The sequence below is a fragment of the Shewanella sp. Isolate7 genome (assembly GCF_022398425.1).
In the GTDB taxonomy this organism is placed as follows: Bacteria; Pseudomonadota; Gammaproteobacteria; order Enterobacterales; family Shewanellaceae; genus Shewanella.
In genome coordinates, this window is record NZ_JAKEVJ010000004.1 from 1 (window position 1) to 57,671 (window position 57,671).

Annotated in this window: 54 protein-coding genes and 1 other annotated feature; of the genes, 40 read left to right on the forward strand and 14 right to left on the reverse strand. The window is 52.7% G+C overall.

Annotated features, from left to right (window positions below; translation table 11 throughout):
* Window positions 1–150 precede the first annotated feature (150 nt).
* From rppH to L1D47_RS01580, 9 genes are all read left to right on the forward strand, one after another.
* Entirely contained in the window at window positions 151–675 is a 525-nt protein-coding gene (gene rppH, locus L1D47_RS01540; RefSeq protein WP_041510328.1) for an RNA pyrophosphohydrolase, read from the forward strand.
* A gap of 34 nt (window positions 676–709) precedes the next feature.
* On the forward strand, window positions 710–2,941 hold the full coding sequence (gene ptsP / locus L1D47_RS01545) for a phosphoenolpyruvate--protein phosphotransferase (RefSeq protein WP_239849833.1): 2,232 nt from the start codon (window positions 710–712) through the stop codon (window positions 2,939–2,941).
* Window positions 2,942–3,032: 91 nt separating this feature from the next.
* A complete protein-coding gene (locus L1D47_RS01550) occupies window positions 3,033–3,827 on the forward strand; it encodes a sulfite exporter TauE/SafE family protein (RefSeq protein ID WP_239882288.1) in 795 nt (264 codons plus the stop codon).
* Between the two features lie 83 nt (window positions 3,828–3,910).
* Window positions 3,911–4,762: a thymidylate synthase gene (locus L1D47_RS01555; protein ID WP_239882289.1), complete on the forward strand. Its 852-nt coding sequence runs from the start codon at window positions 3,911–3,913 to the stop codon at window positions 4,760–4,762.
* Between the two features lie 306 nt (window positions 4,763–5,068).
* A complete protein-coding gene (nhaA, locus tag L1D47_RS01560) occupies window positions 5,069–6,244 on the forward strand; it encodes a Na+/H+ antiporter NhaA (protein ID WP_041510332.1) in 1,176 nt (391 codons plus the stop codon).
* A complete protein-coding gene (locus L1D47_RS01565; protein ID WP_041510333.1) occupies window positions 6,241–6,624 on the forward strand; it encodes a hypothetical protein in 384 nt (127 codons plus the stop codon). Before nhaA ends, L1D47_RS01565 begins: the two co-directional genes overlap by 4 nt.
* A 21-nt stretch (window positions 6,625–6,645) precedes the next feature.
* Complete coding sequence (gene nhaR / locus L1D47_RS01570; protein ID WP_041510334.1) at window positions 6,646–7,554, forward strand: transcriptional activator NhaR; 909 nt, start codon at window positions 6,646–6,648, stop codon at window positions 7,552–7,554.
* Between the two features lie 76 nt (window positions 7,555–7,630).
* A complete protein-coding gene (locus L1D47_RS01575; protein ID WP_041510335.1) occupies window positions 7,631–7,870 on the forward strand; it encodes a succinate dehydrogenase assembly factor 2 in 240 nt (79 codons plus the stop codon).
* Window positions 7,851–8,306 carry a protein YgfX gene (locus L1D47_RS01580; RefSeq protein WP_239882290.1) on the forward strand — a complete coding sequence of 152 codons (456 nt, stop codon included), beginning with the start codon at window positions 7,851–7,853 and terminating at the stop codon, window positions 8,304–8,306. The genes L1D47_RS01575 and L1D47_RS01580 overlap by 20 nt, the downstream gene beginning before the upstream one ends.
* Window positions 8,307–8,318: 12 nt before the next feature.
* On the opposite strand, the gene nadB is transcribed toward L1D47_RS01580, so the two are convergent.
* Window positions 8,319–9,932 carry an L-aspartate oxidase gene (gene nadB, locus L1D47_RS01585; protein WP_041510337.1) on the reverse strand — a complete coding sequence of 538 codons (1,614 nt, stop codon included), beginning with the start codon at window positions 9,930–9,932 and terminating at the stop codon, window positions 8,319–8,321.
* A gap of 198 nt (window positions 9,933–10,130) precedes the next feature.
* Here nadB and rpoE point away from each other — a divergent pair, with 198 nt between their 5' ends.
* The 12 genes from rpoE (at window position 10,131) to L1D47_RS01645 (ending at window position 20,398) form a co-directional block, all read left to right on the forward strand.
* Window positions 10,131–10,709: an RNA polymerase sigma factor RpoE gene (rpoE, locus tag L1D47_RS01590; protein ID WP_239882291.1), complete on the forward strand. Its 579-nt coding sequence runs from the start codon at window positions 10,131–10,133 to the stop codon at window positions 10,707–10,709.
* 39 nt (window positions 10,710–10,748) lie between these two features.
* Window positions 10,749–11,363 (forward strand): RseA family anti-sigma factor, encoded by a 615-nt coding sequence (locus tag L1D47_RS01595; RefSeq protein WP_239882292.1) that lies wholly within the window; start codon window positions 10,749–10,751, stop codon window positions 11,361–11,363.
* Between the two features lie 65 nt (window positions 11,364–11,428).
* On the forward strand, window positions 11,429–12,361 hold the full coding sequence (locus L1D47_RS01600; RefSeq protein WP_041510339.1) for a MucB/RseB C-terminal domain-containing protein: 933 nt from the start codon (window positions 11,429–11,431) through the stop codon (window positions 12,359–12,361).
* Window positions 12,362–12,368: 7 nt separating this feature from the next.
* Window positions 12,369–12,845: a SoxR reducing system RseC family protein gene (locus tag L1D47_RS01605; RefSeq protein WP_239882293.1), complete on the forward strand. Its 477-nt coding sequence runs from the start codon at window positions 12,369–12,371 to the stop codon at window positions 12,843–12,845.
* A 108-nt stretch (window positions 12,846–12,953) separates the two neighbouring features.
* Window positions 12,954–14,744 carry a translation elongation factor 4 gene (lepA, locus tag L1D47_RS01610; RefSeq protein WP_041510341.1) on the forward strand — a complete coding sequence of 597 codons (1,791 nt, stop codon included), beginning with the start codon at window positions 12,954–12,956 and terminating at the stop codon, window positions 14,742–14,744.
* A gap of 153 nt (window positions 14,745–14,897) precedes the next feature.
* The gene (lepB, locus tag L1D47_RS01615) at window positions 14,898–15,815 is read left to right on the forward strand and encodes a signal peptidase I (protein WP_239882294.1); all 918 of its coding nucleotides are present in this window, start codon (window positions 14,898–14,900) and stop codon (window positions 15,813–15,815) included.
* Window positions 15,816–16,493 carry a ribonuclease III gene (gene rnc / locus L1D47_RS01620; RefSeq protein ID WP_239849844.1) on the forward strand — a complete coding sequence of 226 codons (678 nt, stop codon included), beginning with the start codon at window positions 15,816–15,818 and terminating at the stop codon, window positions 16,491–16,493.
* On the forward strand, window positions 16,490–17,485 hold the full coding sequence (gene era / locus L1D47_RS01625; protein WP_239882295.1) for a GTPase Era: 996 nt from the start codon (window positions 16,490–16,492) through the stop codon (window positions 17,483–17,485). The genes rnc and era overlap by 4 nt, the downstream gene beginning before the upstream one ends.
* 104 nt (window positions 17,486–17,589) lie before the next feature.
* The gene (gene recO / locus L1D47_RS01630) at window positions 17,590–18,285 is read left to right on the forward strand and encodes a DNA repair protein RecO (protein WP_041510345.1); all 696 of its coding nucleotides are present in this window, start codon (window positions 17,590–17,592) and stop codon (window positions 18,283–18,285) included.
* A gap of 113 nt (window positions 18,286–18,398) precedes the next feature.
* The gene (gene pdxJ, locus L1D47_RS01635) at window positions 18,399–19,136 is read left to right on the forward strand and encodes a pyridoxine 5'-phosphate synthase (protein WP_041510367.1); all 738 of its coding nucleotides are present in this window, start codon (window positions 18,399–18,401) and stop codon (window positions 19,134–19,136) included.
* Between the two features lie 53 nt (window positions 19,137–19,189).
* A complete protein-coding gene (gene acpS / locus L1D47_RS01640; protein ID WP_041510368.1) occupies window positions 19,190–19,591 on the forward strand; it encodes a holo-ACP synthase in 402 nt (133 codons plus the stop codon).
* Window positions 19,592–19,855: 264 nt separating this feature from the next.
* Window positions 19,856–20,398 carry an Mpo1-like protein gene (locus L1D47_RS01645; RefSeq protein ID WP_041510369.1) on the forward strand — a complete coding sequence of 181 codons (543 nt, stop codon included), beginning with the start codon at window positions 19,856–19,858 and terminating at the stop codon, window positions 20,396–20,398.
* A gap of 54 nt (window positions 20,399–20,452) precedes the next feature.
* Here L1D47_RS01645 and L1D47_RS01650 read toward each other — a convergent pair whose 3' ends face one another.
* A complete protein-coding gene (locus L1D47_RS01650; RefSeq protein ID WP_239882296.1) occupies window positions 20,453–21,736 on the reverse strand; it encodes a CNNM domain-containing protein in 1,284 nt (427 codons plus the stop codon).
* 146 nt (window positions 21,737–21,882) lie between these two features.
* Window positions 21,883–22,671 (reverse strand): cytochrome c biogenesis protein CcsA, encoded by a 789-nt coding sequence (gene ccsA, locus L1D47_RS01655; protein WP_239849850.1) that lies wholly within the window; start codon window positions 22,669–22,671, stop codon window positions 21,883–21,885.
* Window positions 22,672–22,963: 292 nt separating this feature from the next.
* Between ccsA and ffh the strand changes: the two genes are divergently transcribed.
* The 10 genes from ffh (at window position 22,964) to L1D47_RS01705 (ending at window position 32,794) form a co-directional block, all read left to right on the forward strand.
* Entirely contained in the window at window positions 22,964–24,337 is a 1,374-nt protein-coding gene (gene ffh / locus L1D47_RS01660) for a signal recognition particle protein (protein ID WP_041510372.1), read from the forward strand.
* Between the two features lie 206 nt (window positions 24,338–24,543).
* Window positions 24,544–24,795, forward strand: coding sequence for a 30S ribosomal protein S16 (rpsP, locus tag L1D47_RS01665; RefSeq protein ID WP_011864867.1), 252 nt, complete (start codon window positions 24,544–24,546; stop codon window positions 24,793–24,795).
* Between the two features lie 20 nt (window positions 24,796–24,815).
* On the forward strand, window positions 24,816–25,346 hold the full coding sequence (gene rimM / locus L1D47_RS01670) for a ribosome maturation factor RimM (protein ID WP_041510373.1): 531 nt from the start codon (window positions 24,816–24,818) through the stop codon (window positions 25,344–25,346).
* A 15-nt stretch (window positions 25,347–25,361) separates the two neighbouring features.
* Window positions 25,362–26,108 carry a tRNA (guanosine(37)-N1)-methyltransferase TrmD gene (gene trmD / locus L1D47_RS01675; RefSeq protein ID WP_239882297.1) on the forward strand — a complete coding sequence of 249 codons (747 nt, stop codon included), beginning with the start codon at window positions 25,362–25,364 and terminating at the stop codon, window positions 26,106–26,108.
* Between the two features lie 34 nt (window positions 26,109–26,142).
* Window positions 26,143–26,493, forward strand: a complete 351-nt coding sequence (gene rplS / locus L1D47_RS01680; RefSeq protein WP_011864870.1) for a 50S ribosomal protein L19 — start codon at window positions 26,143–26,145, stop codon at window positions 26,491–26,493.
* A gap of 491 nt (window positions 26,494–26,984) precedes the next feature.
* Window positions 26,985–28,076 carry a 3-deoxy-7-phosphoheptulonate synthase gene (locus L1D47_RS01685; RefSeq protein ID WP_239882298.1) on the forward strand — a complete coding sequence of 364 codons (1,092 nt, stop codon included), beginning with the start codon at window positions 26,985–26,987 and terminating at the stop codon, window positions 28,074–28,076.
* Between the two features lie 14 nt (window positions 28,077–28,090).
* The gene (gene tyrA, locus L1D47_RS01690; RefSeq protein WP_239882299.1) at window positions 28,091–29,230 is read left to right on the forward strand and encodes a bifunctional chorismate mutase/prephenate dehydrogenase; all 1,140 of its coding nucleotides are present in this window, start codon (window positions 28,091–28,093) and stop codon (window positions 29,228–29,230) included.
* A gap of 269 nt (window positions 29,231–29,499) precedes the next feature.
* Window positions 29,500–31,164 carry a hydroxylamine reductase gene (gene hcp, locus L1D47_RS01695; protein WP_239882300.1) on the forward strand — a complete coding sequence of 555 codons (1,665 nt, stop codon included), beginning with the start codon at window positions 29,500–29,502 and terminating at the stop codon, window positions 31,162–31,164.
* 58 nt (window positions 31,165–31,222) lie between these two features.
* Window positions 31,223–32,281 carry a hybrid-cluster NAD(P)-dependent oxidoreductase gene (locus tag L1D47_RS01700; protein WP_239882301.1) on the forward strand — a complete coding sequence of 353 codons (1,059 nt, stop codon included), beginning with the start codon at window positions 31,223–31,225 and terminating at the stop codon, window positions 32,279–32,281.
* Window positions 32,282–32,458: 177 nt separating this feature from the next.
* The gene (locus L1D47_RS01705; RefSeq protein WP_041510378.1) at window positions 32,459–32,794 is read left to right on the forward strand and encodes a hypothetical protein; all 336 of its coding nucleotides are present in this window, start codon (window positions 32,459–32,461) and stop codon (window positions 32,792–32,794) included.
* 82 nt (window positions 32,795–32,876) lie between these two features.
* Here the strand turns inward: L1D47_RS01705 and L1D47_RS01710 are convergent, their stop codons facing one another.
* Together L1D47_RS01710 and raiA are read right to left on the reverse strand one after the other, a co-directional pair.
* Window positions 32,877–34,841, reverse strand: coding sequence for a chorismate mutase (locus L1D47_RS01710; protein ID WP_239882302.1), 1,965 nt, complete (start codon window positions 34,839–34,841; stop codon window positions 32,877–32,879).
* Window positions 34,842–34,881: 40 nt separating this feature from the next.
* Window positions 34,882–35,002: a sequence feature (Phe leader region), on the reverse strand.
* 834 nt (window positions 35,003–35,836) lie between these two features.
* Window positions 35,837–36,211 (reverse strand): ribosome-associated translation inhibitor RaiA, encoded by a 375-nt coding sequence (raiA, locus tag L1D47_RS01715; RefSeq protein ID WP_041510380.1) that lies wholly within the window; start codon window positions 36,209–36,211, stop codon window positions 35,837–35,839.
* Window positions 36,212–36,485: 274 nt separating this feature from the next.
* Between raiA and L1D47_RS01720 the strand changes: the two genes are divergently transcribed.
* Window positions 36,486–37,169, forward strand: a complete 684-nt coding sequence (locus L1D47_RS01720) for a cytochrome b/b6 domain-containing protein (protein WP_239882303.1) — start codon at window positions 36,486–36,488, stop codon at window positions 37,167–37,169.
* Between the two features lie 114 nt (window positions 37,170–37,283).
* Here the strand turns inward: L1D47_RS01720 and L1D47_RS01725 are convergent, their stop codons facing one another.
* Window positions 37,284–37,745 (reverse strand): cytochrome c, encoded by a 462-nt coding sequence (locus L1D47_RS01725; RefSeq protein WP_041510549.1) that lies wholly within the window; start codon window positions 37,743–37,745, stop codon window positions 37,284–37,286.
* Between the two features lie 230 nt (window positions 37,746–37,975).
* Here L1D47_RS01725 and trpR point away from each other — a divergent pair, with 230 nt between their 5' ends.
* Entirely contained in the window at window positions 37,976–38,251 is a 276-nt protein-coding gene (gene trpR, locus L1D47_RS01730) for a trp operon repressor (RefSeq protein ID WP_239882304.1), read from the forward strand.
* On the opposite strand, the gene L1D47_RS01735 is transcribed toward trpR, so the two are convergent.
* Window positions 38,252–38,632: a hypothetical protein gene (locus tag L1D47_RS01735; RefSeq protein WP_239882305.1), complete on the reverse strand. Its 381-nt coding sequence runs from the start codon at window positions 38,630–38,632 to the stop codon at window positions 38,252–38,254.
* A gap of 339 nt (window positions 38,633–38,971) precedes the next feature.
* Window positions 38,972–39,586 (reverse strand): peptidylprolyl isomerase, encoded by a 615-nt coding sequence (gene slyD / locus L1D47_RS01740; RefSeq protein ID WP_239882306.1) that lies wholly within the window; start codon window positions 39,584–39,586, stop codon window positions 38,972–38,974.
* 719 nt (window positions 39,587–40,305) lie between these two features.
* Between slyD and thrA the strand changes: the two genes are divergently transcribed.
* The 4 genes from thrA (at window position 40,306) to L1D47_RS01760 (ending at window position 45,682) form a co-directional block, all read left to right on the forward strand.
* Window positions 40,306–42,774: a bifunctional aspartate kinase/homoserine dehydrogenase I gene (gene thrA / locus L1D47_RS01745; protein ID WP_239882307.1), complete on the forward strand. Its 2,469-nt coding sequence runs from the start codon at window positions 40,306–40,308 to the stop codon at window positions 42,772–42,774.
* Window positions 42,771–43,721: a homoserine kinase gene (gene thrB, locus L1D47_RS01750; protein ID WP_239882308.1), complete on the forward strand. Its 951-nt coding sequence runs from the start codon at window positions 42,771–42,773 to the stop codon at window positions 43,719–43,721. Before thrA ends, thrB begins: the two co-directional genes overlap by 4 nt.
* A 14-nt stretch (window positions 43,722–43,735) precedes the next feature.
* The gene (gene thrC / locus L1D47_RS01755) at window positions 43,736–45,019 is read left to right on the forward strand and encodes a threonine synthase (protein ID WP_239882309.1); all 1,284 of its coding nucleotides are present in this window, start codon (window positions 43,736–43,738) and stop codon (window positions 45,017–45,019) included.
* Window positions 45,020–45,421: 402 nt separating this feature from the next.
* On the forward strand, window positions 45,422–45,682 hold the full coding sequence (locus L1D47_RS01760) for a hypothetical protein (RefSeq protein ID WP_239882310.1): 261 nt from the start codon (window positions 45,422–45,424) through the stop codon (window positions 45,680–45,682).
* Here the strand turns inward: L1D47_RS01760 and nfo are convergent.
* The gene (nfo, locus tag L1D47_RS01765; RefSeq protein ID WP_239882311.1) at window positions 45,679–46,530 is read right to left on the reverse strand and encodes a deoxyribonuclease IV; all 852 of its coding nucleotides are present in this window, start codon (window positions 46,528–46,530) and stop codon (window positions 45,679–45,681) included. The genes L1D47_RS01760 and nfo overlap by 4 nt on opposite strands.
* Before the next feature lie 132 nt (window positions 46,531–46,662).
* Between nfo and L1D47_RS01770 the strand changes: the two genes are divergently transcribed.
* The 3 genes from L1D47_RS01770 to L1D47_RS01780 all read left to right on the forward strand — a co-directional run bounded on the left by L1D47_RS01770 (window position 46,663) and on the right by L1D47_RS01780 (window position 50,447).
* Window positions 46,663–48,687 (forward strand): ATP-binding protein, encoded by a 2,025-nt coding sequence (locus L1D47_RS01770; protein ID WP_239882312.1) that lies wholly within the window; start codon window positions 46,663–46,665, stop codon window positions 48,685–48,687.
* Window positions 48,684–49,778, forward strand: coding sequence for a response regulator (locus L1D47_RS01775; RefSeq protein WP_239882313.1), 1,095 nt, complete (start codon window positions 48,684–48,686; stop codon window positions 49,776–49,778). The genes L1D47_RS01770 and L1D47_RS01775 overlap by 4 nt, the downstream gene beginning before the upstream one ends.
* Window positions 49,779–49,904: 126 nt before the next feature.
* A complete protein-coding gene (locus L1D47_RS01780) occupies window positions 49,905–50,447 on the forward strand; it encodes a hemerythrin domain-containing protein (protein ID WP_239882314.1) in 543 nt (180 codons plus the stop codon).
* 43 nt (window positions 50,448–50,490) lie between these two features.
* On the opposite strand, the gene L1D47_RS01785 is transcribed toward L1D47_RS01780, so the two are convergent.
* From L1D47_RS01785 to L1D47_RS01805, 5 genes are all read right to left on the reverse strand, one after another.
* Complete coding sequence (locus tag L1D47_RS01785) at window positions 50,491–50,682, reverse strand: DUF3545 family protein (RefSeq protein ID WP_011864891.1); 192 nt, start codon at window positions 50,680–50,682, stop codon at window positions 50,491–50,493.
* 230 nt (window positions 50,683–50,912) lie between these two features.
* Entirely contained in the window at window positions 50,913–52,550 is a 1,638-nt protein-coding gene (pgi, locus tag L1D47_RS01790; RefSeq protein ID WP_239882315.1) for a glucose-6-phosphate isomerase, read from the reverse strand.
* Window positions 52,551–52,563: 13 nt separating this feature from the next.
* Window positions 52,564–53,520 carry a transaldolase gene (gene tal / locus L1D47_RS01795; RefSeq protein WP_041510393.1) on the reverse strand — a complete coding sequence of 319 codons (957 nt, stop codon included), beginning with the start codon at window positions 53,518–53,520 and terminating at the stop codon, window positions 52,564–52,566.
* A 273-nt stretch (window positions 53,521–53,793) separates the two neighbouring features.
* Entirely contained in the window at window positions 53,794–54,903 is a 1,110-nt protein-coding gene (locus L1D47_RS01800; protein WP_239882316.1) for an OmpA family protein, read from the reverse strand.
* A gap of 248 nt (window positions 54,904–55,151) precedes the next feature.
* Entirely contained in the window at window positions 55,152–57,518 is a 2,367-nt protein-coding gene (locus tag L1D47_RS01805) for a phosphoketolase family protein (protein ID WP_239882317.1), read from the reverse strand.
* Window positions 57,519–57,671 lie beyond the last annotated feature (153 nt).

Below are 57,671 nucleotides of genomic sequence, written 5' to 3' on the forward strand. Positions count from 1 at the left end.
GTGGATATCCTCAGTTTGAAGTGTCGGTCTCTGTTGATAAAAATAAAAATTTTAGTTTTTTATCCAAGCAATATCTGTTAATGGGGAATTGCCGCCGACGCCGCTTTGTGAAACAATCGATTCATTAGAATATTTCATTTTGGAGTCCATGTGATTGATAGTGACGGCTTTCGTGCAAATGTAGGCATCATTATCTGTAATCGCTTTGGGCAGGTGATGTGGGCCAGACGATTTGGTCAACATTCCTGGCAATTTCCGCAAGGTGGTGTGGATGAAGGCGAAAGCGCCGAGCAAGCCATGTATCGGGAGTTGTATGAAGAAGTTGGGTTAAGGCCTGAGCATGTGCAAATTTTAACCTCAACTCGTTCCTGGTTGCGTTATAGATTACCAAAACGGTTAATTAGGCAAGACAGTAAACCCTTATGTATCGGACAGAAACAGAAGTGGTTTTTATTACAATTGAAGAGTCAGGAGTCTGCCATCAATCTGGCGGCGAGCGGCCACCCGGAGTTTGATGACTGGCGGTGGGTCAGTTACTGGTATCCGGTCAGACAGGTGGTATCCTTTAAAAGAGACGTGTACCGCAAGGTGATGAAAGAGTTTGCGCCGACGGCATTGCCGTTTCAGGCCCAGGAAAGCGGCCACAGTGGCAGAAGAAGAGGTCGCCGCCGATAGGATAAGGCGATAAGTATCAGAGGAGAGATAGGCTGTGTTAAAGACGCTCAGAGACATTACTCAGGCCGTAGCCGCAGCCGACGATCTTCAATCTGCCCTATCTTTGCTTGTCAGCCAGACCAAGTCGGCAATGGAAACCCAGTGTTGCTCAATCTATATCTTAGAAGAGCAGGAACTGGTGCTGTCGGCCACCGACGGTCTCGATCCCAGAGCCGTAGGCAAGGTCAAGATGCCCATGAGCCAGGGCCTGGTTGGCCTGGTGGCCGAACGCGAAGAGCCGGTCAACTTGGCCGATGCCCAACAACACCCCAGATTTAAGCTATTTACCGAAGTCGACGAGGAAGATTTCCGTGCCTTTCTCGCCGTGCCCATCATCTATCAGAAATTAATCCTAGGTGTGCTGGTGGTGCAGCAGGCCGACGCGCGCCAGTTTAGTGAGGCGGAAGAGGCCTTCCTGATGACCCTAGCCGCCCAGCTGGCGGTTGCGGTGCGTGAGCAGCGTAAGAAGGCCGAGGTCAAATCGACGCCCAATAAGTGTGTCTACACGGGGACCTCGGCGGCCAGCGGCGTGGTGATCGCCCATGCCATGGTGCTGGGTGGCGAGATCCCCCTGGAGCAACAGGGACGTCGAACTCAAGAGGTAGATGACGAGCTGCTCGCCCTGAGTCAGGCTTTGGAGGCCTGTCGCAATACCCTGAGTGCCCTGTCTCAGCGCTTCGATGGCGAGAATGAGAAAGAGGTGCAATCTATCTTCTCCGCCTTGCAGCTGCTGCTGGACGACACCAGCCTGGGCGGTGAATATGTGCGGGAGATCCAGGCGGGATGGACGGCTATCTCGGCGGTGAGCCGGGTGTCTCTGCGTTACATAGATCATTTCCAGCAGATGCAAGACCCCTATATGCAGGAGCGGGCCACGGATATTCGCGATCTGGGGCAGAGGGTGCTGCGCGAACTGATCGAGCCGCAGAAGATGCAGCTGGAGCTGGATGTGCCGGTGATCCTGGTGACCAAGGAAGCCACGGCGACCATGTTGGCGGAGTTTCCCCAGCACAAATTAGTCGGCATAGTCACAGAGCTGGGCGGGGTGAACTCCCACGCGGCCATTCTGGCCCGGGCCTTCGGTGTGCCGGCGGTAATCGGCGTCGAGGGGATCCTCAACGCGGGGATAGACGGTAAGCAGCTTATTTTGAATGCCAATCGTGGGCAGGTGCTTATCTCGCCCACACCGACCCTGATAGGCGAGTATCGCAGCCTGATCTCGGCGGAGAAGGCGCTGCAGAAACGCTATGCCGAAGAGCTTTCTAAGCCTGCGACCACCCTGGATGATAGGCGTATTCATCTCTACCTGAATGCTGGGCTGTTAAGCAGCCTGGCCTCTGAGATCGCCGAAGGCGCCGATGGCGTAGGCCTGTATCGCACCGAGATCCCCTTCATGTTGCAGACTCGCTTCCCCAGTGAAGCCGAGCAGGTGGAGGTCTATCGTCAGGTGCTGGACGCGGCGCTCGGTCGCCCCGTGGTGATGCGCACCCTGGATGTGGGGGGCGACAAACCATTGTCTTATCTGCCTATCATAGAGGAGAATCCCTTCCTTGGTTGGCGCGGGATCCGCCTGACGCTGGATCATCCCGAGCTGTTTCTGGTGCAGCTCAGAGCCATGCTCAATGCCTCGGGCGGCGGTGAGCAGCTGCATATCCTGCTGCCAATGGTCTGTTGTCTCGATGAGATCGATCAGGCGATCGCCTACCTGGAGCAGGCCTATCTCGAGGTGAAGCAAGACGTGCATCCCGATCTGCAGCGGCCGAAGATAGGCATCATGCTGGAGGTGCCGGCGCTGCTGTTCCAGCTCGAAGAGGTGGCCAAGCGGGTCGACTTTATCTCTGTGGGCTCGAACGATCTGACCCAATATCTGTTGGCGGTGGACCGCAACAATCCCAGGGTCAGTACCCTGTACGACTCCTATCATCCGGGCATTTTACGGGCGCTGACCCAGGCGAGGCTGGCCTGCAGGGAATACCGGCTGCCCATCAGCGTCTGCGGCGAGCTGGCCGGTGAACCCTTGGGAGTCTTGCTGCTGGTGGCCATGGGCTATACCCAGCTGAGCATGAACCAGGGTAGCCTGGCCAGAATCAATTACCTGATCCGCCGGGTGTCTTATCAGGACCTGAGCGAGCTGCTTGCTCAGGCGCTGTCCCTCAGCAACGGCTTCGAGGTGAGGGAGCTGCTCTCCCTTTATCTTAAAGAGAAGGGCCTCGATGAATTCATCTAAGTGAGTTTCTCTCTGTGAGCGTTAGGCAATTTCAATCTGTCGGTAATTCCTTTAAGCTAATGCCTCCTTTCGCCACTGCCTTAGAGGTTTCATGTTCACCATAGTTGTCAGTTGTATTGCCCTCGGGGCCTTCATCGGCTTTATGGCGGGTCTGTTGGGAATAGGTGGTGGCGTGATAGCCGTTCCTGTCTTGCTGTTTCTTCTGCCCATGGCGGGCGTGGTGCCTGAACATCTTACCCATGTGGCCATTGCCACCTCGCTGGCGGCGATCATCTTAACCTCGCTTTCGTCGGCCCGGGCGCATCACGCCCGCGGTAATGTGCCCTGGCACCTGCTGACCATCATGCTGCCCGGTTTGATCGTCGGCGCGCTGTCGGCTGGATTTATCTCGTCGCTGTTTTCTGCCCAGCTGCTCAAGCAGGTGTTTGCCGGTTTCGTGGTGCTGATGGCGCTGCAGATGGTGTTTCCTTTTAAGGCAGCCGAGGGGGAGCGTAGCCTGCCTGCGGCGCCCTATCTGTTTATCGCCGCCGGACTTATCGCCATCATCGCCGCATTAATGGGTATAGGTGGCGGCATCTTGCTGATTCCGTTTTTAAGTTGGTGTGGCGTGCAGATGCGTCACGCCATAGGTTTCTCCTCTGTGACCGGGTTGATGATAGCCCTGTTTGGGAGTCTGAGTTATGTCTTTGCGGGCTGGGGAACACAAGGGCTGCCCGAATATACCCTGGGCTATATCTATCTTCCTGCCCTGTTTGGCATCGTCTGTACCTCTATGTTGACGGCGCCACTGGGGGCGAAGGCGGCCAGTGTCTGGCCCACGGCAAGATTAAAGAAAATCTTCGCCGTCATGTTATTCTTTATCGGGATCAAGTTAGCCCTCACCTAGGATAGGCGGTTAATGCGCGGCTAGGACTCGAATAAGGCAGGCGCCACGGGGCGTATCTAAGCAAAAATGATAAGTAGGATAAGATGAAACAGTATTTGGCATTATGTGAACGAATCATCAATGAGGGCGTCTGGGTTGAAAACGAGCGCACGGGAAAGCGCTGTTTAACCGTGATCAATGCCGATCTGGAATACGATGTGGCCGCAAACCAGTTTCCGCTGATCACCACGCGTAAGAGTTTCTGGAAGGGGGCGATAGCCGAGCTGCTGGGGTATCTCAGAGGCTATGACAATGCCGCCGATTTTCGAAAATTGGGTGCCAAGACCTGGGATGCCAATGCCAACGAGAACAGCGCCTGGCTGAATAACCCACACCGTAAGGGCCATGACGATATGGGCCGGGTGTACGGGGTGCAGGGCAGGGCCTGGGCCAAGCCGGATGGCGGCACTGTGGATCAACTGAGAAAGATCATCGATAACCTCTCTAGGGGGGTCGATGACCGCGGCGAGATCTTAAGCTTCTATAACCCCGGTGAGTTCCACATGGGCTGCCTACGTCCCTGCATGCATACCCATAACTTCTCTCTGCTGGGGGATACCCTGTACCTCAACAGTTTCCAGCGCTCCTGTGATGTCCCGCTAGGGCTGAATTTTAATCAGGTGCAGGTGTTTGCCCTGTTGGCGATTGTTGCACAGATCACCGGCCACAAACCCGGTAAGGCCTATCATAAGATAGTCAATGCCCACATCTATGAAGACCAGCTCCCGCTGATGCAGGAGGTACAGCTTAAGCGTGAGCCGTTCCCGTCGCCTCAACTGTATGTCAATCCCGATATCAAATCGCTGGAAGATCTCGAAACCTGGGTGACCATGGACGACTTCGAGGTCACTGGCTATCAGCATCATGAGGCGATTCAGTATCCCTTCTCTGTCTAAGGGTCAATCTTAAGACTGAGGAATTTCTGAGGTAAAGCGCGGCGAACTTCTGTGGAGTCGCCGCGTTTTATTAATCTATTCTGCATAAAAAATCTCCCTTTCAAACTGAATCTGCCTGTGATCCCTATCACGGATGGATTTAGTCGCCTCTGCCACTAGTTAGCACTGCATGCTATTGATTACTTCCGATTGACTGACTACACTTAATACCTCGGAATTACCGATGTATAATACCGATGCAAACGATTATTCAGCTAGGTTGCATTCCGCTAGACTCGATACATTAAGTGTTTTTGGAGTTTATTTATGGAAAAGGCGATTAGAAATTTTCTGAGCCAGGAATCGGCCGGTGGCATCTTATTGATGGCCGCCGTCATCTTGGCGATGATTATGGCGAACTCCCCGTTATCAGGCCTGTATCAAGGCTTCCTGCACACTGAGATGCAGGTGCGAGTGGGCAGTCTGGACATTGATAAGACGCTGATCCACTGGATTAACGACGGTCTGATGGCCCTGTTCTTCATGTTAATCGGTCTGGAAGTGAAGCGTGAATTGCTCGAAGGGGCGCTGTCGAGCCGCGAACAGGCATCACTGCCGACCTTTGCCGCCATCGGTGGCATGATCTTCCCCGCGGCGATTTACTTGATCTTTAACTATTCTGACCCCTTGACTCAGGTGGGCTGGGCGATCCCTGCCGCGACAGATATTGCCTTCGCACTCGGTATCATGGCCTTGCTTGGTAGCCGGGTCCCCGTGGCGCTTAAGGTCTTCCTGCTGGCGCTGGCCATCATAGATGACTTGGGTGTGGTGGTGATTATCGCCATGTTCTATAGCACAGATCTCTCGGCCGTTAGCCTGGTGGTTGCGGCGCTGGCGATTGTGGCCTTAGTGGGCCTTAATCGTAAAGGCGTTACCGCACTCGCACCTTATGGTGTCGTGGGTCTTATCCTGTGGATCGCCGTGCTTAAGTCTGGGGTGCACGCTACCCTAGCGGGGGTGATCATCGCCTTCTGTATTCCGCTTAGGGCCAAAGATGGTAGCTCACCCTCTGAGCATTTAGAGCATAGCCTGCACCCATGGAGCACCTTCGTCATCCTGCCAATCTTTGCCTTTGCCAATGCCGGGGTCGACCTGTCGGGCATGAGCCTGGGGGATCTGTTATCGCCCGTGCCTGTGGGCATTGCCCTAGGCCTGCTGCTGGGTAAGCCGCTCGGTGTGCTGTTATTTAGCTTCGTGGCGGTCAAGCTGAAGCTGGCTGCATTACCTGAGGGCATGGGCTGGCGTCATATCGCGCCCGTGGCCGTGATGTGTGGTATTGGCTTTACCATGTCGATGTTTATCTCATCCCTGGCCTTTATCGGCGATGGCGAGGTCTACGGCGATCTGGCGAGGCTTGGTATTCTGACCGGGTCGATCATGTCGGCTGTGATAGGTTATTTTTGGTTATCTAAGGTGCTTCCAGAGAAAGGAGAAAAATCATGAAAAAACTCGTCGTGACACTCATGCTCTCATTCGGTTTAACCGGGGGCGCCTATGCCAGCCAGCTCGAGGCCTGCGATAAAGATATCAATAGCGTCACCTGTCAGCATTATCTCGAAGGGGTGGTTGACGGTGCCCTGATGTTTAAACCTAAGGCGATGGGCAAGCGCTTAGAGAGTAATGGTTATGAGTCCCGCGCGCTCAAGTATCGCAGCGGTAAGCGCTTTGAGGAGGCTAACCGCACCTACTGCGAGGGGCGCCTGCCGGATCGCGACAGCTTGGTGCAGGGACTCTCCGAGGCCTTCGAGGCCGGTAAAGTGGACTCGATAGAGGCGCTGGGTGACATCATGTACAGCATGATGGATTGCCAACGCCTCAAATAATCAGGAGAGCTGCGAGTCTTGATGTCGCATCTGAATTACAACCATCTCTATTATTTCTGGATGGTGCACAAGAAGGGCTCGGTGGCCAAGGCCGCCGAAACCTTATGTTTGACGCCGCAGACGGTGACTGGGCAGATCCGCGTGTTGGAGCAGCGTCTTAACGGTACCCTGTTTAAACGGGTGGGGCGTAACCTGGAGCCCACAGAGTTGGGCGAACTGGTGTTTCGCTACGCCGATAAGATGTTTAGCCTGAGCTACGAGATGTTAGATATCCTGAATTATCAAAAGGATAATAATATCTTGTTCGAGGTGGGGATCGCCGATGCGCTCTCCAAGGCCTTGGCCAGCCGGGTGCTGCTCTCTGTGGTCCCCAGTGACGGCTCTATGCATCTTGCCTGCTATGAGGCGACTCACGAGAGCCTGATGGAGCGCCTCAGGGAGCACAAGCTGGATATGATCTTGTCTGACTGTGCCGGTGAATCCCTCAAGTATCCGGAGATCTTATCGAAGAAGCTCGGTGAGTGCGGCGTGGCGTTTTTCTCATCCACTACCTATGACAAGCCTTTCCCCGCCTGTCTGGAGGAGGGCAAACTCTTGATCCCGGGCAAACGCACCTCGCTGGGTCAGCAGCTGCATCACTGGTTCGATGAGAATGGCCTGGATGTCACCATACTCGGTGAGTTTGACGATGCCGCCATGATGAAGGCATTTGGCTTCTTCAAGCAGGGGATCTTCGTGGCGCCCTCCATCTATAAGCAGGATATTCTCGCCCATGACATGCAGCTGCTCGGCGAGACGGATGATATCAAAGAGGTTTATCATGTGATGTTTGCCGAGCGAATGATTCAGCATCCTGCGGTAAAGTCCCTTTTGGATACCGATTTTAGCGATCTCTTCGCCGGTAAGGATCTCGAGGTGGAGCGGCTATAAAACGGTGTGAAGCCGTCGGCCTAACTGGTACACTATCGCCAATCGAAAATAAGGGAGTAGTTGTGTGTCAGAGCCAATGAACATAGCCAGAGTAAGATGGGCGTGCCGACGGGGCATGTTAGAGCTTGATGTATTGTTTCAACCCTTTGTTGAGACCCAATATGAACAGCTGTCTTCAGACGACAAGACGGTTTTTGTTCGTCTGTTAGAGTGTGAAGATCCTGAGTTGTTTGCCTGGTTTATGGGCCATGAGGCCTGCCCAGATCCGCAGCTCGCCGAGATGGTGATCAAGGTTCGTGGCCGGGCGGCGCCATAACTTTCACCTGACAGCCTCCTTTGACCAGCGACTCTCGCTGGTCTGTTTCGCGGCCCTGTGCCTGAGTGCTTTTCTGGCCTGGCCGCCAATCTCCTACCCCTGGTTACTGCTTTTCAAGTACGGTCTGTTAACGGCCACGATTGCTTTCTTTCTCTATCAGTTTATTGCGCTAAGTCGCTGGTCGTTTGCCTTCTGGCTGGATGAATCGGGCAGGATAGGCCTTATCCGTGACAGGTTGGATAGTCAGCTCCAAGAGTCAAAAGTTGAAGAATCTGGTGAGGCAAGGCTGAGCTATCGCCGTGTCTGGGTCAGTCCCTTAGTCGTGCTGTTTTGGCTATATGAGGGGGAGCAGAGGCGCATGGCTATCTTGTGGCGGGATATGTTTGACGACACAGGTTATCGACACCTGTGTCGTCTACTGCTGAGGTTTGGCTGACCCGCGGCGCCGCTATTGCTCGGGATGCAATATGGTTGGCAGTGGGTTATTGGTCTTGTTGGGATGGTCGATATTGTAATGCAGCCCGCGACTCTCCTTGCGCTCCATGGCGCAGCGGATGATCAGCTCGGCCACCTGTACCAGGTTACGCAGCTCGAGTAAGTTGTTACTTACCCGGAAGTTACTATAGTACTCCTGGATCTCCTGCTGCAGCATGGCGCAGCGACGCAGGGCGCGTTCGAGGCGCTTGTCTGAGCGAACTATGCCTACATAGTCCCACATGAACAGACGTAGCTCATGCCAGTTGTGAGCGATCACAACCTCTTCATCCGAGTTAGACACCTTACTCTCATCCCAGGCGGGCAGCATACCCGGCATAGGGATCTTGGCGAGCTGGCTCTCAATATCCTCGGCTGCCGCGCGGGCAAACACCAGGCACTCCAGCAGCGAATTGCTGGCCAGGCGGTTGGCGCCATGCAGGCCAGTATAAGCCACTTCACCTATGGCATAGAGGCCGTTGAGGTCTGTCTGACCATGAAGGTCTGTCATCACCCCGCCGCAGGTGTAGTGAGCCGCGGGCACCACAGGAATCGCATCCTTGGTGATGTCTATCCCCAGCTCCAGACAACGTTTATAGATAGTCGGGAAATGCTTAATCACAAAGTCTGCGGGTTTATGTGTGATATCCAGATAGACACAGTCGACCCCGAGGCGCTTCATCTCATAGTCGATGGCGCGAGCCACGATATCACGCGGTGCCAGTTCGCCACGCTCGTCGAAGTCAGGCATGAAGCGGCTGCCATCCGGGCGCTTGAGATAGGCGCCTTCGCCACGCAGGGCCTCGGTCAACAGGAAGTTGCGAGCATCGGCGTGATAGAGACAGGTGGGGTGGAACTGGTTGAACTCCATGTTGGCCACCCGGCAACCCGAGCGCCAGGCCATGGCAATACCATCGCCCGAGGCGATATCCGGATTGGAGGTATATTGGTACACCTTAGAGCTGCCGCCTGTGGCTAGGGCAACGAAGCGAGCCTTAACGGTTTCGACATGCTCTTCGTCACGGTTCCACACATAGGCGCCGAGGACGCGGTTGCCGGGGCGCTTGAGTTTGCGTGTGGTAATAAGGTCGATGGCGTTATAGCGCTCAAGCACCTTAATATTGGGGTGGTTCTGGGCGCGCTCCTGAAGGGTCACCTGCACCTCTTTGCCCGTGGCATCGGCCGCGTGCAAGATGCGTCTGTGGCTGTGGCCACCTTCGCGGGTCAGGTGGTAGGGGGCATTGCTCTCGTCACCATCGGCGGTTTCTTCTTTGTCGAAGGCCACGCCGCAGTGAATCAACCACTCCATGGCGCTCTTGGCGTTTTCGGCGGTAAAGGTCACAACTTCTTCATCGCATAACCCGGCGCCGGCGATCAAGGTATCGGCAACATGAGATTCGATGGTATCCTCTTCATCGAATACTGACGCGATACCGCCCTGGGCGTAGTAGGTTGAGCCTTCGCTGAGTGGGCCCTTGGAGAGTAAGATTACGTTTGATTTTTCAGCCAGATGTAGCGCTAAAGTCAGACCAGCAGCCCCGCTGCCGATAACCAAAACGTCAGATTGATGTTCAACTACTTGTTTCATCAGGTATCATGGTAAGTTATGCGAGTATTGTCTATGGTAAACCAAGACGCCATTTATGGATACTGATCTCGCCGTAGAAAATAAATGTGGATATCGCAATTTTTTTAGAACTTTTTCGATGTGGGCTAGTCTACATATGTGAATATGATTCGAGCGACTGAGAAATCAGCATTTTAGATTTAGGAGTAGTCGGCTCGGATGAGTGGACAGATAAGTGATCAACAACTCGTTGAGCGAGTGCAACAAGGAGATAAAAACGCTTTTAACCTGCTGGTACATAAATACCAGAGCAAAGTGATTAACCTGATTGCACGTTATGTGCGTAATCAGGCCGACGTGGCAGATGTGGCACAGGAAGCCTTTATTAAAGCTTATCGTGCGCTGCCTAACTTTAGGGGTGAGAGTGCGTTTTATACTTGGTTGTATCGCATCGCGGTCAATACCGCGAAAAATCATTTAGTGGCACAGGGTAGGCGTGCGCCTGCCAACGATGTCGATGCGGAAGAGGCCGAATATTACGACGGCAGTGATGCGCTAAAGGAGTTTGCCTCCCCAGAGCGTCTCATGTTGTCAGATGAGATTCAGAAAGTGGTCTTCGATACGCTCGATACCTTGCCGGAAGAATTGAAGATGTCTATCTCTCTGCGTGAGCTCGATGGCATGAGTTATGAAGAGATTGCCAATGTGATGGAGTGTCCAGTGGGCACAGTGCGTTCACGTATCTTTAGGGCACGTGAAGCCATCGATAAGAAGTTGCAGCCTTTGCTGGAACGATGAAGCATTTTATTCGATACACTAAATTTATATGGGTGATAAATGGATAAGTTAGGTCAGGAATGGGTTTCCGCTGCCGTTGATGGTGAAATCGACGAGCAGGAGTTGGCGCAACTCGCCGCCGATACGGATTCACATGAAAAGTGGCGTGATTATCACATGATAGGTGATGCTATGCGTGGTGAGTTGCCGGCTGCGATCAATCTCGATCTCAGTGCCAACATTGCTGCAGCGATTGAGCTTGAGCCTAGTATCCTTGTGCCTAAGCGTGTCGAAACGCCTGAGGTGACGCCTCAACACGCCACTCAACATAGATTTGCGAGTGTTGTGCCACTGTTTAAGCAGTTTGGCCAATATGCCATCGCGGCCAGCGTCGCCTTAGTCGCCGTGATCGGTGTACAGAATTATAATCAGGGTGGCGTCGAAGATGCGCCTATGCCAGTGCTCAATACCCGTCCGCTGATTGGCAGTGCGTCGCCCGTGAGCCTACAGACTGGCCCGGTACAACAGAATCAAAGTTATACCAATGAGCGTGTGATGGAGCAGCGTCATCGCATCAACACCTATATTCAAGATCATATGCTGCAGCAAAGATTGAATAACAGTGCCAATATAGACGACAATGGTGAGCTCACGCCTATCCCGGTGAATCACTAAAAGCTATTTATACTGGTCACACTGACTATACTCTTTGTGTCGATTGGTATTATTAAGGAGTTAGCTTGCGTCTTATTTGGTTGGCCCTGTTAGTCCTCGTCTTCCCTGCCAGTGCGCAGGAAGAGTTGTCCGCTAAGGCTTGGCTCGAAAATATGAGCCTCGCCTTGAAAGGGCAAGAATTCAAGATGTCCCTGATCCATCTGCAAGCGGATCACATACGCCCCCTGGTTTATCTTCACGGCAAGGTCGACGACCATGAAGTCGCTTTCCTCGAGCATCTCAATGGCCCGCCGAAAAATGCCGTGCGCGTGGGTAATACCGTCACCTTTATCGAGCACGATCAGCCTGCCTACAGTGTCAGGGCCGAACGTATTCAAGGGGTATTGCCGCCTGCATTTGCCGGTTCTATCTCAGATCTCGAGTCGGGTTACCAGTTTGTCCTGGGCGGGCGCTCTCGCCTTGCGGGGCGGCCCGGTCAGCTAGTGCGCATCATACCTAACGATGATAACCGCTATAGTTATCAGGTGTGGCTGGATATGGATACCTATCTGCCGCTGCGCTACGACATGCTCAATCTTGAGAAGCAGCTGCTGGAGCAGGTGCTGGTGGTGGAGTTGATCGTCCTGGACGATGCGCCGGCGATTCTGCGTGAAGCCTACAAGCAGGAGTGGCCTGAGATCATGCCTCAGCCCCAGCGAGAGCAGGCCGATAACTGGCAATTCAAATGGTTACCTCAAGGTTTTAAGATCTTAGTCAAGGATAATCACAGACTTATCGGCAGCCACGAGGCGGTCGAGTATATCGCCCTGAGCGATGGTCTAGTGAATATCTCAGTATATGTGGCCAGAGCCGGCGAGACGGCGCTGCCCGACGAGCTGATGACCCGTAACGGACTCTCTTTGGCGACCGAGCGGGTGGGCAATGCCGAGGTGGTAGCCGTGGGCAAGGTGCCGGCGGAGACCCTGAGCCGTATCGCCAAGAGCATCACCATAGAGTAATCAGGCTATGATGGAAGAAACCGCCACAGTGATCAGGTGCCCTGGAGATGGCTGGGTCACGGTCGAAGTCAAAGTGAAAAATGCCTGTAATCATTGCGACAACAATGACACCTGTGGCACCTCGGCCGTCTCCAAGGCCTTCTCACCTAAGGTGCAGCGATTCTCGCTGCCCAGCGATGAACAGTATGAGCCGGGTGAACTGTTAAAGCTTGGCCTGCCCGAGAGCGTGATCTTAAAGGCGGCCGCCATCGTCTACCTCATGCCGCTGGCGGGGCTGTTTATCGGCGCCGCATTGGGACATTTCCTTGCTGACTTGTCGGGGCTTTCGAGCAGCGATCTGCTGGCTATTGTCCTAGGCGCAGGTGGGGCGGTGAGCGCCTGGTGGCTGGGACGGCGATGGGCTAAAGCCCTGGAGACTAACAGTCAGCCAGTCATTCTGTCACGCCTTGGCCGGACCATAGCGGGTATTTCCTCCGCCAGCTAGCCTATTATTTTCCTTGTCCGATGGATTCCAATTGGTATTCATTTTGCGATCGGGTACAATTCGGCACTTTTAGATCAATTTCAATTTCGAGTTTAGTCATTTCGCACAATGAAGCATATTAGAAACTTTTCGATTATTGCCCATATCGACCATGGCAAATCAACCCTTTCTGACCGTCTTATTCAAGAGTGCGGCGGCCTGTCTGATCGTGAGATGGCGGCGCAGGTATTGGACTCAATGGATCTCGAGCGCGAGCGCGGCATTACCATTAAAGCCCAGAGTGTGACTCTCGATTACAAAGCCAAAGATGGTGAAACCTACCAGCTGAACTTCATCGATACCCCTGGTCACGTGGACTTCTCCTATGAGGTGTCACGTTCACTGGCGGCATGTGAAGGCGCGCTCTTGGTGGTCGATGCCGGTCAAGGCGTTGAGGCGCAGACCCTGGCAAACTGTTATACCGCCCTGGATATGGATCTGGATGTGGTCCCTGTACTGAACAAGATTGACCTTCCCCAGGCTGATCCTGAGCGTGTTGCCGACGAGATCGAGGATATCGTCGGTATCGAGGCCGCCGATGCGGTGCGCTGCTCGGCTAAGACGGGTCTTGGTATCGGCGACGTGCTGGAAACTATCGTGGCGCAAATTCCGCCGCCAGAGGGCGATCCGGATGCGCCGCTGCAGGCGCTGATCATCGACTCTTGGTTCGACAGTTACCTGGGGGTTGTTTCCTTGGTGCGCATCAAGAATGGTGTGCTCAAGAAGGGTGACAAGTTCAAGGTGATGTCGACGGGTCAGACCCATAACGCCGATCGCGTCGGTATCTTTACCCCTAAGCAGACAGATACTGCCGAGCTGAAGACGGGCGAAGTAGGTTTCGTGATCGCCGGTATCAAGGAGATCCACGGCGCGCCTGTGGGCGATACCCTGACCCTGGCCAAGAATGGCGCCGAGAAGCCGCTACCCGGCTTTAAGAAGGTGAAGCCTCAGGTTTATGCCGGTGTATTCCCTATCTCGACAGACGACTACGAGAACTTCCGTGATGCGCTTAACAAGCTGAGCCTGAACGATGCGTCGCTCTTCTTCGAGCCTGAAACCTCATCTGCCCTGGGCTTTGGTTTCCGCATCGGTTACCTAGGTCTGCTGCATATGGAGATCATTCAGGAGCGTCTCGAGCGCGAATATAACCTGGATCTCATCACCACTGCGCCGACGGTTGTCTATGAGGTGGTGACCACTAAGGGCGAGACCATCTACGTCGATAACCCATCGGATCTTCCGCCGATGAACAACATCGAAGAGATGCGTGAGCCTATCGTTGAGACCAATATCCTGGTGCCGAAAGAGTATCTGGGTAACGTGATCACCCTGTGTGTCGAGAAGCGTGGCGTACAGACCAACATGGTTTACCACGGCAATCAGGTGGCGATCACCTACGATATGCCGATGGCCGAGGTGGTGATGGACTTCTTCGACCGTTTGAAGTCGACCAGCCGTGGTTATGCCTCGCTCGAATATAATTTTAAGCGTTTCGAGCCAGCCGACATGGTACGTCTGGACGTGTTGATCAACGGCGACCGCGTCGATGCGCTGGCGATGATCCTTCACAAGGCAAACGTGCGCTATCAAGGCCTGGCCTTGGTGAACAAGATGAAGGAGCTGATCCCAAGACAGATGTTCGATATTGCGATTCAGGCGGCCGTGGGCAGCCAGATCATCGCGCGTTCATCGGTCAAAGCCCTGCGTAAAGACGTAACCGCTAAGTGTTACGGCGGCGACGTCTCTCGTAAGAAGAAGCTGCTGCAGAAGCAGAAAGAGGGTAAGAAGCGCATGAAGCAGGTGGGTAACGTCGAAGTACCGCAAGAGGCCTTCCTCGCCGTGTTGAAGATCAATGAGTAATCACTTTTTAGTTAAGAATTGTTAATAGTGATTGATAATGAGCGCCGCGGTTTGCGGCGCTTTGTTTGTTACAGTATAAATGGGCTAATGGCCTGCCAGACAGGCGATGAACACCTTATTTTACTGGCGCATTTTTCAGGAGTTAGTTAGCGTATGGCAGCTTATTTTTCCCTTATCCTGGTCTTGGTGACCCTAGGCAGCGGCCTGATCTGGATGTTCGATGCCTTAGTCTTAGCGCCTAAGCGTCAGCAGAAGCTGACCCTGGCACAGGCGGCCAACCAGGAGATTAGCGAAGAGAGCGCCGAAAAAATCGTGCGTGAGTCGACTATTGTGGAGACCTCGCGTTCTATTTTTCCGGTCATCGCTTTCGTGTTGATCCTCCGCTCTTTTATTTACGAGCCTTTCCAGATCCCTTCGGGCTCTATGATGCCAACCCTGTTGGTGGGCGACTTCATCCTGGTGGAGAAGTTTAGCTATGGGTTGAAAGACCCCGTGTGGCGTAACGAGCTTATCGAAACGGGTAAGCCGCAGCGTGGTGACGTGGCGGTATTTAAATACCCAGAAAACCCTCAGATCGACTACATCAAGCGTGTCATCGGCCTGCCGGGCGATCGCATCGTCTATCGCAACAAGGATCTCTATCTTCAGAAAGCCTGTCCCGAGGGGCAGAGCGAGTGTCCTAAGCTCGAGAAGATAGCACGCGTCGGTGTCAACCAAGGCGAATTTACCCAGGATAATATCCCGCTGCTGCGTTACAAGGAGCAGCTGGGCGAGGTGACTCACGATATCCTGATCAACCCAGGGCGCGGCGAGCCGACCTCTTATTATTTCCGTGAGGGCAATCTGGCGGTGGGCGAGTTTATCGTGCCCGAGGGCCAGTATTTCATGATGGGCGACAACCGCGACAACAGCACCGACTCACGCTTCTGGGGCTTCGTGCCCGAGGCCAACCTGGTGGGTAAGGCCGTGGCGATCTGGATTAGTTTTGAATTTGAGCGCAAGCCGTCGGACTTTTTACCCACTTGGGTGCCGACCGGCGTACGCTTTAACCGTGTAGGCGGAATTGTGTAGATGGAACCCATTAAGAATCTACCGCGTTTGGGTAGAATATTAGGCTATCAATTTCAGCAGATTGAGCTGCTAGAGCAGGCGTTAACGCACCGTAGTGCGGCCAGCAAACATAACGAGAGACTGGAGTTCTTAGGCGACTCGATCCTCTCAATCGTCATCTCAGACGCCCTGTATCATCAGTTTCCCAAGGCGACCGAGGGCGATCTGAGCCGGATGCGCGCCACACTGGTGTGCGGCAAGATGCTTGCGGAGGTCGCCAAAGAGTTCAAGCTCGGCGATTACCTCAAACTGGGTCCTGGTGAGCTCAAGAGTGGTGGTTTTCGCCGCGAGTCTATCCTGGCCGATGCTATGGAGGCGATTATCGGTGCCATCTATCTGGATGCCGATATCGAGACTTGCCGTGCTTTAGTACTAAACTGGTATAAGAGCCGCCTTGCGGTGATCGAGCCGGTGAATCAGAAAGATCCCAAGACCCTGCTGCAGGAGCACCTGCAGGGATTTAAACAGCCGCTCCCTGTCTATACCGTGGTGAACATCAGCGGTGAGGCCCATGCGCAAACCTTCACGGTAGAGTGCAAGGTGGAGCAGCTAAAAGAGGCCGTTGTCGGCGTGGCGAATTCCCGCAGAAAGGCGGAGCAGATTGCCGCAGCAGAAGTGTTGGAGCGTATTAAGAAATGAGTAATAAACCCGAGCAGCCAGAAGGTGCACAAGAGCCGAGTCTAGACGAGCTGCTGGCGCGGATGAACAGTGGTCGCAGTGATAGCCAATATGAGGTGATCTACTGCGGCATGGTGGCGATTGTCGGTCGCCCTAACGTGGGCAAGTCCACCCTGCTCAATAAGTTGTTAGGTCAGAAGATCTCTATCACCTCCAAGAAGCCGCAGACCACACGTCATCGCATCATGGGGATCCACACAGAGGGCCCTCGTCAGGTGGTGTTTATTGACACCCCTGGTCTGCATATCGAAGAGAAGCGCGCCATCAACCGTCTGATGAACCGCGCGGCCTCTAGTTCGTTGGCCGAGGTGAGCCTGGTGGTGTTTGTGGTCGATGGTCTTAACTGGACCGCCGACGATGAGATGGTGCTGAAGAAGCTCCATAGCCGCGACGATGGCCGCAAGACGATTCTGGCGATCAACAAGGTGGATAACATCAAGGACAAAGAGGCGCTATTCCCGCATCTGCAGGAGTTGTCGGCCAAGTTTGAATTTGATGAGATCTTGCCGATCTCGGCAACCCACGGCACCAATGTGCAGCGCATCATGGAGCTGGCGCTGGAGTCTGTGCCCGAGTCGCCGCACTACTTCCCGGAAGACTATGTCACCGACAGATCCCAGAAGTTTATGGCCTCCGAGATCGTACGCGAGAAGTTGATGCGTTTCCTCGGCGACGAGCTGCCCTACGACGCCACAGTGGAGATTGAGCAGTTTAAGATGATGGAAAATGGCGTCTATCAGATCAACGCCTTGATCCTGGTGGAACGTGAGACCCAGAAACGCATGGTGATCGGCAACAAGGGTGAACGTATACGCACCATTGCGACCCAGGCGCGCCAGGATATGGAGGTCTTGTTCGACAACAAGGTGTTCCTCGAGGTCTGGGTGAAGGTCAAGTCGGGCTGGGCCGATGATGAGCGCGCCCTGCGTTCATTAGGCTATGGCGAGAGCTAAGTCGGCAGGTTAATGTTAAGCCGAGATCGTCACGCTATTGTTGTGGTTGTCTCGGCTTTTTTGTCAGCATTGTTTTTGGTAAACAGGGATTAAGGAAGCGGGCAATGCACAGGGGCTATGTACTGCACACCCGTCCCTATCGGGAGTCGAGCGTGCTGGTCAATTTGTTGGTCGACGGCCAGGGCCGGGTCGATGCCGTCGCGCGCCTGGGCAGTGGCAAAACTTCTATCAAAAGCATACTGCAACCCTTTCAGCCGCTGCTGTTTCAGCTGTCGGGCCGAAGCAGCCTCAAGAGCCTGTATCAGATCGAGGCGGCAAGCCCAGCAGTCCCCCTCAGCGGCAGCGACAGCTTTGCCGGACTCTATCTCAACGAACTGTTAGTGCGCTGCCTCTCGGTCGAGCATGGTGCAGAGCAGTTCTTCTTTACCTACCACAAGACCCTGATGGCCATGGCGGCCGACTTCAGCGAGGCGCAGCTCAGGCAGTTTGAGCTGGCGCTGCTCAAGGAGCTTGGTGTGATGCCCTCGTTGAATCTCGATATCGATGGCAGTCCTATCGAAGACGACTTCTACTATCGCCTCTTATCGGAAGAGGGTTTTAGCACGGCCCTTGGGCCCAAGCCTAACCATTTTAGCGGCGAGATGCTGCGGGCCTTAGAGGAAGATAAGCTGGATGAGGCCGACTTTAAACAAGCTAAGTTGCTGATGAGGCAGCTGCTGTCGCCCTTGCTGGGTGACAAGCCGCTCAAGTCGCGTGCCCTGTATTTAAAAGGCAACAAGCCATCGAGCTACAGCAAGTAGTTGCTAGTGGCACTTTAGCAATTTCATCTGGTGTTTTCCTTGTGGCCTTCCCTTAACCTTGAGTAAAATAGGCGAAAACTCCAATCGCGACACTCTACACTTAAGGACTTTCCATGAGCCGTATTCATCTAGGCGTTAATATCGATCACATTGCCACCTTACGTCAGGCCCGTGGGACCAGCTACCCGGATCCTGTGCACGCCGCGGCGGTCGCCGAGCATGCCGGCGCCGAAGGCATTACCGTGCACCTGCGTGAAGATAGACGTCACATCTGCGACAGAGACATCTATCTGTTGGCCAAGACCATCAAGACGCGCATGAACTTCGAGATGGCGGTGACAGATGAGATGCTGGATATTGCCTGCGAGGTGAAGCCTGCCTATGTCTGCCTGGTACCGGAGAAGCGCGAAGAGCTGACCACGGAAGGTGGCCTGGATGTGGCGGGGCAGCAGGAGAAGATCCGCGCCGCGGTCGAGCGTTTAACTGCGCTAGGTATCAAGGTGTCGCTGTTTATCGATGCCGATCAGACGCAGATCGATGCAACCGTCGCCGTGGGCGCCCCCGTCATCGAACTGCACACAGGCTGTTATGCCGACGCCGAGACAGATGCCGAGCAGGCCAAGGAGCTGGCGCGCATCACTGAGATGGCTAGCTACGCACATGGTAAGGGGCTGGTGGTTAACGCGGGTCACGGTCTTCACTATCACAATGTTAAGCCTATAGCGGCGATTCCCGAGCTTTATGAGCTTAATATCGGCCATGCCATCATCGCCCGCGCCGCTATCGACGGTCTGGATAAGGCGGTGCGCGACATGAAGCAGCTGATGATCGAAGGCCGTAGCGGTCAGTAAGCTAAGGGTCTGTAAGACGAGCAATTGGTTGGGCAGATGAAGAGGGAGTGCTTATGTTAGTCGGCTTAGGTACGGATATCGTCGAGATAGCGCGTATCGCCAACAAGGTGCCTGAGGCCGGTGATGAGGCGGCATTGGCTAAGTGTCCGCTGGCTAAGCGTGTGCTGACCCAGGTTGAGATGGCGATATTTCTCGCTTCCTCTCAGCCCGGTCGCTATTTGGCAAAGCGGTTTGCCGCCAAAGAGGCGGCCGCTAAGGCGCTGGGCACGGGAATTGGCCGCGGCGTCTCCTTTCAGCATATCGAGGTAAGCAACGATGCCAATGGTGCGCCGCTTATCAGCTTTCGCGATGGTGCGGCCGAGCGATTAGCCCTGCTCGGGGCAAGCCGCGCCCACATCTCTATCGCCGACGAGAAGCACTACGCGACGGCCACGGTTATTATAGAAACTGTTTAATTGATGTTGCGCGCATCGCCGTTTAACTCCCCGTCTGTGTTTCCCATTGTGATTGAGTCTCGTCGGAGCCTGCCGTTTTAAGGTTCCAGGCGAGTGTCGTTGCCGTCGATTTCTCTCCGGTTTTGCGCTGGCAAGTGTTAATAAAATGTTTTAGGTTAGGCTAACTGAGACGAACGTCACATTTAGCCTGCCGGCCAATCATAGCGGTTAGTGCAATCGGGCTGGCTTTCGTCTCGCAATATGAAAAGATGATGGAGCCGAGTCATGAAATCTGCGATCGAGCAGCTATCCACCTATAAGAGTGTTCACCTCAACCCCACCAACATAAAGACGCACTTTGTCGGCATACCGCTGATCATCTGGGCGGCCTTTGTGATGTTAAATACCATCCCCTTCAGCCTATACAGTTTCGACTCCACAGGGCTTGAGCTGAACGTGGCAGTGCTGTTTGCCTGCGGCGTATTACTCTATTATTTTGCCCTGCATGCCAAGCTGGCACTGGGACTGGTGCTATTTATCCTGCCCGTGCTCTACACCTCTTCGTTTGTATCACGAATGGAGCAGGCCTGGCCCATCGCCATCAGCGTCTTCGTCATTGGCTGGGTTTTTCAGCTGATCGGCCACAAGTATGAGAAGGCGAAGCCGGCCTTTATCGATGATCTTAACCAGCTACTGATTGGCCCTTTCTTCCTGATGGCAGAGCTCTACTTCATGCTGGGGCTGGAGCGGGACTTGGATGAGGCGATAACGCCACTGGCAAGAGACAAACGCCGGGCGTTGACTCAGGCGCAGAAGAGCGGGCAATAAACGTTTCGGCTAATTAAAAAGGCGCCTGAGGGCGCCTTTCTTGTGAACTGATGATCAGCTTCGACTGCCCTTGGGCGCCTTGTAGTGCTGGGGCATCACCCGCACCGTTTTCACCATGTTGTCGGCCACCTCGACCACCTCGAGTGGATAGCCATACAGGCGCATTGAGGTGTTAGGCTCAGGGATCTCCTCGAGATATTCCAATATCAGGCCGTTAAGTGTCTTGGGGCCGTCGATAGGGAAGTGCCAGTCCATCTCCTTGTTGAGATCGCGGATGTTGATGGTGGCGTCGATGAGGAAACTGCCATCTTGCTGCTTGTTGATATCCTCGCTAGGGGTAGTGATCATCGAGGTGGTAAAGTCGCCGACGATCTCCTCGAGAATATCTTCGAGGGTCACCAGACCCTGAATATCCCCATACTCGTCCACCACCAGGCCGATGCGCTCCTTATTCTGCTGGAAGTTGGCCAGCTGCACATTAAGGGGCGTGCCCTCAGGGATGAAGTAGATCTCCTTTACCGCGCGTAGCAGCGATGACTTACTAAACTGCTGCTTGGATTGTAGGCGCAGGGCGTCTCTTAGGTGAACGAAGCCGACGGCATCGTCGATATTGTCGCGGTAGAGCAGCACCCTAGTGTGTGGGCTCTGAATCACCTGCTTGTTGATACGGCTAAAGTCATCGTTGACGTTGATGGCATAGAGGTCCGAGCGGGGGATCATGATGTCCTCCACAGTGACCTTTTCAAGATCCATGATAGAGAGCAGCATCTCTTGGTGGCGCTGAGGGATCAGGGCGCCGGCCTCATGTACCACGGTGCGCAGCTCTTCCTGACTCAGGGCATCATCGGCCTTCACTGAGCGGATCCCCAGCAGTCGCAGGAAGGTGGAGGTGATAAAGTTAACTATCTTCACCAGGGGAGAAAGCACCACCAATAAGGCCTTGAGCAATATGCTCGAGGGGAAGGCGATACGTTCAGGGTGTAGGGCGGCGACGGTTTTGGGTGTCACCTCGGCAAACACTAGCACCACCAAGGTGAGCACACCCGTGGCAATGGCAACCCCCACGTCACCAAATAGGCGAATCCCCAAGATGGTGGCAATTGCCGAGGCGAGGATGTTTACCAGGTTGTTGCCGATCAGGATAAGGCCGATCAGCCTGTCCGGGCGCTCTAGCAATCTGATGGCACGTTTGGCGCCCTTGTGGCCATTGTTGGCAAGATGACGCAAGCGATAGCGGTTGAGCGACATCATGGCGGTTTCAGAGCCGGAGAAATAGGCGGAGATGACAATGAGTACGAACAGGATGATGACAAGTACGCTGGTGGATATAGCTTCCAATCAGTGGCCCCACTTTGGCGTTGATGAGTAAGAAAAGCGTTAAGATTTAGTAAATACAGCGATTTGGGCTGTGAGTCAAGTTCACCTAGGTCGCACTTTAGTCCATCTTGACCTAGGTGAAGCAAGCTGTGATTAGCGTGTTTGGCCTATTGCAGGATCAACTCTTTGACGATGCGGGCGCCGAAGTAGGCTAGCGATAGCAGGGTGGCGCCTGTCAGGGTATAGGCCACGGCGGTACGGATCTTACAACCTACCCAGTACTGCTGTGCCAGCATGGCAATATAGGTAAACCAGGCCATGATAGAGAGTATCGCCTTATGGCCCTGGCCGTCGGCAAACATATCGTCGAGGAAGATAAAGCCGGTTGCCAGTGAAAGGCTCAAGAGCACCACGCCGATGATCACCAGATGATAGAGCTGCTTCTCTACCGTCATCAGTGGTGGAATCGCCGGGCTCAGCATCAGCTGCTTCTTCTTCAGCTTATTCTGAATCATGGCCAGTTGGATGGCATAGAGGGCCGCTATCATCAGGGCGCTGTAGGCCATTAGCGACAGTACCACGTGCGCCAACACCTCGGGGTAGAGCTCGAAGTGGATGATATATTTAGGTGGTAATAGCCACAGCAGAGCCACCGAGATGACCGAGCAGGCGTAGACCACAGGCACAACCACTATTACCTTGAGGCGGAACATCAAGATGGTAAAGGTGAAGGCGATGATCCAGTTCACCATGGAGATCACATTGGTCAGGCTAAAGTTTTGACCGTCGCCGGTGAAGATGGCCTGAGACAGGGCGGCGGCATGGAGCACCACGGCCACGGCGGCGAAGGCGGCAACGGCTTTACGGTTAGGGCCATCGGCATGAAACAGTCGACTGATGACCAAGACGAGCGCGATACTGTAGAAGAAAATGGCTGAAGCCGAAAAAATCACCATCGAAAATTAACCTATCGTTATGTGAGCTTTCTTGTGGTTATCGACGCGCGTGAGGCGGTCGAGTTTTTATCCTTAGTTGATCGTTAGAATAACACGATGGATGCTATTTTGGGCAGAGGCTTTACACACAAAAATTAGCACTTTCTGAGCGTTACTCCTAAGTTTTGACATTTTTATCCTATGGCAGTTAACTTGCCAAAGCCATAACTTACGCTGTGCGGTAGCATAATATCTGTGCATCGCTATAATACTGGCCCAATCATGTAAATTCTAAACGGTAAAGAACGCGATAATGTTTGAGAACCTCACCGACAGATTATCACGCACCCTGAAAAATATTAGCGGTCGTGGTCGCTTAACAGAAGACAATATTAAAGAAACGTTACGCGAAGTGCGCATGGCGCTGCTGGAAGCCGACGTCGCCTTGCCCGTTGTACGCGCCTTCGTTAACAGCGTTAAAGAGCGTGCCGTAGGCCAAGAGGTCACCAAGAGCCTGAGCCCAGGCCAGGCCTTCATCAAGATCGTCCAGAGTGAGCTCGAAAGCGCCATGGGCGAAGCCAACGAGGCGTTGAACCTCTCGGCGCAGCCACCTGCGGTGATCATGATGGCTGGCCTGCAAGGTGCGGGTAAGACAACCAGTGTCGCCAAGCTGTCTAAGTTCCTGCGCGAGAGACAGAAAAAATCTGTGCTGGTGGTCAGTGCCGACGTCTATCGTCCGGCGGCGATCAAGCAGCTGGAAACCTTGGCCAATGAGGTCGAGGTCGAGTTCTTCCCATCGGATGTATCACAAAAGCCTATCGATATCGTCGATGCGGCCATGGCTCACGCCAAGCTCAAGTTTATCGATGTGGTGATCGTCGATACCGCGGGTCGCCTGCATGTCGACGAGAGCATGATGGAGGAGATCAAGGCGCTGCATGCGGCGGTCAATCCGGTAGAAACTCTGTTTGTGGTCGATGCCATGACGGGTCAGGATGCGGCCAATACCGCCAAGGCCTTTAACGAAGCCCTGCCGCTAACCGGTGTGGTACTGACCAAGGTCGACGGTGATGCCCGCGGTGGTGCGGCGCTGTCGATTCGTCACATCACAGGTAAGCCGATTAAGTTCCTCGGTGTGGGCGAGAAGACAGATGCGCTCGAGCCTTTCCATCCCGATCGCGTCGCCTCGCGTATTCTGGGCATGGGTGACGTGCTCTCCTTGATCGAAGAAGTCGAGCGCGGCGTCGACAAAGAGAAGGCGATGAAGCTGGCCTCTAAGGTCAAGCAAGGCGGCAGCTTCGATTTGGAAGACTTCCGTGAGCAGCTGCAACAGATGAAGAACATGGGCGGCATGATGAACATGCTCGAGAAGCTGCCCGGTGTAGGTCAACTCCCTCCAGAAGCCCTGGCTCAAGTGCAGGACGGCAAGCTAACCGGGCAAATGGAGGCTATTATTAACTCCATGACGCCAGGCGAGCGTAAGCGTCCAGAGATCATCAAGGGATCTCGTAAGCGTCGTATTGCCATGGGTTCAGGCACCCAGATCCAGGACGTCAATCGTCTGCTCAAACAGTTTACTCAGATGCAGAAGATGATGAAGAAGATGTCGGGTAAAGGTGGCATGAAGAAGATGATGCGCGGCATGAGTGGTATGCTGCCTCCCGGGATGAAAATGCCCGGACGTTAATCGTCTGACTTTGTATAGATTTAGCTAAGTCCATTAAGGGTTTTCGACCCTTGGTGGGCTTGCTATTTTTGCGTGAAAAACGTTGCATTTGTCGCCGGTTCAGGTAGAATCGGGCGGCTTTCTATCTGGGACTCTTCGCGAACACGGGGTTCCAGTTTTTATTTTTGCCCTATTTAAAGGGTAAATCATTAGAGGATAAAAGACGCATGGTTACCATTCGTTTAGCTCGAGGCGGCGCAAAAAAGCGTCCATTTTATAACATCGTTGTTGCTGACAGCCGTAACGCTCGTGACGGTCGTTTCATCGAACGTGTTGGCTTCTTCAACCCTGTTGCTCGTGGTCAAGAAGAAGCTCTTCGCTTAGATCTTGATCGTGTAGATCACTGGGTTGCTAACGGTGCAGCTACTACAGATCGCGTAGCGAAACTGATCAAAGACGCTCGTAAAGCTGCTGCTTAATAGCGTTTAGGTATAGATTGATGAGTAGTCACCAAGAACCTGTCGTACTGGGCAAATTAGGCGCTAGTCACGGCATTAAAGGTTGGTTGAAGATCACTAGCTATACCGATTCTGTCGAAGATATTTTTGACTATTCACCTTGGTTGATTAAAGAGCAAGGCGAATGGCGCGAAGTCAAGGTTGCACAGTGGCGTTACCAAGGTAAGGCGATTATCGCCGCCCTGGAAGGCGTAACCACTCGAGACCAAGCGCAAATGCTCACTAACTGTGAGATTGCCATTCCCGCCGAGGCGATGAAGGAGCTGCCGGAAGATGAATTCTACTGGCGTGATCTTATCGGCTGTGAGGTGGTGAATACTAAAGGCTACAACATGGGCAAGGTCGACCAGATCGTGGAAACAGGATCGAACGACGTGCTACTTGTGAAGGCCAACGCGAAAGATGGCTTTGGCAAAACGGAACGTATGATTCCTTTTGTTACCGAGCAGTTCATCCTCGAGGTGAATCTGGCGGAAAAACAAATTTTAGTGGATTGGGATCCGGACTTCTAAGTCGAGGGGCAACAGATGTGGTTAGGGGTAGTCACCCTGTTTCCAGAGATGTTTCGTGCCGTAACAGACTTTGGTGTAACGGGTCGGGCCGTAAGTAACGGTTTGTTAGAGTTGCAAACGTGGAATCCTCGCGATTTCACCCATGATAGACATAGAACAGTGGACGACAGGCCTTATGGCGGCGGACCTGGCATGTTGATGATGGTGCAGCCTCTACGTGATGCCATCCACGCAGCGAAAGCCGCTGCGGGTGATGAGGCTAAGGTGATTTATCTTTCTCCTCAGGGACGCAAGCTGACTCAGCAGGGCGTCGAAGAGTTAGCTAAATCGGAGCGTTTGATTTTAGTGTGTGGTCGTTACGAAGGTATCGATGAGCGCATTATTCAGACGGAAGTGGATGAAGAGTGGTCGATTGGAGATTACGTGCTCTCGGGCGGTGAACTTCCTGCGATGACGCTGATCGATTCGGTTTCACGTTTGGTTCCAGGTGTTCTTGGAAAGCAGGCGTCGGCAGAGCAGGATTCCTTCTCTGACGGATTACTGGATTGTCCCCACTATACTCGCCCCGAAAGCCTAGGTGGTATCGATGTTCCGGCAGTGTTACTTAGTGGCAACCACGAAAATATTAGACGCTGGCGATTGCAGCAGAGTCTCGGAAGAACTTTACTGCGGCGACCAGAATTATTTGAAAATCTAGCTCTGACTGACGAACAAACCAAGCTATTAGCCGAGTTTGTTAATGCCGCCCAAGCTGGCGAGTAAAAGTGGTCAGTTATTACTAGTATGGAGTTTATTCATGAATAACATCATTAAAATGCTCAACGATGAGCAAATGAAGCAAGACGTACCAGAATTTGGTGCAGGTGACACAGTAGTTGTTAAAGTACGTGTTGTAGAAGGCGGTAAAGAGCGTCTACAGGCGTTTGAAGGCGTTGTTATCGCTAAGCGTAACCGTGGTTTACACTCTGCATTCACAGTTCGTAAGATCTCTAATGGTGAAGGTGTTGAGCGTGCGTTCCAAACTCACAGCCCGCTCATCTCTAGCATCGAAGTTAAGCGTCGCGGCCGTGTTCGTCGTGCTAAGCTTTACTACCTACGTGAGCGTTCAGGTAAGTCTGCACGTATCCGCGAGAAGCTTGCTAAGTAAGCTATCGCTAAAACGTAAAAAAAGATGCAGTGTTCGCACAATGACCCGCCTTATGGCGGGTTTTTGTTTTTAGCGGCACAGTAATACCAATCGTAATAAACAATTGATCATTCTAGCTTGTTAAAACGCTCAATAACTGTATTAGTATTTTTAATTCTAGAATAACTACTTATCTAAAAATCCTGCTTTGTTCTCAAGCGTTTTTTCTGCGCAATTTCTGATCACATGTTTGCTGTGATTGGTATAATTCCTCTCGTGTTGTCCCTTTTAATTGCGTCATCCTTTCACCCTCGTAGCGATCAATCTTCTCTCTTTAGCTGCAATTAAAGCTCTCTTCTCTTCACGTTTTCGGCTTTCATCGTGAATTCTGTTTGAAAAGTAAATTTCTACTTGATCTAAATTTATGCAGCAGGCATAGTTAGCTCACAGGTGTAATGGTGTGCCATTACAATATTGCATTTTAGAGAAGACACACTAGGTTGGTGACAGGTATGCAGCAAGATACGATTAATAACGTTCACATCAGCTCGGAGAAGGTGCTGGTGACCCCGGAAGAGTTAAAACGACAACTGCCCCTGTCGACTGCCGCCTATCACTACGTACTCAATGCACGCCGCACTGTGGCGGACATAGTACACAAGCGAGATAATCGCGTACTCGTGGTCAGCGGGCCTTGCTCTATCCACGATATCGCCTCGGCCAAGGAGTATGCGCTGCGCCTCAAGACGCTGCACGATGAGCTCAAAGACGAGTTCTTCATCCTGATGCGCGTCTACTTCGAGAAGCCTCGCACCACGGTGGGCTGGAAGGGAATGATTAACGATCCCGACATGGATGAGTCCTTCGATGTCGAGAAGGGCTTACGCCAGGCGAGAGAGTTGATGATCTGGTTGGCGGAACTGGGTTTGCCGGTGGCCACCGAGGCGCTGGATCCCATCAGTCCGCAATATATTTCTGAGTTGGTCACCTGGTCGGCCATCGGCGCGCGCACCACAGAGTCTCAGACCCACAGGGAGATGGCCTCGGGGCTCTCTATGCCGGTTGGCTTCAAGAACGGTACTGACGGCAAGCTAGGGGTGGCGATCAACGCGCTGCAGTCGGCGGCCAGTAGCCACAGATTCATGGGGATCAACCAGGCGGGGCAAGTAGCCTTGCTGCAAACTGCGGGTAACCCGGATGGTCATGTGATCCTGCGTGGCGGTAAGACGCCTAACTATGATGCGGCGAGCGTCGCCGAGTGTGAGCAGCAGCTGCATGCGGCCAAGCTCAACGCCAGACTGATAGTGGATTGCAGTCATGGCAACTCGAGTAAAGATCATACTCGGCAGCCGAGTGTCTGTCAGGATGTGTTCGAGCAGATCGCCAACGGCAACAAGTCGATCATTGGTGTCATGCTGGAGAGCCACCTCAATGAGGGCAACCAGAGCAGCGATAAGCCGATGAGTGAGCTGGCCTACGGGGTATCGGTTACCGATGCCTGCATCGACTGGCAGACCACAGAGGATCTCCTGCGTCAGGGGGCCGCACAATTGGCATCGGTTTTACCCAGCAGATTTGCTATGCTCAAGGCGGTTAATGCCTGATGGAAAGTGCGCAAATGAGTGAGAAAACCACCAAAGAGCTTGAAAAATTAAGAGAACATATCGACAGCGTCGATCAACAGCTGTTGCATCTGCTGCGTAAGCGCCTGGATCTGGTGGCCCAGGTGGGTGGCGTCAAGCATGCGGCCGGGGTGCCCATCTATGCGCCTCAGCGTGAGGCCTCCATGCTGGCCAAGCGCCGAGAGGAGGCGGCTAAGATGAATGTCTCGCCTCAGCTGATCGAAGATATTCTGCGTCGCCTGATGCGCGAGTCTTATCTCAACGAGAAGGATGTCGGTTTCAAGCAGGTGAAGACAGATCTGGGCCATGTGGTGATCGTCGGTGGTCAGGGAAAGTTAGGTGGCCTGTTTGCGCAGATGCTGAGCCTGTCCGGCTATCAGGTGAAGTCTCTGGATAAAGATGACTGGCAGCACGCCGAGGCGATATTCGATGGGGCAGGGCTGGTGATCGTCACTGTACCTATTAGCATTACCTGTGAGCTTATTCGCGACAAGCTGACCAGCCTGCCAGCAAATTGCATCCTGGCGGATCTCACCTCTATTAAGGAGAAGCCACTCGATGCGATGTTAAGCAGTCATCAAGGCCCAGTGGTGGGGCTGCACCCCATGTTCGGCCCGGATGTCGGCAGCTTGGCCAAGCAGGTGGTGGTGGTGTGTCATGGTCGAGGCCAAGAGCAATATGAATGGCTGCTTGAGCAGATTGGCATATGGGGCGCGCGCCTCGTCGAGGCCGATGCTCAGCAACACGACAAGGCGATGCAGCTGGTGCAGGCGATGCGCCACTTCTCATCGTTCGTCTATGGCCTGAATCTCTATCGTGAGGCGGCCGATATTGACAATCTACTGCAGTTCAGCTCGCCCATCTACCGGCTCGAACTGGCTATGGTCGGGCGTCTGTTTGCCCAGAGTCCTGAGCTCTATGCCGACATCATCTTCGCCCAGCAGGAGAGCCTGACGGCAATAGGGGATTATCTGGATAACTATTCCCAGGCTCTCGAATTGCTGAAACGCGGCGACAGGCAAGGCTTCATTCGTGAGTTCGAGGCCGTGGCGGCCTGGTTTGGAGATTTCGCACCGCAGTTCCAGCGTGAGAGCCGCGCCATGTTGCAATCGGTCAATGATATGAAGACCAGCTAATCGATATTACTGATTAAAGCTCCCTGGCGGCGCCCGAGTGCCCTGACACTCAGGGCGCCGCTTTTTATTTGGCAGCCCAAACCGGCTAATAGCTTGTTTTAAAATATCTTTACCATAATTTTTAACAAGTTAGTTTCGCAATTGCTAATTTGATCCGCTTCATAATTTCTCACATTGCTGTCAATTTTATCTTCTGTGAGTGTCATTAGCACAGTAGACTGCGCCAAAACATGTAAAGAAAAAGCATGATTAAATAAAGGAGCAGTGTTGTGTTTTGTATTCAGTGTGAGCAAACCATTCGTACCCCGGCCGGTAACGGCTGTAGCTATTCTCAAGGTATGTGCGGCAAGTTAGCTGCGACCTCAGATCTACAAGATCTATTGATCTACATCTTACAAGGCGTGTCGGCCTACGCCGAGAAGGCGCGCGCGTTTGGCATCATAGACCCGGCCATCGACACCTTCGTGCCTAAGGCGTTCTTCGCCACCCTGACCAATGTGAACTTCGACGATGAGCGCATCATAGAATATACCAAGCAGGCCTACGCCTATCGTACTCAGCTACAGGCGGCCTACGAGGTGGCATGTAAGGAGCAGGGGCAACCAGTTGAGACACTGATCCCTGCGGCCAGTCTGGTGCTGGCCAGCGTGAAAGAAGAGATGTTGGCCCAGGCCGCTCAGGCGATCCCGAATCGCGGAAAAGATGCGGTCGATGAGGACATCATGGGTCTGCGTCTATTGTGTCTGTACGGTTTGAAGGGCGCGGCGGCTTACATGGAGCATGCGCGCGTGTTGGATCAGACTGACGCTGAGGTGGCAGCTAAGTTTCATCAGATCATGGCATTCTTGGGCTCAGACTCTGTCGATGCCGACAAGTTGTTTGCCACCGCCATGGAGATTGGCCAGCTAAACTACAGCGTGATGGCCATGTTGGATAAAGGGGAAACCGAGGCCTTCGGTCACCCTGAGCCGACTCAGGTCAACACGGTTGCGGTGAAGGGCAAGGCGATTCTGGTGTCGGGCCACGACATGAAAGATCTCGAGCTTATCCTGCAGCAGACCCAAGGTAAGGGCATCAACGTCTTTACCCATGGTGAGATGCTACCGGCGCTGGCTTATCCCGAGTTGAAGAAGTATCCCCACCTAGTCGGTAACTACGGCAGTGCGTGGCAAAACCAGCAGAAAGAGTTCGCTAACTTCCCTGGTGCGGTGGTGATGACCTCTAACTGTATTATCGATCCTAACGTGGGCGAGTATGCCGACCGTATCTTTACCCGCAGCATAGTGGGTTGGCCGGGCGTGACCCATATCGTGGGGGATGACTTCTCTGCGGTGATCGATAAGGCCTTAGCGCTTGAGGGCTTTGCCTATGATGAGATCCCCCATCACATCACCATAGGTTTTGCTCGCAATGCGTTAATGGCAGCCGCGCCTGCCGTGGTGGAGAACGTCAAGAATGGTGCGATTAAGCACTTCTTCCTGGTGGGTGGTTGTGACGGTGATAAGGCCGAGCGTAGCTACTTTACCGATATCGCCAAGGCGGCACCTAAGGACTCCATTATCATGACCTTAGGTTGTGGTAAGTATAAGTTCAACAAGCTCAGCTTCGGTGATATCAATGGTATTCCACGCCTGCTGGATATTGGTCAGTGTAACGATGCCTACTCGGCGATTCAGCTAGCCATCGCACTGTCAGAAGTGTTCGAGTGTGAGATCAACGAGCTGCCGCTGAGTCTGGTGCTCTCCTGGTTCGAACAGAAGGCGATCGTTATCCTGCTGACCCTGTTATCACTGGGCGTGAAGAATATACGTACGGGCCCAAGTGCACCGGCCTTCTTAACGCCAAACCTGCTTAAGGTGCTGGAAGATAAGTTTGGTCTGCGTAATACCACCACGGTAGAGCAAGATCTGAATGCCATTTTAAACGTCGCTTAAAATGTCCCCAACGCCCACGGCAGTGTCGTGGGCGTTTTTTATTTTTGGTGAGTCGCCCATGAATCAACAAGATTATCAATCACCCAACTGGCAGGCTGGCGAGATAAGGCTAGTCTGTGTCGAGCGCTGGCAGGAAACCCATGATGTGACCAGCTTTCGCTTTCAAGGCGCCCAGCCCGTTAAATTTCATTTTAAGCCCGGGCAGTTTATCACCTTCCTGCTGGATATCGCTGGCGAGCGCCTTGCCCGCAGCTATACCATCTCCTCGTCGCCCTCTCGTCCTTACTCCTTGGTGGTGACCATTAAGCGTATTCCTGGCGGGCGCGTCTCAAACTACCTGGTCGATAACTTACAGGCGGGGCATAGTGTCAATGTGAGCGGCCCGGCTGGTGCCTTTAACCTGATCGATATTGCCGCCGATAAGTATCTTTTCTTGAGTGCCGGCAGTGGTATTACGCCCATGTACTCCATGTCGCGCTGGCTAACCGACACCCAGGTTGGCAGCGATATCGCCTTCGTGCACAGTGCCAAGGCGAAGGAAGATCTGATCTTCCACGACGCCCTGCTGAAGATGGAGCAGCGTCATCCAAATATGGCATTGCACTATAGTCTGGAATCGGCCGAGACGCTTGAGGCCTGCTCAAGCTTCGCAGGAAGGCTAAGCTTAGCCATGTTCGCCGAGGCTGTGCCCGATTTTCTCGAGCGAACCGTGTTCGTCTGTGGCCCGGAGCCTTATATGCAGGCGGCTAAGACTATGCTGCAGGACGCAGGTTTCGACATGAGTCGTTATCATCAGGAGAGCTTCGGCGCGCCCACCTCATCGCCTGCATCGCAAGTTGAAGGTCTAGGGGATGACGCGGCCTTCATGCTGCAAATTGGCGATGTCTCCACGCCGCTAAACGAAGCACAGACGGTACTCGAAGGGATAGAGGCCAAAGGCCTGCCCATTATCGCCGCCTGCCGCTCGGGCGTCTGCGGCGCCTGTAAGTGCCAGGTGTTAAGCGGGGAGACAGAGTCCAGCAGTGAGATGACACTGACGCCAGCCGAGGTAGAGCAGGGCTTTATTCTTGCCTGCTCGACGCGAATAAGATCCGACGTGACGCTTGCCTTGGGTTAAGGTTGAAAGGCTAAGCGCGTTAGGTTTGGCTTAGTGATAAGGGGGCTTTTTAAGAAGGGGATACGGTCGTAAGATTTGCGCTATGGGCGATGACACAGTATGGTTAATGTGAGGGTTAGGCGAATGGCATCACGCTGGCTTAGCCCAATTCTTAGACCCTTTGTGTGGAGCGCCCTCATGGTATCGACTACGTCACAGCCTGTCGTTATAGACGACCATAGCCTTGGCCATCTCCTTTATGCCCTGATGTCGGCCTTTCCGCTTTTGTTATTGCCGCCTCTGTTTGCCTTGCTTATTAGCCTTGGGCAGAAGGGCGACAAGATGAGTAGTCTGCTCTATTCCCATATTCGTTGGCAGCGTTGGTCGATTATCTCGCTGTTTTCGCTTCTGCTGCTGGCCTACTTAATACCTCAAGCCTGGTTGGCCGTCAGCCTGTCACTGCTGGCTCTGCTGTGGTTTTGTCATCGAACCATCAAAGGCTGGATGAACCTGGTCGATGGCCTGGCGATTTAAATGTATGGGTAAATAAAAAGAGGACCTATGGTCCTCTTTTTTGTTTATAGATGCGCTCTGGTGTCTGTTAATAAGCCAGCCGTTAGTCGCGGTAGAGACGAGCCAAGATGTCGCTATGGGCATTCAGCTGCTGGGGATCGCTCAGGTCCAGCACCAGGCCGTCAGCCTTAAGGGCCCTTGCAGCACTGGCCTGGCTAGCGAGTTCATCTTGCTGACAGGCATAGCGGGTATTGATGATCACCGGCAGGTGGCTCTTCTCTTTCAGGCTGATGAGCCCGGACAGATCTAAGGTCGGCCGCTGCTGCTCGTTGAAGGTTCTGATTCCGGCTTCACTCAAGATCACCTGCTGATTACCTGCGGCCAATATGGTCTCTGCACCGCCCAACCATTCATCCAGGCTGGCCATAGTGTTGCGCTCTAAGATAACCGGCATGTGCAGCGCACCGACCTGTTCGAGCAGATCGCGATTGTGCATCTGCTTGCCACTGATCTGCAGCATATCGGCATGATCAACGGCCAGCGGGAGTTCGCTCTCATGCTCGATGGCGACGATACAGGCCAGATCAAACTGGCTCAGGGCTCTGCGCATCTCGCTCAGCAGGCGGTTCGCCATGGGGTTGGCATTTAACTCACTAACGATCACGGCCTGGAAACCCGCCTCTTTTATCTGCTTGGCCAGCTGGCTGTAGTGGCCAGGCTCTTGAGTCAGACTCAGCTGTGCCATGGCGCCAAACTGACCGTCACCTATCTGTAGCTGTCTTGTGACAACGCTGGTTATCTGTGGATGTTCGGCCAGGCTATGACGTAGATGTTTGGCGTCCTGTTTCTCTCTTGCCTGTTGGTCGGCTTCGCGGCTGGTGGTGGGCTCTATCATCAGCTGACTGTTGCTCAGCTGGGTTGGGTTGACGGTTTCGCAGGGGTAACAGCCAAGTACCTTGATGAAGCGGGTAATACGTTCCAGCTCCTTTAACGCCTGCTGCATCTGGTCGCTGGCAAGGTTGGCGTCAAGGTCCAGGTAGAACATCTCCTCCCAAGGGGTACCTGGGATAGGGCGGGATTCCAGCTTGCTCATGTTGAGATCATGGGCCTTTAAGATCAGCAAGGCTTCTACCAGGGCGCCGGGTTTCTGCCCCGTAGCCATGATAAGCGTGGTCTTGGCCGGTAGCTGTTCGGGCACCGCAATGGCCTTTCTGGCGACGACGATAAAACGGCTTTGGTTGATCTTCTGGTTGGCCAGCTCGCGCTCGATGGCCTCGAGTTGATACAGGGCACCGCCTTCGACGCTGCCGATAGCGGCGACGCTGTTATCATCGGCCTCGAGCACACGCTCCATGGCCTCGGCGCTGCTGGAGCAATATTCCAGTTTGAACTCGCCATGTTGACTCAAATAGCGACTGCACTGGCTGATAGGCTGAGGATGGGCATAGATGGTTTTGATCTGCTTAACCTGAGTGCCAGGCTTGGCGAGCAGGCAATGGCCCACCTCTATGGTGGTTTCACCTACGATGGCCAGGCTGGTGTGTTGCAGCACATCATAGACCTCGTTGATCGAGCCTGAGGAGGTGTTTTCGATCGGCAGGAAGCCGTAGTCGGCGTGACCCGATTCCACCGCCTGCACTATCTCATCGAAACTCTTACAACCCAGATCCTGCATGCCGACCTGACGGCGCTCGCAGTAGCGAGTGGCAGCGAGATAAGAGTAGGAGCCACGCGCGCCTAAGTAGGCGATGTTGTATTGCTGTTTCTGCAGGTCAGGGTTGGCGCGGCCTTGAAGGTAGGCTTGTTGGTTTAATACCGAGTCTTCGATGATGCTTTGATAGAGTGAGAGGACATAGTGAGCGTCGAGTCCCTGCTCGCGTCCCTGCTTAACCAGTCTGGCCAGCAGCTCTTTCTCTCTTTGGGTGTCGCGAATCGGGCGAATATCGACCTCTTTACTGCGGGCGACATCTAAGCTCAGTGCCCGTCGTTTGGCCAGCAGTGCCAGCAGTTCATTGTCGAGCGCGGTGATCTGTTCCCGGGTATGGTTAAGGGGATGTGGTTTGGTCATGCTGTCCTCTGTCGTTGAACGCTTCTCGATTATTCATGCAAATAAAAAAGCCCCCCATAAATGGGAGGCTCTGGAATTCTTACTTTCGTTTTTACACCGAAATTCCGCCTCCCTAGAAGGGTGGAATAAAAAAGAAAGTAAAAAAAGCGTTGGTGTTGGTTTTCATAGTCTTCAAATTAAGCCTTGCTCTAAACCCTGTCAATCAAAAAAGGGATAAAGTGAGAATTTATCTCTGTGGTAATAAGAGCCCCGCATGAGCGAATTGACTTGCCATAAATAGAAAGCGCACCTCTTTGGGTGCGCCGGGAGAGTAAAAGATCAGAATTTAAGATGGGGCATCCTCCTTTGCTTGTCGCCTGCAGATGAAAAGACTGCAGCAGGTGATAAGGGAGAGGCAGCGGGCTAATCGACTAGCGGTGATCCAATGGCCTGTTAACGTCTATTACGTTGGTTTGCCTTAATTGGCTATCTGGCTGCCTCAGTTACGGAAAAAGCACTCAATATTAAAATGGGACTGCGCTCCTTTCTCACTCGTTAGGGTGCTAGGCTTCGAGATTATCTTAGCGGCAACCCTATGGCCTGCTGGGGACGACTTGTTTGGCGCTATGCCTATTTCCTATTTGGGCTAATCTTAAGCCTTAGGTTGTGTGAGTCGCCTTCAATAAATCAAACGTGAAAGTTAATGTCTTGCGTTTGGTGAATGTGACCTCTTACTCCTTCGTTGGCTTGCTTTCGATACCAGAGACGGCGCTTAATAGTAAGTATAACAAGGGCGGACAACATAGCTAGTTCGTTAGCTGAGTTCCACGGCTTCTCATTGAATGCCTGTGGCTGATGTGGTTGTCCGTCCTCGTCTCTTGCCTGTCGCTGTACCTCGATTTAGGTGGCGATTTAACTTTCCACCAAGTTTGGGTAAGTGGCTTTTGTGCCAGTTCGTTAGCGTTCGTTCCTCGGCCTATGCCTGAGGCGATGATTCGCCACTTACCGTTAATCTGTTACGCCGCGTATTCCTCATCTAATGTTTCGTCATACTCGTCGTCGATATCGGCGCTTTCTGGCGTTGGGCTCATCGCTGGAGCCGTGTAGCGAGCTCCTTCCGGTTTGTGGCTGAGGCGATTGAGCTGTTTCTCCAATTTTTGACCCATTGCATTGATTGCTGCATAGAGATCTTTGTCTTTCGCCTGAGCAAATAAGGTGTTGCTTGGTATACCGACTGAAGCTTCTATCTTAAACCCTTGCTTCTCTTGACCTATGATTACATGTGGATTAATGAGCTGTACATCGTGTCTACTTAGTTTTTCTAAACGGCTCTCGATACGTTCACGGATAGGAGTGGTGACTTCGAAATCTTTACTTGTAATCTTTATCATATGTCGAACCTTTCGTTGTTTCCTTGACTTCAGATTACCAATTCAGCCCTTAGAAAACGTGATCCAGATCAACTTTTTGCTGCCATTATTTTCCGTTCGTTGGTTATTTGAGCCCTTAGACAAAATTGTAAAATAAACATTAGGAATGGCTTGTTTTTATCAAATTTAGGCTGCATATTTGACTGGATAACACTGCTTACATAAATCTATTTGCCTCTCCCCATCGCTTCAAATATCATCAATTTCATTATTTTCTAAAGTGATGAGTTATAAGATGTCCTCAGTAGAAAACCCTCAGTCTGCCCAGATAAAAATTAAGGTATGGGATCTGCCTACGCGCCTGTTTCATTGGACCATGATAGCGCTGCTCGGCGGTTTGTGGTGGAGCGCCGAGATGGGGGAGATGCAATGGCATCAGGTGTTTGCCTACGGGCTAATGATCTTGATCGGTTTTCGAATTCTTTGGGGAATCGTTGGCAGTGAGACGTCGCGCTTTAGCCATTTTGTGAAATCGCCGACTCAGGTACTTGCCTATGTCAGGCAGCCCCAGCGCCGTAGCATTGGCCATAATCCTCTGGGGGGCTATATGGTGGTGGCGATGATCTTGGTATTGGTGGCGCAGCTCACCACAGGACTATTTGCCACAGATGAGGTCTTTACCGAAGGGCCGCTATACGCTTATGTAAGTAGCGACACGGCCGGAACCTTGACCTGGCTGCATAAGCAGAATTTCAATTTACTCCTTCTACTGGCGGTTTTGCATATTCTTGCAGTGGTCTGGCACGGCATTAAAGGCGACAAACTGGTAGGTGCCATGATCACCGGCTATAAGAACGTCAATAGCGAGAGCGTTACCGAGTTTAAGTTTCGCTCGGGCTTGATGGCCCTGGCACTTGTGGGGGTGCTAGCAGGCCTAGTAGTGAACTATCTGATTTGGCCCATTGCGGCCATGCTGTAGGGCGATGGCTAACGGTAAAAGTTAGGCTAGAGAAACAGGATAAGAAAAGGGGAGCTTAATTGGCTCCCCTTTTTTATTGGCTCTCGATATTGGTCGTCAATATCCGTCTTGTTATTAGTCTTTCTTGTAGACGTCGTGACAGCCTTTACAGCTCTTACCTGTATTCATGAAGGCTTGCTTTATCGCATTTTTATCGTCCGATTGCGCGGCAACGGCAAGTTTGGCGGCGTTGTCTTGGAAAGTGCTCATCTTAGCGTCGAAATCGGCTTTGTCGCTCCAGATCTTCGCCAGTGCGCCCGTGTCGCCCTTGTCAGAACCGGCAACGAAACCTTCTGCTGGCAGCTTGCTTAGTGCGGCAACGTTTTGCGCGCGCATGGCAAAGACTTCGGCGTCGAATGGCTTCTTGCCCTTAAGCATGGCGCCCATGTCGCCAAAGTTGTGAGCGATCAGGCCAAAAGCAGACTGACGATAATGAATGGCGTCGTCTGACTCTTTGAAGTTATTGGCTTGTACCGCTGTGGCCAGTAAGGCACTGCCGGCTAGGGCGAGCAGGCTTAATTTAAACTGTTTTTTCATGGCAATCATTCTCACTACTTTGTGGATTTATGTGATCTAACGCAAACATTCTAATCGTAATTAACTATCAGATACTATAGATTTTTCTTTAAAACGACGGCCAAAATGTTGCCGAATGTGTCTAACTCTTAAACGCCTGACTCATCGCATCTACTGGTTCGATAGCCAGCGCGGCAGATTTCTTGGTACACTTCGATGTACTGGTAGGCTATGACAGCTTAGGAGCTAAAGTGCGCGCAAACTGGGATCTGGTTTTAGAAAAAGTGGTCAATCATCAAGACACCGATGCCTTGATGGATCTGTTCGATCTACTGCTCACCGAGGAGGAACGTAGCGCCATCGCCGGGCGGCTGAAGGTGTTTCAAGCCCTGCTCTTGGGAGAGATGAGTCAGCGACAGATCGCCGCCGAATTCGAGATCAGTATTGCCACCATCACACGTTGTTCTAACTACCTTAAGCATATGCCCACGGCTCAGCGCGAGCGTATCAAGGCGCTCATTATCTAGTTAGATCACCCGTATTGGCTTCGGTAGCTGGTGCTTACGATAGCTGCGGCGCTGGGCCAGACGAAACAGTGCGTAACAGACTAGCCCCGCGCCTGCAAACGAAAGATAGCTGGAGTCGCTGTGGCGAAAAACAAACAGGGCGCCCAATAGATAGGCGTAAGGCAGCAAATTGTAGAGCGCATCGGGCCAGATGCCTTGCTTACGACGACTCGGTTTATCGCTGCGTCGATTCTGTGAGCGCATGTTGAAGATACGTGCGCCGAGCAGGAAGATAATCACGCCTAAGAGCACTGGAAGGAGGGCCGGACTCATCAGTATGGTCGTTGCTGCGATGAGCAGGTAGATGGCAGGCAGTTTTTCATAGATGGGCTGAGCAACCATTTCGATATCCTTATCGTTTATGCCAATAGTAATAAATAATTGATCATGCTAGCTTGTTAAAACGCTCGATAACTGTATTAGTATTTTTAATTGTAGAATAACTACTTATCTAAAAATCCTGCTTTGTTCTCAAGCGTTTTTCCTGCGCTATTTCTGAGCACATACTTACTGTGATTGGTATTATACGCAGCTAGCTGAGGTTGTCTTGAGCATAAAATAAAAAAGTCGGCATCACCTAGTAAAAGGTGGCCGACTCGATTCAGAATCCTACCTGAGATTGACGCCTAAGCGTCAAATTAAGGCTTTAGGTTGAGCTACTTGAGGTTGAGCTGCTTTAGCTTAGTGCTGGCAGCCGCAACCGCCGTTGCCGTCACAACCTTCTTTGGCTGGCTTCTCAGGATCTTCGCTACAGCATCCGCCTTGATGATCATGACCTTCGCCACCACAGCAACCACCTTCGTGGCTATGCTCGTGGCTGCCACAGCCGCCAGCCGCATGGATGTGGCCATGGGCGATCTCTTCGGCGCTGGCATCACGAACCGAAATCACTTCGACGGTGAAGTTAAGGGTTTGACCCGCTAGTGGGTGGTTACCGTCAACCACGACGACATCGTCTTTCACTTCGGTCACTTGTACCGGACGCTGGCCCATCTCTGTTTCGGCGATGAAACGCATGCCAGGTACGATATCTTCGATATCGCCGAAGGCTGCTAATGGGACATCTTGACGTAAACCATCGTGGTAAGGACCGTAAGCCTGCTCGGCTTCTACGGTAACTTCAAGCTTGTCGCCAACACTTTTGCCTTCGAGTGCCTGCTCAAGGCCTGGGATCATGTTTTCTGCACCATGAAGGTATAGCATTGGCTCACCTTCAAATGAACTCTCGATCAACTCGCCTTGCTGGTTCGTTAAGCGGTAATGGATGCTAACAGCTTTGTGTTGGGTGATTATCATATCGCCTCCAATTCAGAATGTGGCGGCATTTTAGCTCGCTTTGTTGGCCTTGGCGATGACCTAGCGCAGCTTCTTGAGGGAAAATGGGTAAATTTTTTTTCATCAGGCCAGGTGCTGTGAGAGGTGAGGTAAGGGGAATTGTTTCTCTTTGATTGTTTATTCACTATTTCTGGAAAAATATTTTGTTTTGTTGGGGGCTTAACTTGCAAGTTAATCGTCGATTTCTGGTCTCTTTTCCCTGTCAGCTTGTTAGCACTGGTAAAGCCTGGGTTTATACCTTGCAAAAGTTCATCTTTAACGCTTATCGCTATGTTTATTAAGTGTTTATTTAATGGTTTTGATGGGCGGGGTACTGATGGGCTATTTAGCCTGTCATTCCCTTTGTTCACTTAAATCTACGCCTTGTTATTTCATTTTAGCGTTTGCAGCGTCGAAGATGCTGAAACTGTATTTTTATAAAGTTTTATTTTGGGGGTTGACACCTTGGGGCAAAAAAGGCAATTCTGTAAAGACATTCAGTGAATATGTTTTGATACGACAGAATAGAATTTAAATGTTTAGCCTTAACCTAGTAGTAACCACCATTATTACAACCACCACGATTACCAACGTGGGGGCCGGCTAAGCATACTCGAAAGAAATGATTTGAAATGACTAAGCCCGCTCCCCCTCAAGGAGCGGGTTTTTTTGTTTCTGGGGCGCGGTACTAAGGAGAGAAGATGAAGGTAATGAAGTTCGGTGGTACCTCGCTGGCCAACTGGCAGAGGTTTAGTAGTGCGGCGCAGATCGTCTTGGCATCGGCCGAGGAACAGCCGACGGCAGTGGTGTTAAGCGCGCCGGCAACCGTGACAAACGGCTTGTTGGAGATGGTGGATCTCGCTGTCGCCGGGGATGATTTCTCTCCCGTCTTGAGTCAGGTACATGAGGTCTTTAAGACCCTCTATGCAAAGGCCGCCAGCGAGGTCTTGGGTAGCGAGCAGTCAGCAGGCCTCGAAGGTGTCCTGGCCGCGCAGCTTAAGCACTGGCAAGACAAGCTGCAAGGCGTGGTCTTATTGGGTGAGTGCCCCGACTTTGTCCGCGCCGAGATAGTGGTCGGTGGCGAGCGACTCTCTGCGGCGCTGATGGAGCAGTTGATGTTGGCCGCCGGCGTCTCGGCCAACCAGCTTGTACCACAACAGCTGTTTGTGGCCCATGGACCGGCGCTGGAATCGGTTGTCGATATCGCCGTGAGCAAACAGCGTTTTGCCGAGCTTTCTCTCGATGCCCATCAGGTGTGGGTGATGCCAGGCTTTACCGCCGGAGACAAGGATGGCCGAGTGGTCACCCTTGGCCGCAACGGCTCGGACTATTCGGCGGCGGTGCTCTCTGCCTGTATCGACGCCAGCTGCTGCGAGATCTGGACAGATGTGGATGGCGTCTATAATACCGACCCGCGTGTCGTCGCCGATGCCAAGCTGCTGACTCAGCTCAGTTACCAGGAGGCGATGGAACTGTCCTATTTTGGCGCCAAGGTACTACACCCTAAGACGATTGCGCCTATCGCTCAGTATCACATCCCTTGCTATATACGTAACAGCTTCAACCCACAGGCTCCTGGTACCTTGGTATCGAATCAGGCGGACGAGACGGGCCTGAACGTCAAGGCTATCTCAAATCTTGATGAGCAGACCATGTTCGACATCGCCGGGCCCGGCATGAAGGGCATGGTAGGCATGGCGAGCCGGACTCTGGGGGCCATCTCCCGCTCCGGGGTGTCAGTCTCTCTCATTACGCAAAGCTCGTCCGAGTACAGTATCAGCTTCTGCGTGGCCACCGCCGATGCACAGCGGGTGCGCCTGGCGCTGGAGCAGGAGTTTGAGCTGGAGCTTAAGAGCGAGATCCTCGAGCAGATTAGCATGCGCCACAACCTGGCCATCGTATCCCTGATAGGTGACGGTATGCGCACCCATAAGGGGGTTGCCGGTAAGTTCTTCCAGGCCTTGGCCCAGGCCAACGTCAACATAGTGGCTATCGCCCAGGGCTCCTCCGAGCGCTCCATCTCGGCGGTTATTGAGCTGCGCAAGACCAAGCATGCCATCGCCGCCTGTCATCAGAGTTTCTTCGATGTGCAGCACTATCTGGACGTCTTCCTGGTGGGCTGTGGCAATGTGGGCGCCGGTTTGCTCGAACAGATCAAGCAACAGACGGAGATGTTAAAGGCTCAGCATATCACTGTGCGCGTGTGCGGCGTGGCGAACTCCCGCCAGATGCTGCTCGATGCCAAGGGGATAGATCTCAACCATTGGCAGGGACTGCTTGCCGACAGCCAGCAGGCTTGCGATCTGGAGAAGATGCTTGCCTGGGCCAAAGATCAGCAGCTACTCAACCCTGTGCTGGTGGACTGTACCTCAAACGAAGCCGTATCCGATCAATATGTCGCGGTAATGAATGCTGGTCTGCATGTGGTGACCCCTAACAAGAAGGCCAACACACGTGATTATGACTATTACCGTGCCCTGAGGCAGACTGCGCTGCATCAGCGTCGTCAGTTCCTCTACGAGACCACAGTTGGCGCTGGCCTGCCGGTCATCGACAACCTGAAGAAGCTCCTCTTCGCCGGTGACAAGCTACAGAAATTCAACGGCATACTCTCGGGTTCACTCTCCTATATCTTCGGTATGCTGGATGAGGGGATGAGCCTGTCGGAGGCGACGCGTATCGCGCGGGAGAAATGCTTTACTGAGCCAGACCCAAGAGACGACCTCAGCGGTATGGACGTGGCCAGGAAGGTGCTTATCCTTGCCCGCGAGGTGGGGATGCAGATAGAGCTGAGTGACATTCAGGTTGAATCTGTACTGCCGAGTCATTTCGACGCCTCTGGCGATGTCGAGACCTTTATGGCGAATCTGAGTTCACTCGACAGCGAACTTGCCCAAAGGGTAAATAGCGCCAGGGCCGAGGGTAAGGTGCTGCGTTATGTAGGACAGATCGACGAGCAGGGCTGCCGGGTGAAAATCGCCGAGGTAGATGCCAAGGATCCCCTCTACAGCGTCAAGGGCGGCGAGAATGCGCTGGCCTTCTACAGCCGCTACTATCAGCCGATCCCCTTCGTGCTTCGCGGCTACGGCGCGGGTACCGAGGTGACGGCGGCCGGTGTGTTTGCCGACTTGCTGAGAACCCTTAACTGGACACGGGAGATGGGCGTATGAGTTTAACGGTTTACGCGCCGGCCTCCATGGGCAATGTCGGCGTCGGATTCGATCTGCTGGGCGCCGCTTTGGCGCCCGTTGATGGCAGCCTGCTGGGGGATCGCGTATCGATAGCGCCGGCGCCGTATGGCGTCTCGCTTAGCCTGGCCGGCCACTGGGCCGACAAGTTGCCTGCCGCCTGCGAGGAGAATATCGTCTACCAGTGCGCCCACTTCTTCCTCGAGCAGCTCGGTAGCGAGGCAGGCGTTGCCATGACACTGGAGAAGAACCTGCCGGTGGGGAGCGGACTTGGCTCTAGCGCCAGCTCGGTCGTTGCCGCGCTTTATGCCCTGAACGAGCATTTCGACAGGCCCTATGACAGCGATGCGCTGCTGAGGTTGATGGGTGAATTTGAAGGCAAAATCAGCGGCTCTGTGCACTATGACAATGTTGCGCCCTGTTATCTAGGTGGCATGCAGCTGATGCTGGATACCCCGAGCGCCGTGTGTCAGGACCTGCCCGTCTTTAAAGACTGGTATTGGGTGGTGGCCTATCCTGGCATCTCCCTTTCAACGGCCAAGATGCGCGCCTTGCTGCCAGCGCAATACGATAAGTCAGTAACCATAGATTTCGGTCGTTATCTGAGTGCTTTCGTGCATGCCAGTTATCGACAAGATGCCAAGCTCGCCATAGAGGTGTTAAAGGATGTGCTGGCGGAACCTTATCGCGCCGCAGAAATTCCCGGTTATGAGCAGGCGCGCGCCGCCTTGGCCGAACTCGGCATGGCCACCACGGGGATCTCAGGGAGCGGCCCGACACTGTTTACCGTGACCGATAACCTGGAGACGGCTGAGCAGGCCAAGGCCTGGTTAGATGCGAATTATGTCACCTCTGGCGCTGGTTTTTCCCATATATGTCAAATTGATATGCTCGGCACGCGCCGTGTAGATGCACCACTTTTAGATTAATAGGCGGATGTAAGATGGAACTCTATAACTTAAAACACCCCTCACAGAAGGTTAGTTTCACTCAGGCGGTTAAGTTGGGCCTGGGGCGGGATCGCGGCCTGTTCTTCCCTGTCACTATCCCAAGGCTGGACGATGTGGATGCGCTGCTGGCGATGGACTTCGTCGAGCGCTCAAAGGCGATATTGGGCGCCTGGTTGGCCGATGAGCTTGGCCAGGAGCTGGTGGATAGCCTGGTTGAGCGCGCCTTTAATTTTGAGTTGCCGCTGACCAATGCCGATGACAAACGCTATTGCCTTGAGCTGTTCCACGGTCCAACCCTAGCCTTTAAAGACTTTGGCGCCCGCTTCATGGCCCAGTGCCTCAATAGCCTGGCGCAGGAAGACAAGTTGACCATATTGACCGCTACCTCGGGGGATACCGGCGCCGCAGTTGCCGATGCCTTCTATGGGCTGGATAAGGTACAGGTGGTGGTGCTCTATCCTAAGGGCAAGATCAGCCTGCTACAGGAGAAGATGTTTACTACTTTGGGTGACAACATACATACGGTGGCGGTGGAGAGCGATTTCGATGCCTGTCAGGAGATGGTCAAGGCCGCCTTCGAAGACAGTGACGTGCGTGACGGTCTGCACCTTAACTCGGCGAACTCTATCAACATCAGCCGTTTGCTGGCGCAGATCTGTTACTACTTCGAGGCGGTGGCCCAGTTTAAGCGCGCTAACCAAGGCGATCCTGTGATTGCCGTGCCCAGCGGTAACTTCGGCAACCTGACGGCGGGCTTGTTTGCCAAGGCGATGGGGCTGCCGGTGAAGCGTTTCGTGGCGGCAACCAACAGTAATGATACCGTACCTCGCTATCTGGCCGATGGGCAGTGGTCGCCCAAGGCGACCGTCGCGACCCTATCCAATGCCATGGATGTGGCCGAACCGAGCAACTGGCCTAGGGTTGAGACCATCATGGAGGTGATGAACTGGCCGCTGAGCGAGTTGGTGGGGGTTGGCCTCTCGGAGCAAGATACGGTGGAGGCTTTGGATGAGCTCTATCGCGGTGGTTACTTGTCTGAGCCCCATGCGGCCATCGCCGCTAAGGCATTGTCGTTAACCATGTCGGCCGATGAGCAGGGGATATTCCTCGGTACGGCGCATCCTGCCAAGTTTAAAGAGGTGGTGGAAGAGGCGCTCAATATCGAGCTTGAGCTGCCGCCCGAGCTGCAAGCTGTGCAGGATAAGCCGATTCTATCTGCCGAATTGCCCGCGGACTTTGCCCGCCTCAAGGATCATCTGTTTGAGGTGCTAGCCTAGGCCTCCTTATCGCCGTCAAGTCGAAATGTCTTGGCGGCTAGCTATTCTTTCTCGCCGGGTGCGTCTTTCAGTCGCAGTTTGTCATTTGCAGTTTGCGGATTGTGATTTTCGGTCTGCTTTCTTCTTTCTTCTCTCTCTAGGTATTGGGTGTTAGGTGTTTCGTCGTGGTTGTCATTTGCGTGTGCGCGATAACATCTGGTTTACCGTTCACTTGTTATGATCACAAGGCGTCTACTTCATAGAGTGTTCGCTACTTAGGTTGCCAAGTGTATCGCCTTCGTTGAGTTAGTCGTGATTATCATCACATCAGGCTAAATTTAAATTATTTATCTTTAAGGACTTTTTACTTTATCGAGACCTGTGGTTTTGCATATAAGAGTGATTTTTTTGGACCTTTGTCTCTTGAGCGCCTGCACATCTAATGAGCCGCAGCTCTATTCGCGAATCAATGAAGCCTATGATTTCGAGGTGACCCATTGTGATAGTTTCGCCATGGTAACAGGCTTAGGTCGAGGGGATGCGCCGCTGAGGGCGGCGCGGGAGAATGCCAAGCATCAGGGGGAGGCCCTAGGTGGTACCCACATCGTTTGGTTACAGGAGGATCACTTCGACGGGGATAGCCAGGTTAAGGTGGTTGCCGTGGTCTATAAGTGCCTGTTTTAGCGAGCCTGACTCCTTAGCCAGTTGATCTCTTGTGGCCAGATCTCAGGTTCTATCGTCTCCAGGATGAGTGGGATCTGCTTAGTCGCCGGGTGTTTCATGATATAGCTAAACGCATCCATGCCGATATAACCGGCGCCGAGGGAGTGGTGCCTGTCGACACGGCTGTTGAGGGGCGTCTTGCTGTCGTTAAGGTGCATCGCCTTGAGGTAGTGGTTGCCCACTATGGTATCGAATTGTCCGAAGCTCGCTTCGCAGGCCTCATGGGTCGTTAAATCATAGCCAGCGGCAAACATGTGGCAGGTGTCGATACAGACACCTACGCGGCTCTTATCTTCTACCTTGTCGATGATCTGTGCCAGCTGCTCGAAGCTATGGCCCAGGTTTGACCCCTGACCCGCAGTGTTTTCTATGATGGCGCTGACCCCCTGGGTCTTATCCAGCGCCAGGTTGATCGACTCGCTGATGCGGGCCAGGCACTCGTCTATGCCTATCTTGTTGAGATGACTGCCGGGATGAAAGTTCAGCAGGGTTAATCCCATCTGCTCACAGCGCTGCATCTCATCGAGAAAGGCCCCACGCGAGCGCGTGAGCTGCTCGGTATCCGGATGGCCTAGATTAATCAGATAGCTGTCGTGGGGCAGTATGGCATCGGGGGAGATATTGGCCTGTTCGCAGTTAGCCTTGAAGTCGGCTATCTGCTTAGGACAGAGTGGCGCCGCCTGCCAACGTCTCTGATTCTTGGTAAATAGCGCAAAGGCGTTGGCGCCAATCTTTTGTGCGTTTAGCGGCGCATTGGCGATGCCGCCGGCGGCGCTGACATGGGCACCAACCCAATGAGTGTCTGACATTCTTCCTCACTAACTTTCAACAAGCTTATAAATTATCACGGTATTTTGAGCGATTTTTCTAGGCTGGACTATGCTCAATGAAAGGTATTTAGCCTTAATTGTTTATTTTTCGATAGTGGAATGGACTCTAGCGTGTTTAAGGATCTCTCTCAATCTGAATTTATGGACTTCGGCCCAGCCTTGATCGCCCAGCTGGGTAAGTTACAGGGACAGTTTATTCGTGGTGACGATGTGCTCTTGCCCCTGTGTCGTGTTCTGGCCGATAGCAGCGGCGCCGAGTCTGTGATGATCTTGTCTCGTCGCCTGCTGGCCTGTGATGAGATGCCGGCCGATGTCACCTGCTGGTGCCGGGATTCTATGCGATATATTACCCTGTGGCGCCAGGTAAAGGACTGGCCGCTGTTGGATGGTCAACGCGGTGCACATCTGTGGCAGCGGTTTGTGGTCTGGCCCATCGAGGGGCTAGACGTCAATATCTTCTTCTATCGCCCGGTCAAGGGCTGGCTGTCGTTTCTCACCTCCTATCAGACCTTTATTGCCGACAGTATCAGCGGCATGTTGCAGCAGCAGAGTCTGGACTGGCAGCAGAGCCGTAATGCCCAGATCATCAAGTCGATCGATACCGAGATGTATCAGTCTATCGTCAGTAACAGCGAGGATATGATAGTGGTCGCCTCGCGCCAGAAGGGGATGGCGCCCGTGATCATGTATGCCAACGCGGCGGCAACCGCCATCAGCCAATATCCCCGCAGCCAGCTGATCGGCAAGTCGATTGAGCTCTTCTTCGGGGATCAGGACGACAAGGCGCAGGAACTGCTGGAGGCGATAGAGTTGCGCCTGGAGTTTACCGGCGAGCTGGTTTGTTCGACCGCTACGGGGGAGAAGGTGATTCTGCATACTCATCTGATTGCCTTAAACGAGCAGTATGAAGACGGCAGCCTGTTTACCCTGGTGGGGAGGGACATCACAGAGCAGAAGCTGATGCAAAACACCATGGCCCGTACGCAAAAGATGCAGGCCATGGGACAGCTGGTGGGCGGTGTGGCCCATGATTTCAACAATATCTTGGGTGTGCTCAAGGGCAATCTGGAGCTGATGGAGCTCAAGGGCAAGGACGATACCATAGCACGTTACCTGGCCACGGCGCTCAAGGCCTGTCAGCGAGGGACAGATCTCACCCGGCGCCTGTTGCAGTTTTCCCGCCAGGAGCAATTTAGCGCCCAGCCGCTGCAGGTCAATGAGGTGCTGCTGGGCTTAGAGGAGTTGCTGGAGAAGTCGTTAACCACTCAGGTGAGCCTCAATATTTTGCCCCAAGCGTCGATGCGGGATATCTGCGTCGATCGCGGCGACCTGGAAGATGCCCTGATTAACCTGGTATTGAACGCCAAGGATGCCATGCATGGGGAAGGGCAGATCACCATAGCGACAGGTGAGCAGTATCTGTCGGGCTATCTTCCCGGGGTGGGCAATACCGTTAGCACAGATAACCGTGACTATGTGTGGATATCCGTGATCGATCAGGGCGGGGGGATAGCCGATCACCTGTTGGATAAGATTTTCGAGCCATTCTTTACCACCAAGGATAAGAGCAAGGGGACCGGGCTCGGCCTCTCCATGGTGTACGGCTTCGTAAAACGCTCTAACGGTTACATGAGTATCATGCACACAGGCGCAGAGGGCACTGAGATACGCCTGTGGTTTCCGGCCATCAAGCCGGTCGAGCGACAGAGCGAGCGACATCACAGGCCGCTCGAGTATCCCAAGGTCGCGCGGCCCATCAAGGTGCTTATCGTCGATGATGAACCCGACCTGCTGGAGGTGCTCTGCGATCACTGTCAGATGATGGGGATGGAGGTGCTGGCCTATACAGACCCTCTGCTGGTCAGGGAGCAGTTTAGTGGCGGCATAGATAACATAGATCTCATCATCTCAGATCTCTTGATGCCAGGCGGCATAAACGGCTATGAGCTGGTGACCGATTTGAGTCGGCACACCGCTATCCCTGTGCTCTTGATCTCAGGTTATGTCGGTGATGTCGGGATCAGTAGCCGGGAAGATCTGCCCTTTAAGGTGCTGCAGAAACCCTTTGATATTAGCGCCTTCGTGCGTGGGCTCGAAGAGATCGGGATTGAGTTTGTACAAGGAGAATTGCGATGAACAACATGGAGATTTGGGTTGTCGACGATGACAGGGATTACTGCGAGCTGATCGTCGAGATGTTGCAAGATGAATTTAAGGTGACTCCCTTCTATGGCGCGGCCGATTTTCGTATTGCCCTGCAAAGTAGCCAACCCGACCTGTTGTTGATGGATATCAACCTGCCCGATACCGATGGCATCACCCTCTGCAAAGAGTTGCAGGAAACAAACCAGGAGCTGGCCGTGCTGTTTGTCTCTGGGATGAATACCCTAGAGGAGCGGCTCAAGGCCTATGAGGTGAATGCGGTGGACTTTATCGCTAAGCCCTTTGAGTTAAAAGAGTTACTGGCCAAGGTCCATAGCGTCGCCCACTATGTGATGAAGCAGAGAGAGCTGATTCAGGCGGAGTCAGTCTCCCGCAACATGGCTTTTCAGTCGATGACCGAGTCGTCTCAGTATGGCTGCGTGTTGCAGTTCTTTCGCCAGTGCTTTCTCTGTCACGATCACCAGACTCTGGCTGATGCCTTCTTTGACCTGATGCAGCAGCTTAATCTCAATACCTGCTTGGAGATACGCGGTGATAGCGTGGAGTATTTTGCGCCTAAGCACGCTGCGATCAGCCCCATAGAGTCGAACATTCTCGAGCTGCTGGACAAACATGGCCGCCTGTATGACTTTGGCTGCCGTACCATATGCAACGACAAGCATGTCTCCTTCCTGATCAAAAATATGCCGATAAACGACGAGGTGCTCTATGGCAGGTTGCGGGATATTATCGCCGTGGTGGTCGAAGGTCTCGAGGCGCGCGTCATGGATATCGGTCGTCAGCAGACACTGAAACAGGTTTTTGTCGATATCGAAGCACTTATCGGTGACATCAATGCTGCGACCCTTGAGCATGATGAAAGATTCAGTGCCGCACTCATTAACATGACCACTGAGATCCGCGGTAGCTTTCATGTGCTGGACATGACCATAGAGCAGGAAGATTATTTTACTGCGCTCATCGAGCGTAATTTGAAGGAGGTGAAGTCGGCCTCGCAGGCCTTTACCCGCCTACAGTGTGCGCTGGGCAAGGTGATGGATGTACTGGGGGCAAGCGTACCTTAAGTGATTATTTTATGTTCATTTTTCTTGATCTGAGTCACGTCATCATGGCGGGTTACATATTAGTGTGAGTAAAAGTTCAACAATTGACTATAGTAACTAAAGGCGTCTAGAAGGTTGGAGGTGACGATGTTAGCGAGACTTCATAATGACCATAAACATATCGCGATACTGTTAAATATTCTCAAAAATAAGCAGCAGCGGCTGCAAAATGGTGAGGCCGTCAACTTTAATCTGATCCGAGATATCGTCGAATATATGCAGAGCTATGCCGAGCACAGCCATCACCCGGTAGAGGATCTGATCAACGAATTCTATATTCAGACACACCCTGAAGAGGCCCTGGAAGAGAATCTGGGGGAAGAGCATTATGGCCTCATCGAAAGCTCGACCAATCTGATGACTACCCTAAATCTTATCTTGAGTGACGTCCCGGTACAGAACGAAACCCTGAGTCAGGCGCTGAAGGAGTATGTGGAGGCGCAGCGAAATCACATGATGTATGAAGAGAGTAAGTTGTTCCCCATCTGGGAGGCGGGGATGACCGAGGCGCAGTGGCAGCAGGTGGCCGACAGATGTCAGGAGAAGTTAATTAGCGACCCATTATTCAGCGACGATGATAACCTGCTCTTCGAGGAGTTAAAAGAATATCTGGCCAAGGCCGAAGAGTAACAGACATAAAAATAGCGCCTAAGGCGCTATTTTCTTATCATTTTTACATCAGAAGGTTATCTAAGTCGTATTCGAAACTGCTGTCGATATCCTGAAGCTCTTTAATCAAACGCTGTTTCTCTTTGATAGCCTCTATTTCGCGCCATTTTCGCTTCTTGTTGGAGCTTCGCGAACGACTGTTGGGTCTTTCAATGACGGTATCATCTAGCGCACTACCATAATCTAAGCGATTCATGGCAACCTCCTGTTGTTGTATTTTTTCTCAACAATTAAATATCACACTTCCAATTTATGGTGCAAGAAAAATGTTTCAATAATGTTAAGTCAGGGTGAATCATTTGTGGCGTGACAGCTGTTTTTTTGCCCGTGGGATGGGCAAAAGATGAGGCTTGCTGGTGGATGTTACTGCAAATAATAAAAAAGCCAGTGAAAACTGGCTTTTTTATTGGCTAACTTTTGGCGAGCTTAAATGTGGCCGCGTCTAAAGAGATTGATGAGAGCGTTGCTAGAGGCATCCAGTGCCTTAGCCTCTTCATCGCTCTGAAGACGAGCGAGTACATCATTGCCCAGGGTCTTGCCTAACTCGACGCCCCATTGGTCGAAGGAGTTGATGTCCCACAGTGCACCCTGAACAAATGTTCTATGTTCGTACAGGGCAATCAGGGCACCCAGTGTTTCCGGCGTCAGCTTGTCCATCAGTAGAGTGTTGCTTGGCTTGTTGCCATCCATCACCTTGTGCTTAGCGATCAATGCCTTCTCTTCCTGGCTCAGCGAGCTACCGTCGAGTTCGGCAAGTGCCTCATCGAAGGTTCTGCCTTGCATCAGGGCCTGGGTCTGTCCAAAACAGTTTGAGGCCAGCTGAACATGGTGTTCACCAAGGGGGTTATGGCTCTGCAGCGGCAGAATAAAGTCTGCCGGGATCAGTGCCGTGCCTTGGTGTAACAACTGGTGATAGGCGTGTTGACCATTAGTGCCTTCGCCGCCCCATATCACCGGGCCGGTTGCATGGTCGACGCTGTCGCCGTTGAGGGTGACAGATTTACCATTACTCTCCATGTCCAGTTGCTGGAAGTAGGCTGGCAGGCCTCTGAGGTAATGATCGTAGGTCAGTACCACATGGGACTGTGCCTGGTAGAAGTTGCCATAGAGCAGGGAAAACAGCCCCATGATCACCGGCATATTCTGCTCGAGAGGCGCCTCGACAAAATGTTTGTCCATCGACTTGGCACCGGCCAGCAGCTGGTAGAAGTTGTCCATGCCAATGAGCAGGGCGATAGGCAGGCCAATCGCCGACCAGAGTGAATAGCGGCCGCCGACCCAATCCCACATAGGGAAGATGTTATCCGCATCCATGCCAAATTCGGTCGCCTTAGCCACATTTGAGGTCACGGCGACGAAATGCTTGGCGATATCCGCTTGAGTGCCGCCATTTTCCAGGAACCAGGCCTTGGCACTCAGGGTATTGGTCAGCGTCTCTTGGGTGCCGAAAGACTTGGACGACATCACGAACAGAGTGGTTTCCGGATCCACCAGACGCAGCTTCTCACACAGTGAGGTGGCATCGACGTTGGCAACGAAGTGGCACTTCAGCGCCGGATTCCAGTAGGGGCGCAGCGCCTGAGTGACGATTTTAGGTCCAAGGAATGAGCCGCCGATACCTATGCTAACGATATCTGTGATCGCCTTGCCCGTGTAGCCTTTCCACTCGCCGGAGGTCACGTCTGTGACAAACTTGGCCATCTTGGCCTGAGTCTGTTTTACCTCGGGGACGATATTTTGGCCGTCCACCAGGATCACCTCGTCGGCCTCGGCTCTGAGGGCGGTGTGCAGTACGGCGCGCTTCTCTGTGTTGTTAATGATCTCGCCATTAAACATGGCGCGGATCTTATCGCTTAATTTGGCAGATTTAGCTAATTCAAACAGTTGTGCCAGTGTGTGCTCATCGGCTCGGTTCTTGGAGTAGTCCAGCAACAGTCCACATGCCGACAGTGACATCTTGTCAAAGCGCTGTGGATCGGCTTCAAAGAGCTCGCGCATGTGGGGCAGCTTGGCGGTTTGTGCTTCAAGCTGGGCCCACGCATCTTGCTGAGTAAGCTTAGTCATGACGTCTATTCCCTTAGGCTTCGAGTTCGGCTTTTAGCATGGTTTCAAGTTTGCCCTGGTCGATGGCAAAGTTGCGGATACCTTCGGCAAGCTTCTCAACGGCCATAGGATCTTGGTTGAATTCCCAACGGAACTCGGCCTCACTGAGGGCGGCACCCGGAGCAACGACTTCGCCTGCTGGTTTCAGCTTTTGAACGACAGGCGTGTCACTGTTTGCCATCTCTTCTAGCAGTGCTGGGCCAATTGTCAGGCGATCGCAGCCAGCAAGTTCGATGATCTCACCCGTGTTGCGGAAGCTGGCGCCCATCACAACCGTGTTGTAGCCATGGCGCTTGTAGTAGTTGTAGATGTTAGTGACCGAGACAACGCCTGGATCTTCCTCGGCGCTGTAGTCCAGGCCGGTATCCTTCTTGTACCAGTCGAGAATACGGCCGACGAAAGGCGAGATCAGGTAAACACCGGCTTCGGCACAGGCTCTGGCTTGGGCGAAACAGAATAAAAGTGTCAGGTTACAGTTGATGCCTTCTTTTTCCAGCTCTTTGGCGGCGCAGATCCCTTCCCAGGTTGAGGCCAGTTTGATCAGGATGCGAGACTTGTCTATGCCGGCCTCTTCATAAAGCTTGATCAGCTTGTGCGCCTTCTCGATAGAACCGGCCTTGTCGAATGAAAGACGAGCGTCCACCTCTGTCGAGATGCGGCCTGGAACAATTTTTAGGATTTCGAGGCCGATGTTGACCGCCAGTTTGTCGCCGGCATCTTCAACCTGCTGCGCCAGATCGTCGCTCTGAGACTTAGCCCATTCGATGGCATTGGCAATCAGGTGCTTGTATTCAGGAATTTGGGCTGCTTTCAGGATAAGAGAGGGGTTGGTGGTAGCGTCTTGTGGTTGATAACGCTTGATGGCTTCGATGTCACCGGTATCGGCGACTATGGTGGTGATAGATTTGAATTGCTCGAGTGTATTAGCCATGAAAATTACATCCTTCTTAAGAAGCAGCTTAAGTGTGTGGTTTACTAACGGCTATTAGACGCGATTTTGCCGATATTTCCAACCATGAATGAAAAAAAATTACAGAAAAGTTGCTAAATATCAGTAAAAGGCATTTTAGCCATTGCCGTATAGCCGGGCTGATGTTTGGGCTAAACGGACTTAGAGTATAACCATTAAATTATGACAGGAAAAAAAATCGCTGCCTAAGCAGCGATTTTTATTGAGGTCGATCATTAAGTTAATCGTAAAGACTTACTTTAGAATCGCCTCTTTACGTACACCCGTAACGTGGGCTTCGATGCGACGGTTAGCCTTGTTGGCTTCGGCGCTGCTGCCTTCGATCAGCGGCTGAGTGATACCATAGCCCTTAGCGCTGACGCGATCTTGGCTGATACCGTACTTGCTGACCAGTAGCTCGGCAACGGCGTTGGCACGACGCTCAGACAGATCCATGTTGTAGTCAGGGTTACCTACGTTAGAGGCGTGACCACCGATCAACACGGTTGCGCGTGGGTTTTGGTTCATATAGTTGGCCAGCTTTTCGATTTGGCCATAAGACGCAGAGTTCACCACGGCAGAGTTATTGGCAAAGCGAATTGAACCCAGTTCATGCTTCTCGGTGACTTCGCGGTAAAGGGTACAACCGCTAGCATCAACCTTATGATTGCTCGGCGTGTTGGCACATTGGTCTTTATCGTCGGTCGCGCCGTCGTTGTCTGAATCTTTTGGTTCAACCACCACAGGTGCTGCAACAGGGGCGGGTGCAGCGGCTGCGCGACCGAAGCGGTAGCTTAGCTCAAGACCCCAGTAGTTGCTTTCCATCTCAAGGGTGTTCCACTTGTCTTCGTCGAGATTTTCATAACGACGATACTTAGCTTGCAGCTTGAGGTTTTCGGTAAAGTTGTAGCCGATACCTGCACCGAAGTATGGTGCAACACCGCTGTCGCTGTAGTACTCGCTACCCCACTGTTTGTTGTTAGACAGTAGGTAGTTCATTGCACCGGCTTCGGCTGACAGGCTCCAACGGTCGGCAAATGGCCAGAAACCTACCAGGCCGAGTGTCATACCGCGAGCACCGACATCGTTAAGTTTGTTGGCATAGTCAACCCATTCGGCGCGGCCCAGGTCACGATAGCCCAGTTCGACACCAAAATAGTCGTTAAAGAGGTAACCACCAAATACATCCCAAGCATAAGGATCGTCTTCACCACATTGCTTCATGGTCTTCTGATCGCAGTTAGGCTCGTAGTTGTTTACGCCTAAACCGCCACCGACGTACCAAGGGGTGAGTTCTTGTGCTGCATTGGCTGCAAATGGGAGCATTGATGTAAGCAGAATAGCTTTCAATGTATTGTTCATCATTTTCCAATTCCTTTGTTTTACTATCTTTCCCCCATGCTGTTTTTATCCTGTAAAAACATGCCAGCACTTTGTGGGGGGATTCCTTTGGTATTATCGCTAGCCTTTGTATTATCTTACGCGAATATAGAAATTGCCATGAATAACGGGCAAATCTTTTAGGATTATTGGTCGATAGGTAATAAAAAAGGCGTTTCCGCTAGGAATCGCCTTTTTTCTAGTAGAATAATTAACTTAGCGTTAATCTATTCTTAACGTGTCCAGACCCAGTTTTCGATGCTTTCAGGGTCTACACCGTTGGCCTTGATGTAGTTACGGTGGTCAACCAGACGCTGAAGCATGTCAGTGGTGATGGCGACGTGTTGTGTCTCGTCGATCACACCCTGTTGGAATAGCTTGTAAGCCATGTCGATAACCAGGTGGTAGCGAGAAGTACCGTTACGCACGCCCATATCGAATGGTGTTGTGGTTGAACCTTCCTCTTCATAACCCTTGATACGGAATCTGTGGCTACCCTTGTAATCGAACACCAGCTTCTTGATAGTGTTTGGATAACCATGGTAGTTGAAGACCACGCCTTTATCGGCGGTGAAGATCTCATCCATCATCCAAGGCTTGCTTTGGAACTTACGGCTACCCAGACCGCTGCTGGTTAGCTCGGTTACGCTCACGAAGCGCACGCGGACTCTTGGTAGTAGCTCACGCAGGATGACTAGAGAAGCCATACATTCCTGGGTCACATAGTCACCACAGCCTGCCAGAACGACGTCTGGGTTGTCGTCAGAGGCGAAATCCCACACCATGACGCCATCTTTAGCCTGTTGACGTGCTTCGTCCAGTGTCAGCCATTGTGGCAGCTCTTTCTTACCGGCAGCGATGATGTTTAGCTTATCGCGATCGGCGAATGCACGCTCGGTGTAAACCAGTGTCGAGTTGGCATCTGCTGGCAGGTAAGCCGAGATGATCTCTGGGTGCTTCTCAAGCATAGCCCCAAGGAAAGAAGGGTTCTGGTGAGAATAACCGTTGTGGTCTTGACGCTCTAGCAGTGAAGAGAGCACGACGTTACAAGAAGGCACAGGCTTACGGAAGTGTACGCCCTGGCTGGCATAGACATACTTACAGTATTGGTCGGCCATAGAGGACACTACTTGTGAGAAAGACTCATAAGTTGGGAACATGCCGTGACGACCCGTTACTGTGTAGCCGTGTAGCATACCGAACAGCAGGTTTTCAGATAGCAGCTCAAGTACACGACCATCGCGAGACATATCTTCGTCCCAGCTCTCGATAGGCCATTGCCATGCACGGTCTGTCTCTTCAAATACAGCCTGTAGCTGGTTAGAGTAGGTTTCGTCAGGGCTGAAGATACGTAGGTTACGCTGATCTCTGTTGAGCTTGAACGCATCACGCATCCATTGACCCATCTTCAACATAGAGTAACCACGCTGTCCTCTTGGTGTTTCCGCACCGTAGGCCAGGTCTTCAAGTTTAGGGTTGTTCAGTGAACGCACCACTTCGCCACCATAGCTAAGGTGCTGACGACCACAGCAAAGCTCTTTTGGAGGGAGCAAAGATTGGATATCTTTATCGAAGACGATTTGGTTTTGCTCATTGATGCTATAAAGTTCGCTGAACTTGTAGCTGGCAAGCCATTGGTCTAAGGCCTCAAGGTGTTGCTTATCTTTAGCACACTTGTTGACGATAACCTGGTGAGAGTCACAGTTACCTTCCAGCTTCTTACCATTGTCTTCGGCAACACCAGTCCAGCCTTTTGCGGTGCGCATCAGAATCACTGGCCAACATGGCTTAACGATATCTTCGCCGCTACGCGCTTTAGTCTGAATCGCGTCGATCATGGAATAGGCTTCATCCATTGCCTTGGTCATCTGTAGGTAGACATCTTCTTCAAGGTCGCTGTCGACGATGATTGGGTGATAGCCAAGACCTTTAAATTCCAGCTCAAGTTCTTCGTGGCTCATGCGTCCCATACGGGTTGGGCCTGAGATCTTGTAGCCGTTGATGTGAACGATAGGCAGTACGGCACCGTTGTTCGCGGGAGAAACCAGACGGTTAGCGTACCAAGAGGCTGCTAGTGGGCCTGTTTCAGATTCACCGTCACCGATAAGTACGGTCGCGATGAGGTTAGGGTTATCCAGTACGGCACCCCAGGCAACAGAGAGCGAGTAACCTAGCTCACCACCTTCTAGGATCTGACCCGGTGCTTCTGGGTTAGCGTGAGAAGGATAGCCATAGGCAGCTGAAAACTTCTTACAGATATCTTCGATACCAGTCTCGTTGTACGGAATCGTCTCTGGGTAGAAGTGACTCAGCGATCCTTCCATAAACAGGTTAGCTTGTACTGCTGGGAAGCCGTGGCCTGGGCCGACAAGGTAGAGGAAAGGACGGTTGGTTTTCTTGATGAGACGGTTGACGTTAGCGTAGACGAAGTTGATACCTGGACAAGTACCCCAGTGCCCTAGCAGTCTGGGTTTGATGTCGCTATGTTCTAGCGGACGCTTGTGCAGTACGTTCTGCTTTAGATAGATTTGCGAGGTGGCCAGGAAGTTGGTCGCTCTTACAAATTTCTTTAGTGCGGTGATCTCTTGCTGTTGTGACATAAATAACCCCATTTATAGTAAGCAATAAGTTAATCAAAGCTCATGTGAGGCACTATATTTGTAATTTTATTACAAAAATGTGTTCAATATCTTATTTTTGAAAAGTCGTTAAATTTACTGATTGTTAAATTTTTGGTGGTAAACACCATGTTA

Coding starts and splice junctions, on each gene's coding strand:
- L1D47_RS01550 (WP_239882288.1), top strand. CDS start 3,033: ATGTTCACCATAGTTGTCAGTTGTATTGCCCTCGGGGCCTTCATCGGC.
- L1D47_RS01555 (WP_239882289.1), top strand. CDS start 3,911: ATGAAACAGTATTTGGCATTATGTGAACGAATCATCAATGAGGGCGTC.
- nhaA (WP_041510332.1), top strand. CDS start 5,069: ATGGAAAAGGCGATTAGAAATTTTCTGAGCCAGGAATCGGCCGGTGGC.
- L1D47_RS01565 (WP_041510333.1), top strand. CDS start 6,241: ATGAAAAAACTCGTCGTGACACTCATGCTCTCATTCGGTTTAACCGGG.
- nhaR (WP_041510334.1), top strand. CDS start 6,646: ATGTCGCATCTGAATTACAACCATCTCTATTATTTCTGGATGGTGCAC.
- L1D47_RS01575 (WP_041510335.1), top strand. CDS start 7,631: ATGAACATAGCCAGAGTAAGATGGGCGTGCCGACGGGGCATGTTAGAG.
- nadB (WP_041510337.1), bottom strand. CDS start 9,932: ATGAAACAAGTAGTTGAACATCAATCTGACGTTTTGGTTATCGGCAGC.
- rpoE (WP_239882291.1), top strand. CDS start 10,131: ATGAGTGGACAGATAAGTGATCAACAACTCGTTGAGCGAGTGCAACAA.
- L1D47_RS01595 (WP_239882292.1), top strand. CDS start 10,749: ATGGATAAGTTAGGTCAGGAATGGGTTTCCGCTGCCGTTGATGGTGAA.
- L1D47_RS01605 (WP_239882293.1), top strand. CDS start 12,369: ATGATGGAAGAAACCGCCACAGTGATCAGGTGCCCTGGAGATGGCTGG.
- lepA (WP_041510341.1), top strand. CDS start 12,954: ATGAAGCATATTAGAAACTTTTCGATTATTGCCCATATCGACCATGGC.
- lepB (WP_239882294.1), top strand. CDS start 14,898: ATGGCAGCTTATTTTTCCCTTATCCTGGTCTTGGTGACCCTAGGCAGC.
- rnc (WP_239849844.1), top strand. CDS start 15,816: ATGGAACCCATTAAGAATCTACCGCGTTTGGGTAGAATATTAGGCTAT.
- era (WP_239882295.1), top strand. CDS start 16,490: ATGAGTAATAAACCCGAGCAGCCAGAAGGTGCACAAGAGCCGAGTCTA.
- recO (WP_041510345.1), top strand. CDS start 17,590: ATGCACAGGGGCTATGTACTGCACACCCGTCCCTATCGGGAGTCGAGC.
- pdxJ (WP_041510367.1), top strand. CDS start 18,399: ATGAGCCGTATTCATCTAGGCGTTAATATCGATCACATTGCCACCTTA.
- acpS (WP_041510368.1), top strand. CDS start 19,190: ATGTTAGTCGGCTTAGGTACGGATATCGTCGAGATAGCGCGTATCGCC.
- L1D47_RS01645 (WP_041510369.1), top strand. CDS start 19,856: ATGAAATCTGCGATCGAGCAGCTATCCACCTATAAGAGTGTTCACCTC.
- ccsA (WP_239849850.1), bottom strand. CDS start 22,671: ATGGTGATTTTTTCGGCTTCAGCCATTTTCTTCTACAGTATCGCGCTC.
- ffh (WP_041510372.1), top strand. CDS start 22,964: ATGTTTGAGAACCTCACCGACAGATTATCACGCACCCTGAAAAATATT.
- rpsP (WP_011864867.1), top strand. CDS start 24,544: ATGGTTACCATTCGTTTAGCTCGAGGCGGCGCAAAAAAGCGTCCATTT.
- rimM (WP_041510373.1), top strand. CDS start 24,816: ATGAGTAGTCACCAAGAACCTGTCGTACTGGGCAAATTAGGCGCTAGT.
- trmD (WP_239882297.1), top strand. CDS start 25,362: ATGTGGTTAGGGGTAGTCACCCTGTTTCCAGAGATGTTTCGTGCCGTA.
- rplS (WP_011864870.1), top strand. CDS start 26,143: ATGAATAACATCATTAAAATGCTCAACGATGAGCAAATGAAGCAAGAC.
- L1D47_RS01685 (WP_239882298.1), top strand. CDS start 26,985: ATGCAGCAAGATACGATTAATAACGTTCACATCAGCTCGGAGAAGGTG.
- tyrA (WP_239882299.1), top strand. CDS start 28,091: ATGAGTGAGAAAACCACCAAAGAGCTTGAAAAATTAAGAGAACATATC.
- L1D47_RS01700 (WP_239882301.1), top strand. CDS start 31,223: ATGAATCAACAAGATTATCAATCACCCAACTGGCAGGCTGGCGAGATA.
- L1D47_RS01705 (WP_041510378.1), top strand. CDS start 32,459: ATGGTATCGACTACGTCACAGCCTGTCGTTATAGACGACCATAGCCTT.
- L1D47_RS01710 (WP_239882302.1), bottom strand. CDS start 34,841: ATGACCAAACCACATCCCCTTAACCATACCCGGGAACAGATCACCGCG.
- raiA (WP_041510380.1), bottom strand. CDS start 36,211: ATGATAAAGATTACAAGTAAAGATTTCGAAGTCACCACTCCTATCCGT.
- L1D47_RS01720 (WP_239882303.1), top strand. CDS start 36,486: ATGTCCTCAGTAGAAAACCCTCAGTCTGCCCAGATAAAAATTAAGGTA.
- L1D47_RS01725 (WP_041510549.1), bottom strand. CDS start 37,745: ATGAAAAAACAGTTTAAATTAAGCCTGCTCGCCCTAGCCGGCAGTGCC.
- L1D47_RS01735 (WP_239882305.1), bottom strand. CDS start 38,632: ATGGTTGCTCAGCCCATCTATGAAAAACTGCCTGCCATCTACCTGCTC.
- slyD (WP_239882306.1), bottom strand. CDS start 39,586: ATGATAATCACCCAACACAAAGCTGTTAGCATCCATTACCGCTTAACG.
- thrA (WP_239882307.1), top strand. CDS start 40,306: ATGAAGGTAATGAAGTTCGGTGGTACCTCGCTGGCCAACTGGCAGAGG.
- thrB (WP_239882308.1), top strand. CDS start 42,771: ATGAGTTTAACGGTTTACGCGCCGGCCTCCATGGGCAATGTCGGCGTC.
- thrC (WP_239882309.1), top strand. CDS start 43,736: ATGGAACTCTATAACTTAAAACACCCCTCACAGAAGGTTAGTTTCACT.
- nfo (WP_239882311.1), bottom strand. CDS start 46,530: ATGTCAGACACTCATTGGGTTGGTGCCCATGTCAGCGCCGCCGGCGGC.
- L1D47_RS01775 (WP_239882313.1), top strand. CDS start 48,684: ATGAACAACATGGAGATTTGGGTTGTCGACGATGACAGGGATTACTGC.
- L1D47_RS01780 (WP_239882314.1), top strand. CDS start 49,905: ATGTTAGCGAGACTTCATAATGACCATAAACATATCGCGATACTGTTA.
- L1D47_RS01785 (WP_011864891.1), bottom strand. CDS start 50,682: ATGAATCGCTTAGATTATGGTAGTGCGCTAGATGATACCGTCATTGAA.
- pgi (WP_239882315.1), bottom strand. CDS start 52,550: ATGACTAAGCTTACTCAGCAAGATGCGTGGGCCCAGCTTGAAGCACAA.
- tal (WP_041510393.1), bottom strand. CDS start 53,520: ATGGCTAATACACTCGAGCAATTCAAATCTATCACCACCATAGTCGCC.
- L1D47_RS01800 (WP_239882316.1), bottom strand. CDS start 54,903: ATGATGAACAATACATTGAAAGCTATTCTGCTTACATCAATGCTCCCA.
- L1D47_RS01805 (WP_239882317.1), bottom strand. CDS start 57,518: ATGTCACAACAGCAAGAGATCACCGCACTAAAGAAATTTGTAAGAGCG.